This is a genomic window from Microbacterium dauci, assembly GCF_030065535.1.
GTDB classification, from domain to species: domain Bacteria; phylum Actinomycetota; class Actinomycetes; order Actinomycetales; family Microbacteriaceae; genus Microbacterium; species Microbacterium dauci.
Map to the genome: position 1 here is coordinate 394683 of NZ_JASJND010000006.1, position 53319 is coordinate 448001.

General features: G+C 67.8%; 65 protein-coding genes, 1 tRNA gene and 3 pseudogenes (2 of these 69 running past the window's edge). 37 read left to right on the top strand and 32 right to left on the bottom strand.

Annotated elements, in window-relative coordinates:
- A protein-coding gene (locus QNI14_RS10650) for a hypothetical protein (protein ID WP_283716567.1) crosses the window boundary here: on the top strand, window positions 1–192 show its final stretch. It extends 336 nt beyond the left edge of the window; only the last 192 of its 528 coding nucleotides appear in the window; its start codon lies off the left edge, out of view; its stop codon occupies window positions 190–192.
- 65 nt (window positions 193–257) lie between these two features.
- Window positions 258–578 (top strand): annotated as a pseudogene (locus QNI14_RS10655) (MFS transporter); the annotation flags it as partial.
- A 155-nt stretch (window positions 579–733) separates the two neighbouring features.
- On the opposite strand, the gene QNI14_RS10660 reads toward QNI14_RS10655, so the two are convergent.
- On the bottom strand, window positions 734–2068 hold the full coding sequence (locus tag QNI14_RS10660) for an MFS transporter (RefSeq protein ID WP_283716568.1): 1335 nt from the start codon (window positions 2066–2068) through the stop codon (window positions 734–736).
- Complete coding sequence (locus tag QNI14_RS10665; RefSeq protein ID WP_283716569.1) at window positions 2065–3081, bottom strand: carbon-nitrogen hydrolase family protein; 1017 nt, start codon at window positions 3079–3081, stop codon at window positions 2065–2067. Before QNI14_RS10665 ends, QNI14_RS10660 begins: the two co-directional genes overlap by 4 nt.
- Window positions 3082–3222: 141 nt before the next feature.
- On the opposite strand from QNI14_RS10665, the gene QNI14_RS10670 reads away from it, so the two are divergent.
- A complete protein-coding gene (locus tag QNI14_RS10670) occupies window positions 3223–4005 on the top strand; it encodes a TrmB family transcriptional regulator (protein WP_283716570.1) in 783 nt (260 codons plus the stop codon).
- A 44-nt stretch (window positions 4006–4049) separates the two neighbouring features.
- Here QNI14_RS10670 and QNI14_RS10675 read toward each other — a convergent pair whose 3' ends face one another.
- A complete protein-coding gene (locus QNI14_RS10675) occupies window positions 4050–4454 on the bottom strand; it encodes a PhzF family phenazine biosynthesis protein (protein ID WP_283716571.1) in 405 nt (134 codons plus the stop codon).
- Between QNI14_RS10675 and QNI14_RS10680 the strand changes: the two genes are divergently transcribed.
- A complete protein-coding gene (locus tag QNI14_RS10680; RefSeq protein WP_283716572.1) occupies window positions 4453–4917 on the top strand; it encodes a maltose acetyltransferase domain-containing protein in 465 nt (154 codons plus the stop codon). The genes QNI14_RS10675 and QNI14_RS10680 overlap by 2 nt on opposite strands.
- The gene (locus tag QNI14_RS10685; protein WP_283716573.1) at window positions 4914–5102 is read left to right on the top strand and encodes an LbetaH domain-containing protein; all 189 of its coding nucleotides are present in this window, start codon (window positions 4914–4916) and stop codon (window positions 5100–5102) included. The genes QNI14_RS10680 and QNI14_RS10685 overlap by 4 nt, the downstream gene beginning before the upstream one ends.
- On the opposite strand, the gene QNI14_RS10690 is transcribed toward QNI14_RS10685, so the two are convergent.
- Window positions 5060–5470 carry a hypothetical protein gene (locus tag QNI14_RS10690; RefSeq protein WP_283716574.1) on the bottom strand — a complete coding sequence of 137 codons (411 nt, stop codon included), beginning with the start codon at window positions 5468–5470 and terminating at the stop codon, window positions 5060–5062. The genes QNI14_RS10685 and QNI14_RS10690 overlap by 43 nt on opposite strands.
- Here QNI14_RS10690 and QNI14_RS10695 point away from each other — a divergent pair.
- The 3 genes from QNI14_RS10695 to QNI14_RS10705 are packed head-to-tail and all read left to right on the top strand — an operon-like array spanning window position 5469 to window position 7978.
- Window positions 5469–7040, top strand: a complete 1572-nt coding sequence (locus QNI14_RS10695) for a molybdopterin-dependent oxidoreductase (RefSeq protein ID WP_283716575.1) — start codon at window positions 5469–5471, stop codon at window positions 7038–7040. The two genes, QNI14_RS10690 and QNI14_RS10695, sit on opposite strands and share 2 nt — an antisense overlap.
- A 27-nt stretch (window positions 7041–7067) precedes the next feature.
- A complete protein-coding gene (locus tag QNI14_RS10700) occupies window positions 7068–7553 on the top strand; it encodes a MogA/MoaB family molybdenum cofactor biosynthesis protein (RefSeq protein ID WP_283716576.1) in 486 nt (161 codons plus the stop codon).
- Complete coding sequence (locus QNI14_RS10705; RefSeq protein WP_283716577.1) at window positions 7550–7978, top strand: molybdenum cofactor biosynthesis protein MoaE; 429 nt, start codon at window positions 7550–7552, stop codon at window positions 7976–7978. The genes QNI14_RS10700 and QNI14_RS10705 overlap by 4 nt, the downstream gene beginning before the upstream one ends.
- A 3-nt stretch (window positions 7979–7981) precedes the next feature.
- Here QNI14_RS10705 and QNI14_RS10710 read toward each other — a convergent pair whose 3' ends face one another.
- The 4 genes from QNI14_RS10710 to QNI14_RS10725 are packed head-to-tail and all read right to left on the bottom strand — an operon-like array spanning window position 7982 to window position 10687.
- A complete protein-coding gene (locus tag QNI14_RS10710) occupies window positions 7982–8215 on the bottom strand; it encodes a MoaD/ThiS family protein (RefSeq protein ID WP_283716578.1) in 234 nt (77 codons plus the stop codon).
- The gene (gene moaC / locus QNI14_RS10715; protein WP_283716579.1) at window positions 8212–8697 is read right to left on the bottom strand and encodes a cyclic pyranopterin monophosphate synthase MoaC; all 486 of its coding nucleotides are present in this window, start codon (window positions 8695–8697) and stop codon (window positions 8212–8214) included. The genes QNI14_RS10710 and moaC overlap by 4 nt, the downstream gene beginning before the upstream one ends.
- The gene (locus tag QNI14_RS10720; RefSeq protein ID WP_283716580.1) at window positions 8694–9917 is read right to left on the bottom strand and encodes a molybdopterin molybdotransferase MoeA; all 1224 of its coding nucleotides are present in this window, start codon (window positions 9915–9917) and stop codon (window positions 8694–8696) included. The genes moaC and QNI14_RS10720 overlap by 4 nt, the downstream gene beginning before the upstream one ends.
- On the bottom strand, window positions 9914–10687 hold the full coding sequence (locus QNI14_RS10725; RefSeq protein WP_283716581.1) for a HesA/MoeB/ThiF family protein: 774 nt from the start codon (window positions 10685–10687) through the stop codon (window positions 9914–9916). The genes QNI14_RS10720 and QNI14_RS10725 overlap by 4 nt, the downstream gene beginning before the upstream one ends.
- A 113-nt stretch (window positions 10688–10800) precedes the next feature.
- Here QNI14_RS10725 and QNI14_RS10730 point away from each other — a divergent pair, with 113 nt between their 5' ends.
- The 5 genes from QNI14_RS10730 (at window position 10801) to moaA (ending at window position 14922) form a co-directional block, all read left to right on the top strand.
- Window positions 10801–11193 (top strand): TOBE domain-containing protein, encoded by a 393-nt coding sequence (locus tag QNI14_RS10730; RefSeq protein ID WP_283716582.1) that lies wholly within the window; start codon window positions 10801–10803, stop codon window positions 11191–11193.
- 1 nt (window position 11194) lies between these two features.
- Window positions 11195–11956: a molybdate ABC transporter substrate-binding protein gene (modA, locus tag QNI14_RS10735; protein ID WP_283716583.1), complete on the top strand. Its 762-nt coding sequence runs from the start codon at window positions 11195–11197 to the stop codon at window positions 11954–11956.
- Window positions 11953–12732, top strand: a complete 780-nt coding sequence (gene modB, locus QNI14_RS10740; protein WP_283716584.1) for a molybdate ABC transporter permease subunit — start codon at window positions 11953–11955, stop codon at window positions 12730–12732. The genes modA and modB overlap by 4 nt, the downstream gene beginning before the upstream one ends.
- Window positions 12729–13769, top strand: a complete 1041-nt coding sequence (locus tag QNI14_RS10745) for an ABC transporter ATP-binding protein (RefSeq protein WP_283716585.1) — start codon at window positions 12729–12731, stop codon at window positions 13767–13769. The genes modB and QNI14_RS10745 overlap by 4 nt, the downstream gene beginning before the upstream one ends.
- A gap of 67 nt (window positions 13770–13836) precedes the next feature.
- Window positions 13837–14922, top strand: a complete 1086-nt coding sequence (gene moaA / locus QNI14_RS10750; protein ID WP_283716586.1) for a GTP 3',8-cyclase MoaA — start codon at window positions 13837–13839, stop codon at window positions 14920–14922.
- Window positions 14923–14925: 3 nt separating this feature from the next.
- On the opposite strand, the gene QNI14_RS10755 is transcribed toward moaA, so the two are convergent.
- Together QNI14_RS10755 and QNI14_RS10760 are read right to left on the bottom strand one after the other, a co-directional pair.
- Window positions 14926–15513, bottom strand: coding sequence for a 1-acyl-sn-glycerol-3-phosphate acyltransferase (locus QNI14_RS10755; protein ID WP_283716587.1), 588 nt, complete (start codon window positions 15511–15513; stop codon window positions 14926–14928).
- A gap of 263 nt (window positions 15514–15776) precedes the next feature.
- The gene (locus QNI14_RS10760) at window positions 15777–16385 is read right to left on the bottom strand and encodes a recombinase family protein (protein WP_283716588.1); all 609 of its coding nucleotides are present in this window, start codon (window positions 16383–16385) and stop codon (window positions 15777–15779) included.
- A gap of 221 nt (window positions 16386–16606) precedes the next feature.
- Between QNI14_RS10760 and QNI14_RS10765 the strand changes: the two genes are divergently transcribed.
- Both QNI14_RS10765 and nrdH read left to right on the top strand, forming a co-directional pair.
- Entirely contained in the window at window positions 16607–16819 is a 213-nt protein-coding gene (locus tag QNI14_RS10765; RefSeq protein WP_283716589.1) for a hypothetical protein, read from the top strand.
- Between the two features lie 334 nt (window positions 16820–17153).
- Entirely contained in the window at window positions 17154–17411 is a 258-nt protein-coding gene (gene nrdH, locus QNI14_RS10770; protein WP_283716590.1) for a glutaredoxin-like protein NrdH, read from the top strand.
- Between the two features lie 125 nt (window positions 17412–17536).
- Here nrdH and QNI14_RS10775 read toward each other — a convergent pair.
- Window positions 17537–17807 (bottom strand): annotated as a pseudogene (locus QNI14_RS10775) (CNNM domain-containing protein); the annotation flags it as partial.
- 95 nt (window positions 17808–17902) lie between these two features.
- Window positions 17903–18916 carry a TerC family protein gene (locus QNI14_RS10780; RefSeq protein ID WP_283716591.1) on the bottom strand — a complete coding sequence of 338 codons (1014 nt, stop codon included), beginning with the start codon at window positions 18914–18916 and terminating at the stop codon, window positions 17903–17905.
- Window positions 18917–19150: 234 nt separating this feature from the next.
- On the opposite strand from QNI14_RS10780, the pseudogene QNI14_RS10785 reads away from it, so the two are divergent.
- Both QNI14_RS10785 and QNI14_RS10790 read left to right on the top strand, forming a co-directional pair.
- Window positions 19151–19420, top strand: a pseudogene (locus tag QNI14_RS10785) (helix-turn-helix transcriptional regulator); the annotation flags it as partial.
- A 62-nt stretch (window positions 19421–19482) separates the two neighbouring features.
- Window positions 19483–19761, top strand: a complete 279-nt coding sequence (locus QNI14_RS10790; RefSeq protein WP_147040076.1) for a helix-turn-helix transcriptional regulator — start codon at window positions 19483–19485, stop codon at window positions 19759–19761.
- Between the two features lie 43 nt (window positions 19762–19804).
- On the opposite strand, the gene QNI14_RS10795 is transcribed toward QNI14_RS10790, so the two are convergent.
- The gene (locus QNI14_RS10795) at window positions 19805–20248 is read right to left on the bottom strand and encodes a hypothetical protein (protein ID WP_147040074.1); all 444 of its coding nucleotides are present in this window, start codon (window positions 20246–20248) and stop codon (window positions 19805–19807) included.
- Between QNI14_RS10795 and QNI14_RS10800 the strand changes: the two genes are divergently transcribed.
- From QNI14_RS10800 to QNI14_RS10820, 5 genes are all read left to right on the top strand, one after another.
- Window positions 20247–20447 (top strand): hypothetical protein, encoded by a 201-nt coding sequence (locus QNI14_RS10800; protein WP_283716593.1) that lies wholly within the window; start codon window positions 20247–20249, stop codon window positions 20445–20447. The genes QNI14_RS10795 and QNI14_RS10800 overlap by 2 nt on opposite strands.
- A 345-nt stretch (window positions 20448–20792) precedes the next feature.
- Entirely contained in the window at window positions 20793–21047 is a 255-nt protein-coding gene (locus QNI14_RS10805; RefSeq protein ID WP_283716594.1) for a hypothetical protein, read from the top strand.
- A complete protein-coding gene (locus tag QNI14_RS10810; protein WP_283716595.1) occupies window positions 21047–23437 on the top strand; it encodes a zeta toxin family protein in 2391 nt (796 codons plus the stop codon). The genes QNI14_RS10805 and QNI14_RS10810 overlap by 1 nt, the downstream gene beginning before the upstream one ends.
- A 135-nt stretch (window positions 23438–23572) precedes the next feature.
- Window positions 23573–23932, top strand: a complete 360-nt coding sequence (gene cmtR / locus QNI14_RS10815; protein ID WP_006590980.1) for a Cd(II)/Pb(II)-sensing metalloregulatory transcriptional regulator CmtR — start codon at window positions 23573–23575, stop codon at window positions 23930–23932.
- The gene (locus QNI14_RS10820; protein ID WP_016997609.1) at window positions 23929–24531 is read left to right on the top strand and encodes a cadmium resistance transporter; all 603 of its coding nucleotides are present in this window, start codon (window positions 23929–23931) and stop codon (window positions 24529–24531) included. Before cmtR ends, QNI14_RS10820 begins: the two co-directional genes overlap by 4 nt.
- Before the next feature lie 323 nt (window positions 24532–24854).
- Here the strand turns inward: QNI14_RS10820 and QNI14_RS10825 are convergent, their stop codons facing one another.
- The 4 genes from QNI14_RS10825 to QNI14_RS10840 all read right to left on the bottom strand — a co-directional run bounded on the left by QNI14_RS10825 (window position 24855) and on the right by QNI14_RS10840 (window position 28068).
- Window positions 24855–25724 (bottom strand): hypothetical protein, encoded by an 870-nt coding sequence (locus tag QNI14_RS10825; RefSeq protein ID WP_283716596.1) that lies wholly within the window; start codon window positions 25722–25724, stop codon window positions 24855–24857.
- 112 nt (window positions 25725–25836) lie between these two features.
- Window positions 25837–26448, bottom strand: coding sequence for a hypothetical protein (locus QNI14_RS10830; RefSeq protein WP_283716597.1), 612 nt, complete (start codon window positions 26446–26448; stop codon window positions 25837–25839).
- A 134-nt stretch (window positions 26449–26582) separates the two neighbouring features.
- Complete coding sequence (locus tag QNI14_RS10835) at window positions 26583–27449, bottom strand: DUF6414 family protein (RefSeq protein WP_283716598.1); 867 nt, start codon at window positions 27447–27449, stop codon at window positions 26583–26585.
- Between the two features lie 229 nt (window positions 27450–27678).
- Window positions 27679–28068, bottom strand: a complete 390-nt coding sequence (locus QNI14_RS10840) for a heavy metal-responsive transcriptional regulator (protein WP_283716599.1) — start codon at window positions 28066–28068, stop codon at window positions 27679–27681.
- A gap of 105 nt (window positions 28069–28173) precedes the next feature.
- On the opposite strand from QNI14_RS10840, the gene merA reads away from it, so the two are divergent.
- Complete coding sequence (gene merA, locus QNI14_RS10845) at window positions 28174–29598, top strand: mercury(II) reductase (protein ID WP_005882720.1); 1425 nt, start codon at window positions 28174–28176, stop codon at window positions 29596–29598.
- 45 nt (window positions 29599–29643) lie between these two features.
- On the top strand, window positions 29644–29775 hold the full coding sequence (locus QNI14_RS10850) for a hypothetical protein (protein ID WP_283716600.1): 132 nt from the start codon (window positions 29644–29646) through the stop codon (window positions 29773–29775).
- Here QNI14_RS10850 and QNI14_RS10855 read toward each other — a convergent pair.
- From QNI14_RS10855 to QNI14_RS10875, 5 genes are all read right to left on the bottom strand, one after another.
- Window positions 29765–30247: a hypothetical protein gene (locus tag QNI14_RS10855; protein WP_283716601.1), complete on the bottom strand. Its 483-nt coding sequence runs from the start codon at window positions 30245–30247 to the stop codon at window positions 29765–29767. The two genes, QNI14_RS10850 and QNI14_RS10855, sit on opposite strands and share 11 nt — an antisense overlap.
- Complete coding sequence (locus tag QNI14_RS10860; protein ID WP_283716602.1) at window positions 30244–30558, bottom strand: PadR family transcriptional regulator; 315 nt, start codon at window positions 30556–30558, stop codon at window positions 30244–30246. The genes QNI14_RS10855 and QNI14_RS10860 overlap by 4 nt, the downstream gene beginning before the upstream one ends.
- 218 nt (window positions 30559–30776) lie before the next feature.
- Window positions 30777–30849 (bottom strand) — tRNA-Lys (locus QNI14_RS10865).
- A 43-nt stretch (window positions 30850–30892) separates the two neighbouring features.
- Window positions 30893–31099 (bottom strand): glycine zipper domain-containing protein, encoded by a 207-nt coding sequence (locus QNI14_RS10870; protein ID WP_283716603.1) that lies wholly within the window; start codon window positions 31097–31099, stop codon window positions 30893–30895.
- A gap of 125 nt (window positions 31100–31224) precedes the next feature.
- Entirely contained in the window at window positions 31225–31899 is a 675-nt protein-coding gene (locus QNI14_RS10875) for a fasciclin domain-containing protein (RefSeq protein ID WP_283716604.1), read from the bottom strand.
- 207 nt (window positions 31900–32106) lie between these two features.
- On the opposite strand from QNI14_RS10875, the gene sigK reads away from it, so the two are divergent.
- From sigK to QNI14_RS10895, 4 genes are all read left to right on the top strand, one after another.
- A complete protein-coding gene (sigK, locus tag QNI14_RS10880; protein WP_283716605.1) occupies window positions 32107–32706 on the top strand; it encodes an ECF RNA polymerase sigma factor SigK in 600 nt (199 codons plus the stop codon).
- Entirely contained in the window at window positions 32703–33767 is a 1065-nt protein-coding gene (locus QNI14_RS10885; protein ID WP_283716606.1) for an anti-sigma factor, read from the top strand. The genes sigK and QNI14_RS10885 overlap by 4 nt, the downstream gene beginning before the upstream one ends.
- 37 nt (window positions 33768–33804) lie before the next feature.
- Entirely contained in the window at window positions 33805–34443 is a 639-nt protein-coding gene (locus tag QNI14_RS10890) for a DNA-directed RNA polymerase subunit beta (RefSeq protein ID WP_283716607.1), read from the top strand.
- Between the two features lie 168 nt (window positions 34444–34611).
- Window positions 34612–35496: an aminodeoxychorismate lyase gene (locus QNI14_RS10895; RefSeq protein WP_283716608.1), complete on the top strand. Its 885-nt coding sequence runs from the start codon at window positions 34612–34614 to the stop codon at window positions 35494–35496.
- A gap of 310 nt (window positions 35497–35806) precedes the next feature.
- Here the strand turns inward: QNI14_RS10895 and pstB are convergent, their stop codons facing one another.
- The 7 genes from pstB to QNI14_RS10930 all read right to left on the bottom strand — a co-directional run bounded on the left by pstB (window position 35807) and on the right by QNI14_RS10930 (window position 43879).
- A complete protein-coding gene (gene pstB / locus QNI14_RS10900; protein WP_064003118.1) occupies window positions 35807–36586 on the bottom strand; it encodes a phosphate ABC transporter ATP-binding protein PstB in 780 nt (259 codons plus the stop codon).
- A 29-nt stretch (window positions 36587–36615) separates the two neighbouring features.
- A complete protein-coding gene (gene pstA / locus QNI14_RS10905) occupies window positions 36616–37698 on the bottom strand; it encodes a phosphate ABC transporter permease PstA (RefSeq protein ID WP_283716609.1) in 1083 nt (360 codons plus the stop codon).
- A complete protein-coding gene (pstC, locus tag QNI14_RS10910) occupies window positions 37698–38660 on the bottom strand; it encodes a phosphate ABC transporter permease subunit PstC (RefSeq protein WP_283716610.1) in 963 nt (320 codons plus the stop codon). Before pstC ends, pstA begins: the two co-directional genes overlap by 1 nt.
- Window positions 38661–38743: 83 nt before the next feature.
- Complete coding sequence (locus QNI14_RS10915; RefSeq protein WP_283716611.1) at window positions 38744–39859, bottom strand: phosphate ABC transporter substrate-binding protein PstS; 1116 nt, start codon at window positions 39857–39859, stop codon at window positions 38744–38746.
- 170 nt (window positions 39860–40029) lie between these two features.
- Window positions 40030–40968, bottom strand: a complete 939-nt coding sequence (locus tag QNI14_RS10920) for an NUDIX hydrolase (RefSeq protein WP_283716612.1) — start codon at window positions 40966–40968, stop codon at window positions 40030–40032.
- Window positions 40965–43133 (bottom strand): RNA degradosome polyphosphate kinase, encoded by a 2169-nt coding sequence (locus tag QNI14_RS10925; protein WP_283716613.1) that lies wholly within the window; start codon window positions 43131–43133, stop codon window positions 40965–40967. The genes QNI14_RS10920 and QNI14_RS10925 overlap by 4 nt, the downstream gene beginning before the upstream one ends.
- A gap of 59 nt (window positions 43134–43192) precedes the next feature.
- Entirely contained in the window at window positions 43193–43879 is a 687-nt protein-coding gene (locus QNI14_RS10930) for a response regulator transcription factor (protein WP_283716614.1), read from the bottom strand.
- A 153-nt stretch (window positions 43880–44032) separates the two neighbouring features.
- Between QNI14_RS10930 and QNI14_RS10935 the strand changes: the two genes are divergently transcribed.
- The 4 genes from QNI14_RS10935 (at window position 44033) to QNI14_RS10950 (ending at window position 47272) form a co-directional block, all read left to right on the top strand.
- Window positions 44033–44323: a hypothetical protein gene (locus tag QNI14_RS10935; RefSeq protein WP_283716615.1), complete on the top strand. Its 291-nt coding sequence runs from the start codon at window positions 44033–44035 to the stop codon at window positions 44321–44323.
- 170 nt (window positions 44324–44493) lie between these two features.
- Window positions 44494–45099 (top strand): nitrobindin family protein, encoded by a 606-nt coding sequence (locus tag QNI14_RS10940; protein WP_283716616.1) that lies wholly within the window; start codon window positions 44494–44496, stop codon window positions 45097–45099.
- Window positions 45100–45128: 29 nt separating this feature from the next.
- Entirely contained in the window at window positions 45129–46172 is a 1044-nt protein-coding gene (gene ygfZ, locus QNI14_RS10945) for a CAF17-like 4Fe-4S cluster assembly/insertion protein YgfZ (protein WP_283716745.1), read from the top strand.
- Window positions 46169–47272 carry an FUSC family protein gene (locus tag QNI14_RS10950; protein WP_283716617.1) on the top strand — a complete coding sequence of 368 codons (1104 nt, stop codon included), beginning with the start codon at window positions 46169–46171 and terminating at the stop codon, window positions 47270–47272. Before ygfZ ends, QNI14_RS10950 begins: the two co-directional genes overlap by 4 nt.
- Window position 47273: 1 nt before the next feature.
- Here QNI14_RS10950 and QNI14_RS10955 read toward each other — a convergent pair whose 3' ends face one another.
- Window positions 47274–48101 carry a class I SAM-dependent methyltransferase gene (locus QNI14_RS10955; RefSeq protein ID WP_283716618.1) on the bottom strand — a complete coding sequence of 276 codons (828 nt, stop codon included), beginning with the start codon at window positions 48099–48101 and terminating at the stop codon, window positions 47274–47276.
- 41 nt (window positions 48102–48142) lie between these two features.
- Between QNI14_RS10955 and QNI14_RS10960 the strand changes: the two genes are divergently transcribed.
- Window positions 48143–48892, top strand: a complete 750-nt coding sequence (locus QNI14_RS10960; protein ID WP_283716619.1) for a phosphoglyceromutase — start codon at window positions 48143–48145, stop codon at window positions 48890–48892.
- A gap of 134 nt (window positions 48893–49026) precedes the next feature.
- Here the strand turns inward: QNI14_RS10960 and phoU are convergent, their stop codons facing one another.
- Entirely contained in the window at window positions 49027–49695 is a 669-nt protein-coding gene (phoU, locus tag QNI14_RS10965) for a phosphate signaling complex protein PhoU (protein WP_283716620.1), read from the bottom strand.
- Window positions 49696–49873: 178 nt separating this feature from the next.
- Between phoU and QNI14_RS10970 the strand changes: the two genes are divergently transcribed.
- Entirely contained in the window at window positions 49874–51076 is a 1203-nt protein-coding gene (locus tag QNI14_RS10970; protein ID WP_283716621.1) for a sensor histidine kinase, read from the top strand.
- Window positions 51073–51756: a response regulator transcription factor gene (locus QNI14_RS10975; RefSeq protein WP_283716622.1), complete on the top strand. Its 684-nt coding sequence runs from the start codon at window positions 51073–51075 to the stop codon at window positions 51754–51756. Before QNI14_RS10970 ends, QNI14_RS10975 begins: the two co-directional genes overlap by 4 nt.
- A 57-nt stretch (window positions 51757–51813) precedes the next feature.
- On the opposite strand, the gene QNI14_RS10980 is transcribed toward QNI14_RS10975, so the two are convergent.
- Window positions 51814–52296, bottom strand: a complete 483-nt coding sequence (locus QNI14_RS10980; protein ID WP_283716623.1) for a DNA modification methylase — start codon at window positions 52294–52296, stop codon at window positions 51814–51816.
- Between the two features lie 133 nt (window positions 52297–52429).
- Between QNI14_RS10980 and QNI14_RS10985 the strand changes: the two genes are divergently transcribed.
- Both QNI14_RS10985 and ispD read left to right on the top strand, forming a co-directional pair.
- On the top strand, window positions 52430–52912 hold the full coding sequence (locus QNI14_RS10985; RefSeq protein WP_283716624.1) for a CarD family transcriptional regulator: 483 nt from the start codon (window positions 52430–52432) through the stop codon (window positions 52910–52912).
- A gap of 68 nt (window positions 52913–52980) precedes the next feature.
- A protein-coding gene (gene ispD, locus QNI14_RS10990) for a 2-C-methyl-D-erythritol 4-phosphate cytidylyltransferase (RefSeq protein WP_283716625.1) crosses the window boundary here: on the top strand, window positions 52981–53319 show its beginning. 828 nt of this gene lie beyond the right edge of the window; the window shows 339 of its 1167 coding nt (coding positions 1–339); the start codon lies at window positions 52981–52983; its stop codon lies beyond the right edge, outside the window.

Here is a 53319-nt window from a genome sequence, read left to right on the forward strand (position 1 = left end):
CCCGCGTCCACCCCGACCGACACCGCATCGCCCACCCACGCCGGCGAGTACCCCATCTGGGAGAGCCGGGGCCTGAACGCCCTCCACCGCATCGGCGACGACCTCGGCGAGGCCCTCGCGTCGCTGCGGGAGCGGAACCCGTTCGCGTCGGAGGTGTTCGACCTCGAACCCTTGCGAGCCGACCGCATCTGAGGGGCCCTGTCAGTACACCGTTCGGCAGGGACTCCCGCGCGTGACGCGCGCGGAACCCTGGTGAAATGACGACCCGATCGGATGCCGCCCCGGCACGCCCTCGCCTGCTGCCGAGCATTCTGCTGCTGTTGACCGTGTTCGGCCCGATCTCGATGGACCTGTACTTGCCGGCGTTGCCCGCGCTGATGCGGGAGCTCGGCGCAACGACGTCGGTCGCGCAATTGACGATCACGGCGTGCCTCGTGGGGCTCGCGGCCGGCCAGCTGATCGCGGGTCCGCTGTCCGACCGGTTCGGCCGTCGCCGCATCTTGCTCGTCGGCGTCGCGGCGTACATCGTGACGTCGCTGCTGTGCGCGATCAGCCCGACGGTCGAGCTGCTGATCGCGCGGATCGACGCGCTCGAGACCGGTGTGCGCGGCGGGCCCGAGCCCGAGGTGATCACCCTCGAGACGTTCGGGCGGGTCATTCCGGAGGACTGAGAGATTGATCGCTGAGATGGATGCCGCGCCCTACCGGGCGAGCGGCATCCATCTCGACGGGGTCAGACCGTTGCGAGGTTGTCGCTGCGACGGTCCTTGGCGAACATCGCCCCGACGACGATGAGGACGCCGCCGAGCGCGACGATCACCGCGGGCGTGTACTCAAACGGCATGATGCCCCCGAGGCCGACCATGTAGTTCGCGTAGAAGGCTGGGATCAGGCTCGGCAGCGCGTACGCGACACCGTAGCCGGTTGCCCGAATCCTCGTCGGGAACAGCTCGATGAGGTACGCGGTGATCGTTGCCCAGATGAGGAACGCGCAGACGATCGCGGCGCCGGCGGCCACCGACATCAGCGGCGTGGAAGGGTTGCCGATCGCGACGGCGAAGCCGCCGGCGCTCACAACAGTGATCAGTGCGCCGATGCCAATGATCACCGTGCGTCGGCCGACTCGCTGGCTCAGGTATCCGACGACCGGAAAGAGCACAGCGGCGATCGACGCGGCGGTGAGCATCGTCGCGTTGACCTGTTCGGTTGCGACGCCCAGTCCGCGGAAGTGCGAGGCGAAGACGCCGATCGTGCCATTCATCGAGAACCAGATGCCGGTGACGGTGACGCAGGCCAACAGCAGGGTCGGCAGCATCTCGCGCGACAGCAGCGATCGGTACACGTTGTCGGCCTTCTGCTCGCTTGCCCACAGATCCGACTCCGGCACGGACTTCCAGTAGATGACGAACAGAGTGCTGCACAGGATGAAGCCGACGAAGAACGGTACTCGCCAGCCCCACACCGCATATGCCGACTCTGCGTCACCTTGCGGGAAGACGACGAGCGTCCCCATCGTGAGCAACGTGATGGATACGAGTGCGAGGGGGAACCCCATGTTGATCAGCGATCCGAAGACGCCGCGCAGCCGGGCCGGTGCGTGCTCCATCGCGAGGGGGTTGGCCGCGGTGTACTCGCCGCCAAGGAAGATGCCGTCGAAGAGGCGCAGAACGACGAGCATTACGAGGGCGGCCATCCCGATCTGCGCGTAACCGGGCATGACACACATGATCCCGGTACACACGGCAGAGCCCGCGGCGGCGATGAGGGTTGCCTTCCGCCTGCCCACCCGATCGCCGAGCGGGCCGAAGATTAGCGAGCCGAGGGGGCGCCCGATGATCGACGCGGTGAAGATCGCGGCCGCGAAGAGCGCAGTGTCGATGGCGCTGGAGGCGTTCGGAAGGAAGAACACCATGGCAGGCGCAAGCGCGACCACCGGGAGATAGATGTCGTACATGTCGGCGTAGAACCCGAACATTGCGCCGTACAGGGCGCGACGTCCGTTCTTCGTCGTCTTCTGCGGCGCTGTGGGCGCTGCGGACTGCGTTGACGGGGTGTGGATCGCGGTCACAGGACGACCTCCTCGACGGTGGCGACCGGGGCATCGGCCATGGTTACGATGAGCGGCACGTGCCGCGTCTGGTCGACGGTGACGCTGAAGATGTCGAACCGGTTGTAAGTTCCGACGATGTCCTGCGCCTTCTTCGCGATGATCTCGTCAGCGACGTCAATGGTGGCGTAGATGATCTCCTCGGGTTCCGTTGTCGGTCCCGCGATCACTCTGCCAGCAGGGTCGAGGATCAGTGAGACGGTCCGCGAGCCTCGTAGACGCGCCTCGATCTGCTGGTCTCCGTTCGCGACAGCGTCAACTGCATCGTCGTCGAGTGCCGTAGCCGCGACGATGTTGAAGACCTTCCCTTCGAAGCAATGCGCCGCCGAGCGAATTCGGATGCTCTCGGTGAGGTCATAGTCGTCGCGGTCGGGGCTCCCGTCGAACGGCCAGGTCGACGGGTAGGTCGAAATGTGAATGCGCTCGCCCTGGGCGAGGAGGGAGTAGCGGGCGAGCGTGTTCGTGTTTTCACCACAGATGAGCGCGCCGAGGTTCCAGCCATCGAGATCAACCGGCTTCATGTCGTGCGCGTCGCCGTGCGACCACGTGAGGCGTTCGTGGTAGGTCGCGACGATCTTGCGACGGTGGTTCACGAGTTGGCCGTTGCGATCGAAGATGAGGTTTGAGTTGAAGAGCTGGCCGAGCGTGTGCTCGGCGCGCTCGTTGATCCCGACGGAGAGCACGATGTCGTGCTGTCGGGCGATGCGCCCGAGGCGGTCCGTCTCCGGGCCGGGGACGACGATCGCCTCTTGAAAGAGTCGTTTGTGCAGATCGTGCTGATCGATCGGTGGGAGCACACCGGTCCACGTTGGGAACCCGGGAAGGAAGGTCTCGCCGAAGACGACAAGCTCAGCGCCGTTGTTGGCGGCTTGTTCCACAAGCGTTTCGAGCTTGTCGATCGATCGTGCGGTGTCGAGGAATACCGGCGCAGCTTGCACTGCGGCGGCTCGAACAGTGGGCAAATGGAGTGACATCGAGTTCCTTTTGTTGTATCAATGTAGACAAATTAAAGTGATGGTGTCGCGCGGCATCGGAACAATACGGTTCGGAGAAACGATGTCTGGGCCTCTGCGACAACTAGCAACGCACCTTTAACAGTCAGGAAACATCGACAAATGGAACGAGCACTCGTTGAGGAGCTCTTGAGCCTCGGACTGTCGCGCGCTGAAGCGGCCGTTTATGTCGCGGTTCTCACGCTCGGGTCACCGACGGTGTCGCAGGCGAGTACGGCTGCAGGGATCACCCGCACGAACGGCTACGAGATTGTTGAGCGGCTGATGCATCGTGGGCTGCTCAGTGCAGCGACCGAACCAGCGCGCGACGGTGCGAAGCGAGGTCGGCCGGGTGCAGTGGTGCGAGCCAATGGGCCAGAGGTGCTGCGGGCGCGATGGGAGATGGAAGGGCGCATCATCGACGACCTGATCCCTCGTCTCAGCGCGATCGCACACTCACAGTCGTTGACGCCCCGCGTCCGCCTGCTCGAGGGTGCCGCCGGCATTCGAACGGCGCTGTTCGAGACGCTGGCGTGGGTGGGACCGCTCCGAGGGATTTTCTCGATGCAGGATCTCTTCGACGTGCCGGGCGCGGCGCAGATGGAGCACTACGTCGCGGGGCGGCGCGAGAGAGGGCTGTGGTTGAACGTGGTGCGCTCGCGTGAGCGAGACTTCGAGCAGGTGTGGCCGTCTGACGACGATGATCTCCGCAGGACGCGTTATGCGCCTGAGGGGATGGTGTTCACCATGACAACCATCATTGGCCCGAACTCTGTCTGTGTGATCTCATCGCGGAACGAGAACTTCGCGATGGTCATCGACAGTGCCGAGTACGCCGCAACGCAGTCTGCGTTGTGGGATGTGCTGTGGCAGTCGGCGCAGGACGATCGCGGCGCGGCGTTGTAGCCAGCGCCTCGCCGTTGAGCGGCGCGGCCGACACAAAGCCGACGTCAGGCGACCCGCCCGCTGACACGCGCGCGACCGATGTCGGGAATCTCCACCGTGATCAGCGAGGGGACGCCGATGTGGGATCCCTGGTGGACCTGCACGAGAGCCGCATGCGCGCCGAGCCAACGCAGATGCGCGCCGAGGCTCGCCGCAGCGGATCCGGTCGCAGGGTCTTCATTGATGCCACCGCGCGGGAACGGGTTGCGGCTGACGAAAGTGTTGCGGTCTTCGCGCCACACAATGGGGACGGTGCTGTCCCGGCCCTCGCGATTCTGCAGTCCCAGGAGTGCGTCGGCGTCGTGATCGACCCGGTCGAGCGCGTCGCGATTTCCGCTCGCGCCCCGGGATGCTTTCGGGGTGGAATTAATCATCTGAATTTCGATGAAGCCACAGGAAGATCCCGACATGCACGACGAACGCGTCCGCATCGAACTGTCGCACGGCGAGGAGAATGCCCGCCGCATGCGCCATGGCGAACTTTACAACTCGACCGATCCGGCGCTGGTGGCGGAGCAGCTCGAGGCGCTCGAGCGCCTCCACGACTACAACCACTCGCGGCCGTCGGAAGATGCGCGGCGCAAGGAACTGCTCACCGAGATGTTCGAGTCCGGTGGCGAGACGGCGTACATCGAACCGCCGTTCCACGCGAACTGGGCGGGAAAGTTCGTCACGCTCGGTGCGGGCTTCTACGCGAACTTCAACATGACACTGGTCGACGATGCGCCGATCCACATCGGCGCCGACGTGATGTTCGGCCCGAACGTGACGATCACGACGGCGGGGCATCCCGTGCTCCGGAGCTGTGCCCAACGACGCAGTACAGCAAGCCTGTGTCGATCGGCGACAACGTGTGGGTTGGCGCCAATGTGACGATCCTGCCGGGCGTGACGATCGGGTCGGGCAGTGTGATCGGTGCGGGCAGCGTCGTCACCCGCGACGTGCCCGCGAACGTCGTCGCGCTCGGCACCGCGTGCCGCGTGGTGCGCGAGATCGGCGACCACGACCGCGAGTTCTACCGGCGCGACGAGCCGATCGATCCGGAACTGTTCGCCTGATTGGATGCCGCGTCGCGCTCGGTGAGCCAGGCGACGACCGTCTGCTGCGCGGCGTTCAGGAGCGTCGCCTGGTGTTCGAGCAGCAGCGCCGCTGCCGCGTCGCCGAGGCGGATTTCGTCACTCGGTGAGAGGAGACCGACGAGGTCGAGCAAGGCTTCGGCGATCGGTCGCCGTCGCTCGCAGCGCGTCGAGTGAGCGCCTGAACGTCCGGGGACGGGCCCGATGATGACGGCGGGAACGGCGGTGGATGGCGCGTTGATCCCCAAGGGTGCGGCGTTCCTCACCGGGAAGCGCGAGAGCGTGGACTGCGCGGCATCCGACATCTGATCGTTCGTCCGCTCCGAACACATCCGTGAAGGGACGGTCATGACCACTCCACACAGCGGTAAGCGTTTCATCGCATGGGCGGCGCTCTCGGGCGTGGTCGCCGGTGCCGTCTTCCTCGCGGTCGCAGAGCTGGCGGCGTTGCTGTTCGCGCGCACGGCGAGCCCGATCCTCGCCGTCGGCGCCTTCGTCATCGACATCGTCCCGAGGCCGCTCAAAGAGCTCGCGATCACGACCTTCGGCGAGTACGACAAGATTGCCCTGCTCGCAGGTCTCGGGCTCGCGGTGTTCATCGCGTCTGCGATCGCCGGCATCTTGCAGTACGTGCGTCCGCATCTCGGAGCGATCGGCATCGTCCTGGCGGGCGTCCTGTCAGGCGCCGCGATCGTCACCCGGGCCGAGGCCACGCTGCTCGCCTACCTTCCCCCGATCTTCGGCACCGCAGGGGGTGTCGCGATGCTGGTGATCCTGAGCCGTCGCCTCCGCGCGTGGCGGGCAGAGACGCTCGGCTCCGCCGTTCCCGAGAACCCGGCGGACCGTCCCGGTTACGACCGCCGGCGCTTCCTCATCGGGACGAGTGTCGCGGGTGTCTCGGCGGTGGTCGTGGGCATCGCAGGGCGCACCATCAGCGCCGTGACGTCGTCGGCCGAGGCGATCCGCAAGGCCGTGAAGCTGCCCTCCCCGCGAACGACGGTGACCATTCCGTCCGGCGCCGAGTTCGACATCCGCGGCATCAGCCCGCTGATCACCCCGAACAAGGACTTCTACCGCGTCGACACCGCACTCACCATCCCGACAGTCGACCCCGAGAGCTGGAGCCTGGTCATCGACGGGATGGTCGATCAGCGCGTCGAGCTGACGTTCCAGGACCTGCTCGCCATGGGCCTCGACGAGTACGCGGTGACCCTCACCTGCGTCTCGAACGAGGTCGGTGGCGGGCTGGTCGGCAACGCGATCTGGCAGGGCGTGCCACTGCGAGACGTGCTGAAGATGGCGGGTCCGAGCACGGACGCCGACATGGTGCTCTCGCGCAGTGTCGACGGCTACACCGCGAGCACGCCGCTGTCGGCCCTCACCGATGACGGCATCGACGCGATCCTCGCGGTCGCGATGAACGGCGAGCCGCTTCCGCCCGAGCACGGGTTCCCGGTGCGCATGGTCGTCCCGGGGCTCTATGGGTACGTCTCGGCGACGAAGTGGGTCACTGAGCTCAAGGTCACGACGTTCGCCGAAGATGAGGCCTACTGGACGCCTCGCGGCTACAGCGCCGAGGCACCGATCAAGTTCGCCTCGCGGCTGGACACGCCGAAGTCCGGAACGCCGGTGGAGGCCGGCAAGGTTCCTCTCGCCGGTGTCGCGTGGGCGCAGACGGTGGGCATCGAACGCGTGGAAGTGAGCGTCGACGATGGCGAGTGGATGCCGGCGAAGCTGTCGAACCCGATCAACGAGGACACCTGGGTGCAGTGGATGTTGGAATGGGATGCCACGCCCGGCACGCACTACGTGGCGGTGCGGGCGACCAACAAGAACGGCGACCTCCAGATCGAGGAGCGCGCGCCGATCGCTCCCGACGGCTCGTCCGGCTGGCAGCGCTCGCTCATCACGGTCTCCTGACCCGGTGGCCGCGGTTAGGGTGAGCACGTGACCCTCAGTGCGCACGTGATCACGGTCTCGGACCGCTCTGCCGCGGGCGAGCGCGAAGACCGCGGCGGCCCGCTCGCCGTCCGTTTGCTCGGCGAAGCGGGCATCCGTGTCGAGGGCAGTGAGATCGTCCCCGACGGCGCCGACTCGGTGGCGAACGCGATCGGCCGCGCCGTGGCTGCGGGCGCGCGGCTCATCGTCACGACCGGCGGCACGGGGGTGGGCCCGCGGGACCGGACGCCGGAAGGGACCGAGCGCGTGGTGACCCGGAGTATCCCGGGCATCGCCGAGGAGCTCCGTCGCGTCGGCGTCGCGGACACGCCGCTGTCGGTCCTGTCTCGGGGGATCGCGGGCGTGATCGAACCCGAGGGCGCGCTCGTCGTGAACCTGCCGGGGTCGACCGGAGGCGTGGCATCCGGCATCCCGGTGATCGTGTCGGTCGCCGCACACGTGATCGATCAGCTGAAGGGCGGGGACCACTCGTGAACACCGTACGCATCGCCCGGATCACGGCGGAGCCGCTCGACCTCGACGAACACTTGCGGGCCGTCGAGGGCCCGGCATCCGGTGCCGTGACGACGTTCATCGGCAGGGTGCGCGACAACGACCCCGATGCGACGACCGCGGTCATCGGCCTGGAGTACAGCGCCCACCCCGACGCGGAGCAGACGCTCGCGCGCATCGCGGCCGAGGCGGGCAGCAGCGAGGGCGTCGTCGTGGCGGTCAGCCACCGCGTGGGTCACCTCGACGTCGGCGACGCGGCGGTCGTCATCGCCGTCGCGTCGGAGCATCGCGCCGAAGCGTTCGAGGTGTGTCGTGCCGTCATCGAGACGATCAAGACCGATCTCCCGGTGTGGAAGCGTCAGCTCGAGGCCGACGGCACCACGGCGTGGAAGGGGATCGGCGGCTGAGGCTCAGCCGCCCGCGAAGGGCGGCAGCACGTCGATCAGCCGTGCGTCCTCGAGCTGCGTGTCGCCGTCCGTGCGCACGCCGTCGACGAGGACGGCGCAGTCGGGGAGCACGAACCACAGCTTGGGGTGCTCGGCGAGGATCGCGGTGCGCAGTTCGGCGAGCGTCGCCTCACCCCGCTCCTCTGCCTCGGTCTCGGCGGCCTCGGCCGCGGCTGCGAAGTAGCGCACGGTGGTCATGACTGGCCCTCTTCACCGGGCCGGACCCAGTCGCCGGAGCGGCCACCCGACTTCGCGACGATCCGCACGTTCTCGATCACGACCGACTTGTCGATGCCTTTGACCATGTCGACGACGGCGAGTGCCGTGACCGAGACGGCGGTCAGCGCTTCCATCTCGACGCCGGTGCGGTCGGCCGTGCCGACGGTCGCCTCGATCTCCACGCCGTGATCGACGATGTCGAGTTCCACCGAGGCACGGTGCACCCCGATGACGTGCGCGAGGGGGAGCAGGGTTGCCGTCGATTTCGCCGCTTGGATGCCGGCGATGCGAGCGACCGCCAGCACATCGCCCTTCGGGGTCGTACCGTCTCGCAGGGCCGCGACGACGTCGGCGCCGCAGCGGACGAAGCCTCGCGCGGTCGCGGTGCGCACCGTCGGCGTCTTCGCCGTGACGTCGACCATGTGGGCGCGACCAGCCGAATCGAGATGGGTGAAGCTCATCCGACCAGCATGACATCTACCGCGTCGCCCGCGGCCACTTCGGCGACCTCCGCAGGGACGATCGCGAACGCCGACGCGCGCGCGAGTCCGCCGGCCAGGTGTGACCCCGACCCGCCGGCGGTCGCGGGGCGCACGGTCCGCGCGGCCAGGTCGACGATCGCCGGCAGGTACTGCCGTCGGCCGGGCGGGGTCTTCCACGATTCCGCCGCAGCGAGCGTCAGGTGCGGGCGGTGGATGTCCGACCTGCCCTGCATCGCGAGCAGCGCGGGGCGCACGAACACCTCGAACGAGACGGCGACGCTGACGGGGTTCCCGGGGAGGCCGAAGACGAGGCATCCGTCACCGACGACCCCGAAGGCCTGGGGCTTGCCGGGTTGCATCGAGACGCGGGCGAACTCGACCTCGCCCTGGCCGTCGAAGGCGGCGCGCACGGGCTCGTAGGCGCCTGCGCTCACGCCGCCGGTGAAGACGATGACGTCGGCGCCGGCTTCGCGGGCCGCGGCAGTCGCCTGCGCCACCGCGTCGGCGTGGTCTGAGACGCGCGTCGTCGAGATCACGACGGCGTCGGCGTCGGTGACGAGTTGCTCGAGGAGTGGACCGTTCGAGTCAGGGATGAGTCCGCGCCGCACGGGCTCACCGGGCACGAGCAGCTCGCTACCGGTCGAGACGATCGCGACGCGGGGCGCTCGGGCGACCATGACCTCGGTGACGCCCGCAGCGACCGCGGCCGCGATCTGGAACGCGCCCATCCGCTCCCCGGCGTGGACGACGACGTCACCGGCGCGAAGGTCGGCCCCGCGTCGGCGGATGAACGCACCTGCGGCGGGCGCTTCGAGGACCTGCACGGTGTCGAGCGAGTCCGCGAGCCCACCAGCCGTGCTCTCGAAGGGCACGATCGCGTCGGCATCCGTCGGCGTCGGCGAGCCGGTCATGATCCGGGCGGCCTCGCCCGCAGCGACCGGCGGATCGATCGACGTCCCGGCGGGCAGGTCGGCGACAACGCGCAGTGAAACTGGATTCGTCGATGACGCCGATGCGACGTCGGCGGCCCGGACGGCGAACCCGTCCATCGCGGAGTTGTCGAAGAGTGGGATGTCGTGTGCGGCGGTCGCGGATGCCGCCAGGGTGCGGCCGGCGGCGTCGCCGACGGAGACGACTTCACTGCTGCCGACCTGCACAGCGGCCAGCACACGGGAGAGCTGCTCCTCGACGGTCTTCATCGCGCAACCGCCTTCGCGGACCGGAGGGCGAGCTCGTGCTGCCGCCCGGTGAGGGCGTCGACCACCAGGAGACGCCCGAGGAGCGGCTGCCCCGCGCCGGTCACGAGTTTGACGACCTCGGTGGCGAGCATGCCGCCGACCTGGACGCACAGCGCCCCCAAGACGCCGACCTGCGCGCAGGTCGGCGGGTCGCCCTCCGTCCCGATGGCAAACAGGTCGTTGAGCACGACGGGCGCGCCCTCGGGTGGCTTGGACCAGAACACGGTGATCTGCGCGTGCCACTCCCTGACGGCGCCCCAGACGAGGGGGATGCCGAGGGTCTCGGTGGCGGCGGCGACCGCGCGACGTGTCGCGAACGAGTCGCTCGTGTCGATGACGATGTCGGCGCCGGCGAGCAGTTCGAGGGCGTTGGTGTCGTCGAGACGCGCGGTGGCCGCGGTGACCGTGGTGTGCGGGGAGAGCGCGGCGATGGCGCGGACGGCGCTCTCGGTTTTCAGTGCACCGATGTCTTCGATGCGGTGCGCGATCTGCCGCTGCAGGTTGTGGAGCTCGACCGTGTCGTCGTCGATCACCGTGATCGTGCCGATGCCCGCGGCGGCCATCGCGAGCAATGCGGGGGAGCCGATCCCGCCGGCGCCGACGACGGCGACGTGGGCGGCTGCGAGCCGTCGCTGACCCTCGTCACCGATGGCGCGGAGCACGGTGTGCCGTGCCGTGCGCGTGCGCTCGTCGGGATCCAACTCGGGCACGGGATCGACCAGCGGACGCATGCCCTGAGCGTATAACGGTGGCGTGCCGCGAGGGCCGGGCGTAGCGGTGCTGTCGATCCGCAGGTGCGGACGAAAGGCTCGCAATGCAACCGCATGTGCGGCATCATCGAATGGTGAAGACCTACCGTGTGGCGCGAGCCGCCCGCCTGTTGGGCGTGAGCGACGATTCGGTGCGGCGCTGGATCGATCAGGGGCTGCTCCCGGTGACGGATGCGGTGCCCGCCGAGATCCCTGGGGACGCGCTCGCCGCATTCGCGCTCGAGATGGCGAAGACCCCCGGTGAACCGGGCGAGCATCGGACGAGTGCGCGGAACACTTTCGTCGGCATCGTCACCCGGGTGCAGATCGACGGCGTGATGGCGCAGGTCGACATCCAGTCGGGGCCGCATCGGGTGGTGTCGCTCATGTCCGCTGAAGCCGCGCGTGAGCTGGAGCTCGAGGTCGGCGCGCTCGCGACGGCGTCTGTCAAGGCGACGAACGTCGTCGTCGAAGTCAACGGGGACTGACGTGACCCGTCCGCTGCGCTGTACCGCCCTGATCGGCACCGCTCTGCTGTTCCTCACCGGGTGCACGTCGTCGCCCGCGCCGGCGGAGAGCGGCGACACCGCGCTCACCGGCTCGTTGTCGGTCTACGCTGCGGCATCGCTGACCGCGTCGTTCGACGAGCTCGCCGAGGCATTCACCGCGCAGCATCCCGACGTCCAGGTCAGCCCGGTCTACGACGGTTCGTCGACGCTCGCGACGCAGATCCTCGAGGGCGCGCCGGCCGACGTCTTCGCCTCCGCCGACCAGGCGAACATGATGAAGGCGGCGGAGGCGACCGGTGACCCCGCCGTGTTCGCCACGAACACGCTGGTGATCGCCGTTCCCGCCGGCAACCCTGCGGGTGTCGCTTCGCTGGAAGATCTCGCCGACGTCGTGACGGTGCTCTGCGCACCGGAGGTGCCGTGTGGCGCGGCATCCGCTTCGCTCCTCGACGCCGCGGGCGTGACGGTCGATGCTGCGAGCCTCGAGCAGAACGTGACCGCGGTGCTGACGAAGGTCGCTGCGGGTGAGGCCGATGCGGGCCTCGTGTACGTCACCGATGTCGCCGGGCGCGATGACGTTGAGTCGATCGTGCCCGAGGGTGCTGATGAGGTCGTGAACCGCTACGAGATCGCGGAGGTGACGGATGCCGCGAACCCCGAGGCCGCGACCGCGTTCGTCGACTTCGTGCTGTCGCCCGAAGGCCAGGCGATCCTCGAGGGCTACGGGTTCGGAGCGCCGTGAGCGCCCGAGGCTACGCCCCGCGCGCGCTCGCGTTCCCCGCGCTGGTCGGCCTCGCGTTCCTGATCCTGCCGCTCGTCGCGCTGATCGCGCGGGTGGACTGGTCGACGTTCGTCGCCGATGTGACGTCGCCCGCTGCGTTGTCGGCGCTCGGGCTCTCGCTCGGCACCGGGCTTGCTGCGACGGCCGCCTGCATCGTCATCGGTGTGCCGTTGGCGCTGCTCATCGCCCGGTCGGGGCCGCGGGTGGCCGCCCTGCTGCGTGCTGCCGTGACCGTGCCGCTCGTGCTGCCGCCGATGGTGGGCGGCATCGCGCTGCTCTATCTCTTCGGGCGGTCCGGGTGGCTGGGCGGGTGGGGCCTGTCGTTCACGACCCCGGCCGTCGTGCTGGCGCAGACGTTCGTCGCGCTGCCGTTCCTCGTGCTGGCCGTCGAGGGCGCGGTGCGTGCGACCGGCGTGGACTACGAGCGGACCGCCGCGGCGCTGGGCGCGGGACGGTGGACGATCCTCTGGCGCATCACGCTGCCGCTCGCCGTGCCCGGCATCGTCGCGGGGATCGTGCTGTGCTTCGCCCGCGCGATCGGCGAGTTCGGGGCGACTGCGCTGTTCGCGGGCAACCGTCCCGGTGTGACGCAGACCATGCCGCTCGCGATCTACACGGCGTTCAACGGCGCCGGCGTGACGCAGGGCACAGCGGTCGCGCTTGCGCTGCTGCTGCTGGCAGCGGCGATCGTCGTGCTCCTGCTCGTGCGGGGCTGGCGGCCGGGAGCGGCGCGATGAGTGTGCGGGCGCACGTCGTCGTCGAGCGGCCGGGCTTCCGCGTCGACGTGACGCTCGATGCGGCCGAGGGCGAGACGGTCGCGGTCATGGGGCCGAGCGGCGCCGGCAAGTCGACGCTGCTCGAGGCGCTGGCGGGGCTCGTTCCCCTACAGGGTGGCGAGATCGTCGTCGGGGGTCGTGTCGTCGAGCGCGTGGCCGCGCCGCGGGTCCGCACCGCGCCCATGCATCGGGGGGTGGTCCTGCTGGGGCAGGACCCGAGGCTGTTCCCGCATCTGACCGCGCGTGAGAACGTGGCGTTCGGTCCTCGAGCGGCGGGCACGCCGGCCGGTGTCGCTCGTGCCGACGCCGATGCATTGCTCGAACGCGTGGGGCTCGCAGGTATGGGCGAGCGGATGCCGCGGGAGCTCTCGGGCGGCCAGCAGCAACGTGTCGCGATCGCGCGGGCGCTGTCGGCATCGCCGAGCGTCGTGCTGCTCGATGAGCCACTCGTCGCGCTCGATCCGGTGACGGCGTCGTCGATCCGGGGGATGCTGCGCGACCAGCTCGTCGGCACCACCACGGTCGCCGTGACCCACGATGCGACCGATGCGGTGGCGCTCGCCGAGCGGCTGTTCGTCGTGGAGGCCGGAGTTGTGGCGCAGTCCGGCGCTGTCCGCGAGGTGCTGCGGCGCCCGGCATCCGCGTTCGTCGCGTCGATCGCAGACGTGAACCGGTTGCCGGGTGTCGCCGCGCAGGGCGGATGGACCGCTGGGGGAGCGGTGTTGACGAGCGCGGATGCCGCGTCGCAGGCGCTCGCCGCTGCGAGCGGCGCGCCGCTGGCGGCGGTGTTCCGGCCGGGCGATGCGCGGGTCGTGGCGCGGCCCGGGGCGAACGTGTGGCGCGTCGAAGTCGTGCGTGCGGAGCCGACGCTTTCGGGCGTGCGGGTGCAGACGACGCTGGGCGCCGTGGACATCGCCGATGGCGCCTTCGGTCCGGGCGCTGAACTGTGGCTGCACGTCGATCCTTCGAGGGTGCGGTTCGTGCCGATCGACGGCTGACTTCAGGCCCTCGCCGGGCCACGGGCGATTAGTCTCAAGAGATGAGACGGGTGTGGGGAGCGACGCGGTGACGGCCGTCCCCGTGACGATCGGTCGGTCGCCGCAGGCGCCGGTCGATGCGGCGCCTGCTGACCTCTCGGCAGGTCTCGTCGACACGCACGGTCGGGTGCACCGGGACATGCGGATCTCGCTCACCGATCGGTGTTCACTGCGCTGCACGTATTGCATGCCCGAGCAGGGCAATGAGTGGTTGGCGCGCACCAGCATCCTCACGACCGACGAGATCGTCGAGGTGGCTGAGACAGCCGCCGCGCTCGGCATTCGCACGTTCCGGCTCACCGGAGGCGAACCGTTGCTGCGCACCGACATCGTCGACGTGGTGCGACGCGTGGCCGCGATCTCGGGGCCGGATGGGCCGGTCGAGGTCGCGATGACGACGAACGGCATCCGTCTGGGGGAGGTGCTGCCTGATCTCATCGCCGCGGGCCTGACGCGGCTGAACATCAGCATCGACACGATCGACCGAGAGAAGTTCGCGAAGCTGACGCGGCGCGATCGGCTGGATGACGTGCTCGAAGGGATCGCTGCGGCGGCAGCGTCGGAGTTGACGCCGTTGAAGCTGAACGCCGTCGCGATGCGCGGTGTGAACGACGATGAGCTCGTCGAGCTGGTGGCGTTCGCGATCGAGGTCGGGGCGCAGCTGCGGTTCATCGAGCAGATGCCGCTCGACTCCGGTCACACCTGGGATCGCGACGCGATGGTGACCCGCGAAGACATCTTGGCCGTGCTGTCGGAGCGGTGGGCGCTCGAGCCGGTGCCCGGTCGTGGGGGAGCGCCGGCCGAGAAGTGGCGGATCGATGGCGGGCCGCACGAGGTGGGTGTGATCGCCTCGGTGACGGCGCCGTTCTGCGGTGCGTGCGACCGGCTGCGGCTGACGGCTGACGGGCAGTTCCGCAACTGCCTCTTCTCGCTCACCGAGTACGACGTGACGACCGCGTTGCGCTCGATGCCGACGGATGCCACCCCCTCCGAGCGGAGCGCGGTCATCGCCGGCATCTTGCAGTCGTGCGTGCACGGCAAGCTGCCCGGCCACGCGATCAATGACCCATCGTTCCTCCAGCCCGCTCGCGGCATGAACGCCATCGGCGGCTGACGGCTAGGCCGAAGCGGTCGGACGAAGCTCGTCTTCCTCACGCAGGCGCGGCTCGACGCGCCGCTCGGGATGGAACCCGGACTTGTCGGAGTAGAACGCACGGATGGCGTTCATGTCCGCGCTGACGTCGCCGGTGAGTGTGAGCGTCGGCCCCAGCCCGGCGGTCATGGTGGTGCGGTCCACGTACCCGAGCGTGACGGGGAGGCCGGCATCGCGCGCGATGCGGTAGAAGCCCGACTTCCAGTGGCTGACGCCACCGCGGGTGCCTTCGGGTGTCACGACGAGGCCGAAGACGTCGCCGTCGTGGATGCGACGGACGAGATCGTCGACGAGTCCGGCAGGGTTCGCTCTGTCGACCGGGATGCCGCCGAGGGCGCGCATGATCGGTCCCCGCCAGCCGCGGAAGAGGCTCTCCTTACCCAGCCAGCGGAACCGCATCTTCAAGCGCCACGCGATGGCCAGCATGAGCACAAAGTCCCAGTTGGAGGTGTGCGGCGCACCCAGGACCACGGTGGGCCGGTCCGGCGCGGATTCGGTCGAGAGCGTCCATTTGCTGAACGTCCAGTAGACCGTGGCGATGAGTCGGAGCATTCGGCAACCGTAGCGCTCTCGGACCCTCCACGGTTCGCAGTGGTGCCGGGTGAGGTCTCAGGTTCACGCGGTACCTTCGAAGTGATAGGCGAACTTCTCATTCGTCTCGCCCCGGCTGTGTGGTAACAGTCGGGGCTTCTTCTTTTCCACTTGGTCTGCGGAGATCCATCCCCGCGGGGATGGATCTTGATGAGTAGATCTGGTGTTTCAGAGCCGAGTCGCAACTGGCACGCAGCCGAGTTGTCGTCGAGGTCTTCGAGCGTTCAGAAGATGTGCGCTTCGACAGTGGCGAACAGTGCCGCCCTGCGCCGATGCAGTTCTCGGTAGATGGTCGCGCGCGAGACGTTGAACAGCGCGGCGATCTCGGTCTGGGAGTACTCGCCGCGATCCTGGACCTCGAACATCAGCTTGCGCTGCGTCATCGACAGCTTCGGTTGCTTGCCTTTTAGGTGGCCCTTCGCGCGGGCGACGGCCATCCCCTCCTTGGTGCGCATGCTAATGAGGTCGCGTTCGAATTCGGCGACCATGGCGAGCACGTTGAACAGCAGCCGCCCGACCGGGTCGGTGGGGTCGTACCTGCTGCCGCCGAGGCTGAGCGCGACGCCCTTGGTCGTCAGCTCGTCCGCGATGTCCCGGGCATCTCTCACCGACCGCGCGAGCCGATCGAGCTTGGTCACGACGAGGGTGTCACCCTGTCGGACGGCGGCGAGAGCTTCGCGGAGTCCGGGTCGCGCCCGGGAGGTGCCGGTTAGCCCGTGGTCAACGTAGATGTTCGAATCGAGGACGCCGAGTCGCAGCAGCGCGTCGCGCTGGGAGGTGAGGTCCTGGTCGGCGGTGGAGACTCTGGCGTAGCCAATCTGTATTCCATTCATGTTGCCGAGCGTGCCACCAGGAGCCTGCGCTCGGTCACGTGACCGCTCATGCGTCAGGTGGCAAAGTAGTTCATGTGACGCGACAGTCGAGCTTTTCGAGTCGAACCGGGACAGTCCTGGCGAACGTCGCACTGCTCGCGCTCGTGACCGGATGCGCGTCGGCCCAGCCGACTGAAGTGCGTGGACCGCAGCCGATCGTCTGATGGTCGAACGGTGGCGATGTGCAGGTCGTCTTGATCGGCACGTGTCCCGGAGATCCGGTCGCAACGGTCGAAGAGGATGACGAGACCGTAACCATTGCCGTCACCTCCACGCTGCGGTCGCCCGGCGACGCGTGCCTGGACAGCCTTGAGATCCCGCTGGACCAACCCCTCGGCGATCGCGATGTGATCGACGGCGCCACCGGCGAAGCGCCTCCAGGCATCGAGGGCTGACGCGGCGACCATACTGACCTTCCAGCCCTCACCATCTCGGAGATAGGCGGCGGTTCGTCCGGGATCGCGTGATTCCCAACTCCGAACGGCCTCTTCTGTACGGAAGCCCCGTCACCGATGAGGATCCCTGCAACAGACACCCGCGGAATGTCCCGATGACTCCCGCCCGCACCCTCCTGAGCGCAACCCGTTCCTGCCGCCCCAGCATGACCGGACGGTCGCGGCGCGCTAGCCCCTCCGGGGCCGACTGGCGTCGCTTTGCAGGTTGCGCGTCACTCCCTCGAACCGGTCTAGCTCCGCTTACCAGGAACGGGTTCACACATCAGGAGGGGTCATGAGCATCACCGTCTACACCAAGCCGAACTGCATGCAGTGCCAAATGACCTATCGCGCCCTCGACAGCGCGAACCTCGAATACGAGGTGGTCGACATCACCGAGGTGCCCGCCGCCCTCGAATACGTCACCGAGGAACTCGGCTACCGGCAAGCCCCCGTCGTCGTCGTCACCGACGAAGATCACTGGAGCGGGTTTCGTCCCGACCACATCAACCGCATCGCAAAGCGAGCAATATTGCCGTCTGATGCATCATGAAAGAGAGCAAGGTCGAGCCCACGCCGCAGCGAGAAGTGGGTACTTGTGGCGTTGCTGAAAGAGGTTGGCCCCGAGATCGGGAACCTCGGCAGGGCATTTGCATCAATGTCTGGTCTGATGCATCACAGCGGAGCGACAGACGGTGCGATGGAGGTCGCACCGTAGGCGGCCGAAGCGAATCCCTGCGACGGTCACACCGATCTGCACCGCCGACAGGAACGTGTTGGGGTTGCGTGCCAGCGCGGCGGTGCGCTCACCACGCCGGCCGCGCGCGGCGATCGCGTTGACCTGGCTCTCGCGGAGGGTGACCAGCGCCATCTCGGTGCGTGCGAAGACGCCGCCGATGAGCACGAAGGCGATGACCAGCGCGATGTTCAGGATGAGGTCGCCGTTCATCGAACGTCAAGCCCTTCGTCAGCGCACGCCCGCCGAATCGGCCGGGCGCCGGGTCTGTCGGGGTCGGGGGGAGGGATCAGCGCGGTGCAGGATGCTCACGAGAGTTCCGTCTGTGTGTCATCGGCTGAGACCTGCTCGGCTGGGCGGCGGTCGCCGCGGGTCTTGATGAGGCTGGCGATGGTCGCCACCGCGATCGTCCCGGCGATGAAGAGTAGCGAGAGCCAGATCGGGATCTCGGGGATCACCGTGATCGGCTCGCCGCCGTTGATGAACGGCAACTCGTTCTTGTGCAGGGCGTGGATGAGCAGCTTCACGCCGATGAAGGCCAGGATGACAGCGAGCCCCTGCGCGAGGTAGACCAGCCGCTCCAGCAGGCCGCCGATCAAGAAGAACAGCTGGCGTAAGCCCATGAGCGCGAACGCGTTGGCGGTGAAGACGATGTACGCCTCTTCGGTCAGCCCGTAGATCGCCGGGATCGAGTCGACCGCGAAGATGAGGTCGACGAAGCCGATCGCGATGATGGTGAGCAGCATCGGCGTGGCCCAGCGGCGCCCCTGCTGCACGATCGTGAGGCGGTCGCCGTGGTACTCGTCGGTCACGCGCATATGGCGGCGCACGAAGCGCATGAACCTGCCGTCGGCGGGGTTGGAGTCGCCGTGTGTGAAAGCCTGCCGGTAGGCGAGGACGAGCAGCAGTGCGCCGAATCCGTAGAACACCCACGAAAAGTTCTCGATGAGCGTCGCGCCGACGGCGATGAAGATGCCGCGGAGGATCAGTGCGATCACGATGCCGATCATCAGCACCTTCTGCTGATAGATCTTCGGCACGGCAAAGCTTGTCATCACGATGAGGAAGACGAACAGGTTGTCGATCGACAGCGCCTTCTCGGTCAGATACCCGGCGAAGTACTCACCGCCGTACGTCCAGCCTGACACCATTCCAATGCCGACGCCGAACAGCAGCGCGAGACCGATGTAGAAGGCCGACCAGCGGGCGGATTCGCCTATGGTCGGCTCGTGGGGCTTGCGCACGTGCGTGTAGAACTCGTAGACGAAGAACGCGATCGTGACTGCGATCGTGATGGTCCAGACGAGCGGGGTGATGTTCACAGCGGGGTCCTAACAGTGGCGTGAGCGGATCAGCGCCAAGGTCTTCTCCATCCTCGTGATCGAGGACCGGTGGCCCGGGATGCGGCGTGCATCCGTAATGACCAGCCGACTGTGGCGGAGCACTCCGCTTGGACTTCCAAGTATGCATGTCCTCGCCGTGTTTCCTGAACAGGTCGTGGTGGGCTTGCACGATGACGCCTTGGTGGGGAAGCCTTTCTCACGAATCACGCCCACGTCCTGCTGTGTGTGGCGGCCAATCCGCAGATTCTGTTGCGAGATGTGGCGACCCTGGTGGGGGTGACCGAACGGGCGGCGCAGCGCATCGTCAGCGAGCTCGAGCAGGAGGGGTACCTGACCCGGGAGCGGGTCGGACGGCGCAACACCTACCGGCTGAACCCGGACCGGCCGTTGCGGCACCCGCTGGACAGGGACCATCACATCGGTGAACTCCTGGCCATCTTTTCGGCATCTGACGCAGCCGAGCACGCACCCACCGCGGCCTGATCTCAGCCGCCGCAGATCCTGGATGGCATGCCGGTAGGCGCAGCCCTGGGAGGATGGGAGCTATGGCGGAGTGGACGTTCTTGACCCATCACGCGCACGTGTTGCTCGCGATCGCGGCTAACCATGACGCCACTGTGCGCGATATCGCCGCGGAGGTCGGGATCTCCACGCGTTCGGCGCTCACGATCCTCAACGATCTCGAGGACGCCGGATACCTGGAGCGGGAGAAGCGCGGTCGGCGCAACCACTATGTGTTGTACCAGGACCGTCCGTTGCGGCATCCTGCGAACGCCGCGCATACCGTGGGCGACCTCATCCGCGCGTTACTGGACATCCACTAAGACACGCGCGTTACCGCTCGGCTCAGCGGATGCCGGGGCGCGGTCAGTGCACGAGTGCTTTGAGAGCGATCAGCGCGAGTCCCATGCCTGCCGTCGCGGCGGCGGTGACCACCTTCACCAGGGCGGGGTCGTTGCGTTGCCGGGCCGCCCACCATCCCAATATGGCGAGGGTGACGACGCCTCCCCACAAGGAGATGTCTACGGCGGCATCCATCGATAGTCCGAGGAGCGCGGCCGCGGTCAGGCAGGCGACCGGGACGATGAGTGCCCACAGGAGTCCGGCGGAGCGTTGCAGGCCTTCGCGGACCGCTTCTCGCCAGCTCATTGCGCGGTTGCCGACGATCTCGGCGTAGACGTGTGCACCCCAGAACACCAGGACGGTGCCGATGGTGCGCGCGATCAGGACCGGCAGTCCCGGGTTGTAGAGAGAGAACGCGGAGATCAGCCCAGCGGTCAGAACGGTGCCGTAAACGGCCTCCGCGTTCATGGCCCTCGACACCCACGGGTATCGCCGCAACCCGGCATCGACGTCGAACCCCGAACCCTTCACCCGCCACCACCACTTCGCCGTGCCGCTCGACGAGCAGCCCGAAGACAGCGTAGTCCCGCCAGAACACCGCGAAAGCGCCCCCAGCCTCGCCCATCTTTTGACCGTGGTTCCGGGAACTTCTCGCGAGCCGACTTGACGTGAAGCATACTTCTCCTGTTTGGTGGGGCAAGAAGGGGAGTAATCCTCGCTCCGCATCGTCAATACGTTCCCGCCTCGGGATCCGGTGCGCAGGGCCGTCAGGCCGATGAGACCTTCACGAGTATTCGTGGAGGTCTTTGATATGTCAGTGCCGTTGTGGGCGTGGTTCGCCGTCCTGGGCGTGATCCTGGTGATGCTCGCCGTCGATCTGGTCGCACACCGCAAGGTCGACGCTCCGCGCAACCGACCAATACTGCACCCCTCAGTATTGACTCTCCGCCAGTCCCCTGAGCCTGTCCACCCCCCTCGGTAAACTGGACCCTGACCACGACGGAAGGCAGACATGAGCGGCTCATGGCGAACCAACGACACCGTCGCCTACGACAAGATGCAGGAGCGGCACACCATGCTCACGCACCTGCTGGTCAACACCGCGCGCTCCACCACTGACCCGGACAACGCCGCCAGCATCCGTGCCGAGATGATCCGCTGGAAGGACGACACCCTCGCCGTCGACGGGTACGACCGGCAGGCGATCGACACCCATGCCGCTCGCATCGAATCGCGCATCCAGGAACTGTCTGCACAGGCGATCTGATGCTCGGCGACCCCCTCGCTCCCGCTGAGCTCCAGCGCATCTTCGACGAGGACATCCGGCCCTACTACTTCCCGGACAACCTGGCACCCGACGCCGAACCCACCATCGTCCTCGTCGGTGGGCAACCCGGCGCAGGTAAATCGCAAGCGACCTCCCGCATCGCCCGCGACTACCCCGGCATCGTCCCCCTCTCAGGCGACAACCTCCGCGCCTTCCACCCCGAATACGCGCAGCTTGTCCGCGATCGGCCCTTCGACGCCGGCCCGATCCTCGCCCAAGCCACCGCCGTGTGGGTCAAGAACGCGATTGACTACGCACGAGAGCATCGCCACTCCCTCCAACTCGAGGGCACCTTCCACACCCCCTCGCTCACCCTGGCGACCGCCCGCAACTTCCGTGACACCGGATTCCGCACCGAGATCGTCGCCCTCGCCACCGCACGCCGCGACAGCCTCACGTTGCAGTCTGCGCTGCGCAACAATGAGCGGGGGATCATCGCGACGACCGTGCACAAGTTCGCCGGCGCCGGCGCCCTCACCGACCGGGACAACATCGTGCTCCTCGTCGACGAGGCGCACCGCACGCAGGAAGGCTCCCTCGGTGAGTCGATGCGGGCCGCGCTCCCGAACGCGCACCGGTACGGGTTTACTGGCACGCCGGTCGCTGACCTTGACCGGAACACGTATCAGCTGTTCGGTGACGAACGTGACCCTGGGTGGGCGCTTGGGACGTACGACTCGGACAGGTCCATCGCCGACGGCACGACCGTCCCAATGCGGGTGATCCCGCGTCCGGTGCGGTTCGACATCGCGAAGGCTGAGCTGGACGCCGCCTTCGATGCCCTCGCGGATGAGGAGGAGTTGACGGAGACGCAGAAGGAGTCGTACGCCCGCCGGGTTGCGACAGCCCGTGCGATCTTCCACAACCCGGAACGGATCGCCGCGGTCTCCGCGGACATCGTCGACCACTTCTACAAGTCGATCGACCCGCTCGGGATGAAGGCGCAGATCGTCGTCGCCGATCAGGAGCTCTGCATCGAGTACGACGCTGCCCTCCGTGGCGCCCTCGAAGGTGCCGGTCGCTCGGATGAGGTGGCGGTCGTGATCTCTGCGACTGGCAAGAGCGAGTACGAGCCGTACAAGCTCACCGACGCTGAGGAGGAAGCGCTCCTGGACCGGTTCCGGGACGTGAACGACCCGCTGAAGTTCCTCATCGTCACCGCAAAGCTCGGCACCGGATTCAACGCGCCCATCGAGGGTGTCCTGTACCTCGACAAGCCGATGAAACTGCACACGCTGTTCCAGACGATCACGCGCACCAACCGGCCGTGGCGGCACCCGGATACGGGGTTCGTGAAGGCCTACGGAACCATCGTCGACTACGTCGGCCTCGGTGACGGGTTTGCGCGCGCGATAGCGCCGAGCAACCCGCAGCACGCGCAACGCCAGATCGATACAGAAGCGCTGCTGGTCACCCTTGGCGGAGCGATGAAGGAGATGCGGCGCCGGTTCGTCGGTGTGCAGCGTGACGGGTCGATGGACTCGTTGCAGGCCGCGCTGGAACGTGTACCTGCTGATACGGAGGATCGCGCCGAGTTCCGCGCCGAGTTCGCTCTGGCGCAGGGGCTGTGGGAGACGATCGCACCCGACGCAGCGCTCGAAGACTGGACAGACGACTACCGCTGGTACGCGCAGGTGTACGCGGCGATCCCGGCAGCATCTGATGACGATGACCTGCTCTGGGAGCGGCTTGGTCCGAAGACGCGTGAGCTTGTCCACGCGCACATGCGGAACGTGCGGGTGAGCGACCGGAATGTTGCCATCGTGATCGCCGATGCGGACACCATCCGGGTCATGTCGGAGCGTGGCCAGATTCCCGAAGTGCCCACCGAGTATGCGGGCAAGTCCGCACAGGAGATCCTCGACTCGCTGGCTGCGCGCATCCGCAGGCGACTGGAAGGTGGGGGAGGTGACGCGCTGCGCTACTCATCGATCGCGGAGCGTCTCGATCAGCTCCGACAGCGGGTCATCGCGACGGCTGAGGACTCCATCGACTTCCTCACCGCGATCTTCGGGGTTGCCACCGACCTGAAAGCCACCGAGGCCGAAGACGACGGCATGGTCCTCGATGACCTTCCCGACCCGAAGATCGGAATGCTGACTCGCATCTTCGAGGAGCACCGGCCGGAAGGGATGACCGTCTTGGTGTCACAGGTCGTTGCCGAAGTCGATGCGCTCGTCCGCCAGGCCGTGCACCCGAACTGGGCATCGAAGGACGCGTCGAAGAAGAGCATCCGTCGGCAACTCCGGCAGCTGTTCCAGAAGTACAAGCTGCCTGTGTCCGGCGAGCCGCTCGACTCTGCCTGGGCGTACATCCTCAAGCACTACTGACGCGTACGTCTGACCTCCGTCTGACGCGGCATCGCGGCGTCCGGGGCGGCGCCCGTAAGGGGATCCCCTTACGGGCATGCGATCTGGGCGGACGCCTGTGACCGAGTGTTCAGTGCGCGCTGTATAGTTCAGTCCATGCTGACTATTGCTTCGCGTCTCGACGTGATGAACCGCCTGGGTCGTGCACTGGCCGACCCCACTCGATCCCGGATCATCTTGACCCTGCTCGACCATCCCGCTTACCCGGCGGAACTGGCCCGAGATCTGGACCTGACACGCCCGAACGTGTCCAACCACCTGGCATGCCTGCGCGATTGCGGGATCGTCGTCTCCGAGCCCGAGGGTCGTCGGACCCGATATGAGATCGCCGATTCGCACCTGGCGCAGGCGCTGACGGCACTGGTCGATGCCACCCTGGCAGTGGACGAAGACGCCCCGTGCATCGATCCCGCCTGCTCGCTTCCCGGATGCGACGCAGCTGGGGAGGGCGCATGATCCTCACCTCGGTCTTGCAGGCGATGGGCCTGTTCGCAGCGACCAACATCGACGACATCATCGTGCTCTCCCTCTTCTTCGCGCGAGGGGCAGGCCAGCGCGGCACTACCGCCCGCATTCTGGCCGGCCAGTACCTCGGATTCGCCGGCATCCTCGGTGCCGCGGTCCTGGTGACCATCGGTGCCGGAGCATTCCTGCCCTCGGCAGCCATCCCGTACTTCGGTCTCATCCCTCTGGGCCTCGGCCTCTGGGCCGCATGGCAGGCCTGGCGCGGAGACGATGATGACGATGACGACGAGGCCAAGGTTGCCGGCAAGAAGGTCGGCGTGTGGACAGTCGCAGGCGTCACCCTTGCCAACGGCGGCGACAACATCGGCGTCTACACCCCTGTCTTCCTCAGCGTGGAACCTCTCGCAGTAGTCGCCTACTGCATCGTCTTCCTCGCGCTCGTCGCGGTCCTGGTGGCCCTGGCAAAGTTCGTCGCCACCCGCCCCCCGATCGCCGAAGTGCTCGAACGCTGGGAGCACATCCTCTTCCCCATCGTTCTCATCGGCCTCGGCATCGTGATCCTCGTCAGCGGCGGAGCCTTCGGACTCTGACGTAGCGGCAGCGATCCAAACGGCCCCGACCGGGCGCACCCCTCTCGGTTCAGACCGCGACACCTACCTGCAGCCAGTCCTGCGTGATCGCGGCAACAAGACCGCCACGGAGCGCTGCAAAAACCCCGCCACCAAGCGAACGAAGCCACAGTGAGGCGCGTGATTCTGCCTGAGTCATCAACGAGCGCGCACGCTCGATGGCGTCCCACAAAGCGATCCTTATCCGGGCACTGAACGCTAAGGGAGCCCGACCGCGCCGGTTGGTATCCGAAGAGTGACGTGCAGGAAGGTCAGTTCTCCTCGGGTTGTAGCAGCTCCAGATGTCAGTCGAGGTTGAGTGGCTTCACTGGCGCTTCGTCCAGAATCGAGAAGTCCAAATCTACTAGCGCACGTCGAATCGACACGGAGTCGTTTCCGAACAGACTCCGCAGCTCGAGTAACACGTCAAGTTCGCTCTCGTTACCGCGGGCTGTGCCCTTTAGCCACAGCATCACGTTCGCGGTGTCGTCGTCGTCCCAGTCAATGAAACCGCGGTCCCGAAGCAACACGAGGAGCTGTCCGTAGTCGCCCGCATCGACGTTGGCAACCGACCTCTCGACTGCGATCGCATGGACTTCGAGTTCGCTTGGCCCGAAAGCGTGGCTGGGCCTGCTCTGACCGACCGCGACAGCGAGCACCTGCCTGGCAGCGGGCGGTAGTTTTGCAAGCTCATCGATGAAGCCACGCACTGCGGACAGCTCCTCATCGTGAAACTCGTCCTCCGGGGCGATCCCGAGCGCGTGGAGGCTTGTCGGATAGACGGGCTCGAGATCGGTCAGGTCACCGATCTCGGCCGACATCTGCGAAACGGCTTCGCGGAATTTCGCCTCGTGATTGGCCTTCATCTCACGTAGGGCTTCGACGGTAAACTCCGCCAGCCGCTTCGTGTCGTCTATCTCGACGTGGTGGTTCGGACACATCAACATGAGGTTGGTCACGGCACGGAGATCGTCGTCACTGAGCTTCGGGTTGTGCCGTGCGGCTGACAGGCCAACTCCTTCGATGTGCGCGATCTGCGCGACGTAACTGCCCTTCTTGTTGAGAAGCGGCTTTCTGCAGCCGGGGAAGGCGCACTGATTGCCCGAATAGAGAAAGAGTTCGCGGGTTATCTCAGACTTTGGGCGTTTGCGCTTCGGTCCCGTGCTGTCAGTCACCTTTCGAGTGTAGGGAGCGGGGAGCCATCACATGGTCATTAGCCCAGAGTCGGTTGAGCGCGGCCCAAACGGACGGCAGTCCGTTGCAGACCCATCGCAGGCGTCCGAGCCCTCAGGTAGTGACCTGCTCAGTGAATCGGCGCGCTAGAAACGTCGGGTGCTGCATATGCCAGTCGATGTTCATCGGCGCTGAACGATGTGAGTCGAGATGATATAGCGGAGTCAAGGAGTCTGTCAGTTCACGGAGTTCACGTCGGACCGACTCCAACGCTTCTAGGTCCGTCGCGATGCCTTCTCCGCTTCGAGTGCTGCTTCTTCGCCAATAGTCCGAAGGATCGATTTCGCGAAGATCTCTGCCGGTGGCTAGCATGCCGCCGATGTCAACGTCGGTGTACGAATGCGCAATGTCGTTGCGGTGCCCCGCTGCTGTCCGAAGGCGCGCGAGGATGGGCGCGATGCTGGTCCAGCGATGGGGCCACACGAGTTCCAGGAGTTCCAGCTTGTACGCCCAAGGTTTGCGCCGCAGAAGGACGATCCGAGCGAGGAAGGCCTGGCGCGCACCCTCGCTATCTGTCACCGGCCCACTGAGGTTGGCAGCGATGATCGTGACGATCTCATCTGGAGCGGCGCCATCGCTGGTGATCAACCCCATGAGCGCTGCAATCTGCACCTCGCGTGGTAGGCCGGCGAGATCGCTGAGTCCCTCGTATGCCCCAAAGCTCACGGCAGGAGCCTACGGCGCACGAGGCTGATCTGCACGGTCCGAACCGGACAACACCTCCGACGTGAACGAGAGTCGGGCCGATTCAGCCAGTAACCATCGTCCAAGTCCGCTCGCGTGATCACCCGAGCGTCGTGTCAACGGTAGATGGCGACCGGGCGCACCATAACCGTCGGGTAGGTGAAGGACTTGTCAGCGTCGCTGATCGTGACTCCCATGCCCTCTGAGGCCGTAGCAAGGCCATCGAGCGCTTCCGTGATCTTGGCCATCTCTGCATCTGTTCGCGGCGCGTCACTCAGTGCGCGAATAGCAGCCAGCGATTCGCCCCGATCCAGAAGGGCAATCACTTGGAGTACAACCTTGTACTCACCGTCCATGTTGGCCTTGTCGCCGACGAAGTGATTGTCACTCAATGCGCCGACAAGCAGCGGTGATCGTACGGCCAGAGGATAGATGTAGACCAGGTTCGATGTCGCTCCGTCCGCGCCCTTGACCATCCCTCGCGCCTGGCTCGCAACCTTCTTGATCCCAGCAAGTTGCGAGGTCTGAACGGTTACGAACGAGTCAGGCTTATTGGCGTTGTCCACGTAGGCGAAGAAGATCGCGAAGACCTTGTGAACAGGCGCGAATTCGACGCGCGCCTTTACCTCGAGCGTGTCACCGACCTCGAGTTCATTGCGCGTTTCTTCGTCCCACGCAGTGAGTTCTCCCAAGCCGTCTTCCGCTCTCAAGTACTGGTACCACGCATCGAAAGCGGAGAAAGCCGTTCGGGTGCGGACGAGGTTGGCGGTAACGTCGGCTGTCTTTCCCTTCTTGGCAGCGAGCTTGGCAGGCCCGTAGCCAAGGCTTGCATCGAGCCCGGCCTCCTTTACTACCTTCGATTGCTCGATGATCTCGTCGACTTTCCCTGCCTCCATCGCGCTGAGCGCGTTTACCACTGCTGAATCATCCAGATAGAGGAAGTCTCGATGTAGTTGCCTCTTCGGCTTCTTGTATCCACCCACGTGAGTCATGATATTCACCTGGTCCAACTCGGTGCGGTAACAGACATTGTGGACCGGCCACTCTGCTACGTGGCTCGCAAGCCGATCCCTCTCCGGACGGCCACCGTCCCATGAGGTGGGCGTCTTGTCAGGCGGGCGTCACAGTTAGCTGTTGCTGGCCATAACGTTGTGATCACGTAGGAAGGTCGCGGCAGGAGGCTCCGCCTCTGCGCGCGTCATCTCGGATTGGCTACAGGTACCTGCAGACCTCGTCGGCGTTGCAGGTCTCGGGTTCGGGTTCTGCGGCTGCGTCGCGGAGGGCGGCAACGTTGTCGCGGAGGGAGACGAGATCCGAGATCTGGCGCTCAATGTCCTTCAGACGAACGTCTAGGAGGTCCCGGACGTGGCCGCAGGGAATCTCGCCTCCATCGCGGATGTCGAGGATCTGTTTGATCTGCGCGAGGGTAAGTCCGGCAGCCTGGCCGCGGTGGATGAAGTCGATCCGAGTCGCTGCTTCCGGATCGTAGTCGCGGTATCCCGACGCGGTGCGCTCGGCCGCGGGAAGCAGGCCCTGCTCCTCGTAGAACCGCAGGGTCTTGGCGGTGGTGCCGGCCGCCACGGCGAGTTCGCCGATCCTCATCTGGGTCTCCGATGTGTCACAGGTCGCACTTGACCTTCCCCCGTACTGGAAGGTCCATTGTGGCTGCATCAAGAGCAATTCTCAAGACTCAGGGGAGGAATCGGGATGCAGTCCAGGTACGACCTTGCGATCATCGGATCGGGTGGCGCCGCGTTCGCCGCCGCCATCCGCGCGACCACGCTCGGCAAGTCGGTGGTGATGATCGAGCGCGGCACTTTCGGCGGCACGTGCGTGAACACCGGCTGCGTGCCGTCGAAGGCGCTCATCGCCGCCGCTGAGGCCCGCCAGACCGCTGCCGAGGCGGGCAACCGTTTCCCGGGGATCGCCACCACAGCGGACGACGTGGACATGCCCGCGCTGATCAGCAGCAAGCAGGACCTCGTCGAGGAACTTCGGGGTGAGAAGTACGTCGACGTCGCCGACGCCTACGGCTGGCAGATCCGCCACGGCGACGCTGCGTTCGCCGGCACGCCAGAAGCGCCCGTTCTTGAGGTCACCGCGACTGACGGTGCGGTCGAGACGATCGACGCTGATCACTACCTGGTCGCCACCGGCGCCAGCGCATGGGCCCCACCGATCGACGGTCTTGAGGAGGCCGGCTACCTGACCTCGACCACGGCGATGGAGTTGACCAAGGTTCCCGACTCGCTGCTGGTGCTCGGCGGCGGCTACGTCGCCTTGGAGCAGGCCCAACTGTTCGCCCGGCTCGGGTCGAAGGTCACCCTGCTGGTTCGTTCCCGGCTGGCGTCGAAGGAGGAGCCGGAGGTATCCAAGGCGCTGCAGGAGGTCTTCGCCGACGAGGGCATCCGCGTGGTCCGCCGTGCGGTCCCGACCCACGTTGCCCGTGACGACGTCAGGGGCCAGGTTGTTGTCACCGCTGACATCTCCGGCGGCGAGCAGGAATTCCACGCCGAACAGGTCCTCGTCGCCCTCGGCCGCCGACCGGTCACCGATGGGCTGAACCTCGATGCGGTGGAGGTGAAGACCGGCGACACGGGCGAGATCGTGGTCACCGACCAACTGCAGTCCTCCAACCCCCGGATCTGGGCAGCCGGCGACGTGACCGGGCACCCCGAGTTCGTCTACGTCGCCGCCCACCACGGCAACATGGTCGCCGAGAACACGTTCGCTGGCGCTGAGCGGTCGGTGGACCACAGCCGGCTGCCGCGGGTGACCTTCACCAGTCCGGCGATCGGCGCGGTCGGGATGACCGAGGCGCAGGTGCTCGCTGCCGGGATCCGCTGCGACTGCCGCGTCCTGCCGCTGGACTACGTGCCCCGGGCGCTGGTCAACCGCGACACCCGCGGCTTCATCAAGATCGTCGCCAACGCTGAGACCGGCGAGATCCTCGGCCTCACCGCCGTCGCCAAAGACGCCGGCGAGCTCGCCGCCGCCGGTGTCCACATCCTCGGCAAGACCGTCACCGAGGTCGCCGACGCATGGGCGCCCTACCTGACCATGACCGAAGGCATCCGGATCGCCGCCAAGGCCTTCACCACCGACATCTCCAAGCTGTCCTGCTGCGCGTGACCCGCAGCCGACAGCCTCCACCCGACTCATGAAGAAGGTACCGCCATGTCGGAGCTCACGACGCAACTGCCCGAACGACTCAACAACACCGAAGAGACCGGCCTTGACGCCGTCCTATCGATCCCGCTGCTGCGGCTGATCGTCGAGGGCGGCCCGGTCACCGTCGTTAGCCGTTGACGGACGTGCGCCGCAAGTTGCTTCCGCGGAACAGGTCGACGCCGATTCCGACGACGCCCGTGCCGATCCCGATGGCGGCGGCCACCACGAGAACCGGACCCAGAGGGATCATCGCGTCCGCAGCGAATGCAAAGTACGGACCGCTGCCATCGGGGGTTGGCCACGCTTGGACTCCCACGTTGAGCAACGCTAGTGCGGCCAAAATCCACAGGCTCCACACAGCGATGAGGGCGGCGGTGTTGCGCGTTGGGGACATGAACGTGCTCCTTCGGTTGGTCGTGCTTTTCAGCGTGCGGCGGAGGTTGTGCGGAGATACAGCGGTAAGGAAGGCGCCGGCCGCAATCTGCATCGGCGTGATCCCGGCATCGCGTGCGTAGTGCAGATCTGCGATCCACGCCTCGTTGAGAGTCGCGCGGCAGTGGGGGGCGATGAGCAGCGAACTCGCGCGCACGATCAGCTCGGCAACGTTCATGCCAACCTCGCCCGCGCTTGCGGGGCAGGAGCGTGGCGCGCGACGTAGTCGTTCACGACATGCCGTGCGCCGGTGCGGCCGGCCTCGGTGAATCGAAACAGTCTGCGGCGCGGACCGGTGCGCTCCTCGTCGACATCCCAGCTCCCCGCAACCCACCCGCCCTCTTCCAACCGGCTGAGGATCGGATAGATGCTCGCGGGTGTTCTCCCGGACTGCTTGGCGATCGCGAGACCCCACATAGGCTCATCGGCTTCGAGCAGCACGGTGAGCACATCCACTGTCGGCGCTGTGACTCGTTGGATTGGACCCATGCATTAAAACTAGCTATACAAAATAAGCTCGTCAATACGTTTAGGTCACTTGCCCGAAGACGGTCGGTGGGCGCGCAGACTGTGCCGGAACGGGACGGCTCGGCTGCTGCTGACGGGAGACGTCTCACAAGGCCCGTGCAATGAAATGCCCGCTCACCGACCCCCATCCGAGCGAAAGTGCGCGTGGGTGGATCACAGCTACGACACCGTGTCAGAGGTGGGCCCCGTGGGGCTCGAACCCACGACCCGCGGATTAAAAGTCCGATGCTCTACCGACTGAGCTAGAGGCCCTCAGCGATCCAGCCTAATGCGCCGGAGGCGCGGCATCCGCACGTCACTCGTCCTTCGACGCGTTCCTGGTCGAGTCGAAGATCACGCCGACCATGATCCCGAACGACAGTCCGAAGATCATGCCCATCGCGAAGTTGTCGAAGAACACGAGGCCGACCATGCCACCGATCGGCATGCCCAGCGCGATGCCATAGGTGATCCCGGTCAACGCCGTCGACTCGTTCGACTGGTCCTTCTCTTCCTCAGCCATGCCTCGACGCTACGTCGCTCGCCGCACCGCGGCATCCATCGCACGACGGAAAAGTCCCCAGACATGCAGCGACGCCGCCGAGATACAAGGAGTCTCGACGGCGTCGCTGGGCTGGGGAGCGCGGATTACATCGGGGGCATGAGCACCGTGTCGATGAGGTAGACCGTCGCGTTGGCGGTCTGGACGCCACCACAGATGACCGTGGCCTCGCCGTTGACCATCAGCTCGTCGCCCGAGCCGGTGACCTCGAGGTCAGCGCTGTTGACGGTGGTGTGCGTGCCGGCGATCTCGTCAGGCGCGATCTGGCCGGGGACGACGTGGTACGTCAGGATCGCCGACAGCGTGTCAGCGTCGGTCTTGAGACCCTCGATGGTCTCGGCCGGGATCTTCGCGAACGCGTCGTCGACCGGAGCGAAGACGGTGAACTCGTCACCGTTCAGGGTGTCGACGAGGTTGACGTCGGGGTTCAGCTCACCGCTGACCGCCGAAACGAGCGTCGTGAGGAGCGGGTTGTTGGATGCCGCGACCGCAACCGGGTCCTGGGCCATGCCCTCGACCGAACCGGCGCCATCCGGCACAGCCTCGGCGTAGTCGGCGCAACCGGCGCCCACGAGGTTGGCGGCGGGGTCCATCGTGTCGTCGGTCATGCCCTCGTCAGTCTCGGGCGCCTCCGACTCCATGGGTGCGTCGGGCTCGGTGTTCGGCTCTTCAGCCGCGCCCATCGAGCAGCCGGCGAGCGCGAAGGCTCCAGCCAGGGACAAGGCGAGAACTGCGGTGGTCTTCTTCTTGGTGCTGAGCATGATTGCCTCCTGTGATCGGACCGCCCTGTCGAGGCGGTGATACCAGGGGTTCGGAGCACCCCCGCAATCGGATGGGAGAAGTTTCAAACTTGTTCGCAACAACAGCGGTCGCAATCCGAAATGCAGCGAGTGTCGAAGAGATAACAAGTCAGCGGCATCCGCCAACGCGCGGGTGACCGCATGCAAAGGAGAGTCGGGTGATACGGCATGCTGGAGATGATGGTTATCGACGGTGTTGACGTTCCCGACGACGGGCCTGCGGTCGACGCGCCCGCCGAACTGCTGGTGCGCGTCGCCACCGGAGACCAGTCGGCCTTCGCAGAGCTGTACGACATGCTCTCCTCGCGCGTCTTCGGTCTCATCCGCCGGGTCCTCGTCGACCCGTCGCAGAGCGAAGAGGTGCTGCAAGAGGTGTTCCTCGAAGTGTGGCAATCCGCTTCGACGTTCGCTCCGAACAAGGGGCAAGGGAGAAGCTGGATCCTGACGATCGCCCATCGTCGGGCAGTGGACCGGGTGCGCTCGTCACAAGCGAGTACTGACCGGGACGTGCGCATCGGAGCCCGCGATGCACACACTCCCCAAGAAGGTGTCGCAGAGCAGGTCGAGCTGCGCATCGAGGGACGCCGCGTCGTGCGGGCCCTCGGAACGCTCCCCGACCCGCAGCGCGAGGCCCTCACCCTCGCCTACTTCGGGGGATACAGCCAAAGCGAGATCGCTGCACTGGTGGGAGCGCCGCTCGGAACGATCAAGACCCGAATGCGCGACGGATTGTCGCGACTGCGAGAAGAGATGGGGGTGTCACTGTGAACGAGAAGGACTTCGCCGAGCTGTCTGCCGGCTACGCCCTCCACGCGCTGTCGCCCGACGACGAGCGCGCATTCCGCGCCGCCCGCGCCGCCCACCCGGAGTGGGCCTCACTGACCGACCTTGACGACGAGGCCGCCGCCTCACTCGCCGACGGCTTCGGCGAAGAGGCGCCGCCGGCTGAGACTCGCGCCGCCCTGCTCGCGAAGATCGCGAACCTGCCGCAGCTCGACCCGACTGCGCCGAAAACTCACCCCGGCGTCGCGCTGAGCCTCCCGATTCCGTCGGACGACGTGGACGTAGTGGATGCCGGTGCGGATGCCGCGGACCCGGATGCCACGCACGTCGTTGACGTGATCCCCGCCGAGGACATCGCGACGAGCGTCGTGCCCACTGCTGCGGCGCCGGTCGAGCCGGTCGCTGAGACTGCTTCTGACGCGCCCGCGGACGCGAAGCCTGCTGACGCTGAGCCCGTCGATGACGAGCCCGCGCTCCCGCCGGTGCCCGCCGTTCCCGCGGCGGCCGCTGCGGAGGCCGAGCCCGTGCCCTCCACCGCACCTCCGACCGAGGTCGTGCAGACCATCCAGCGGAAGAACTGGACGCGGGGGCTCTTCGCCCTCGTGGCATCCGCTGCCCTCCTCGTCGGTATCGGTTGGGGCGTCGGCGCGATCGTCGATCAGGTACGCACCCCGATCGAGATCCAGGCGCTCAAGCAGATCGAGGCAGCCGCAGACGTGCAGTCCGTCGTCGGGCAGTTCTCCGAGGGTGGCGAAGCGACCGTGCACTGGTCGGAGACCGTCGGCAAGGCCGTGCTCACCACCGACGAGACGCCGAGCATCGACGACGACCGTTCGTTCGAGTTGTGGGTCATTCGCGGCGACGACGCGCCCGTGGCAGCGGGTGTCTTCGAGCCCGGTGAAGACGTCACGGCGCTCATCGACGGCGACGTCGAAGCCGGCGACACGATCGCGGTCACCGTCGAAGCCCAGGGCGGATCGCCCGACGGCACCCCGACGACCGACCCGATCATCGCCATCGCGACGAACCCCGGCGACGAGTCCTGACGGCCGTCGCCCGGGGTGCCGCCGGTACCCTGGAGTGATGTCCGACGCGCCCCGCGACTTCCACAAGCCGGTCCGCCGCTCACCGGATTCGTTCGACCGCAACTATGCGGCCGACGACCCGGCAGAGGTGAGCCGCGTCGCACACGCGACCGCGTCGGCGCTGCTCGCGCGGGTGCGCGAAGCCCCGCACGACGATGTCGTCGACCGGCTCGTGCAGTTCACCGACGCGCACGGTATCGCCACGATCGCCGAGCTTTGGTCGCACTCGCCGGCGCGGTCACTGCCCGGCGCGCTGTGGCGGCTCTACCTGCTGCAACTGATGATCCACGACGACGCGGCCACCGCAGCCGTGCTCTACGAACGCGGCCGCACCCGCCTCGCGTCGGCCGACCCGGTCATCGCCGGTGCGCCCGCGCCCGCCGGACCTGATGAGCTCGTCGCGCTGATCGACGAGATCCTCCGCGGCGTGTTCGCGGGCGACTTCGCGCTCGCACTCGAGCGTGCGGCGTCGTTCTCGCGGGTCGTCGCCGCGGGGTCGACCGATCTCGCCGACGATTACGACGCCACCGAGCCCGGCCGTGCCTCGCAGTTCACGACGCGCGCGCTGCGCCTCGACACATACGCCGGAGATCTCGCGACAGCCGCGGGCCTGTGGCGGCGCGAAGCGCTCGTCTGAGCTGCGGCATCCGCCCGTTTTCGGGCATGAAAGTGCCGGACCGCAGAACGCCTCTCGGCGCGTGGCCGCTCGCAGCGGCTGAAGATGGAGCCCGGGGTTACTGCGGCCCGGCTGTACCAGTGTAACGAACGACACCGCGGGGTATTCCCTCGCGCGTAGGCTCGGGGCATGGCTTGGCGATACGCGCTGATGATCGATCCCGTGGGTTCAGCAGATTCCCGCACCAACTTCGCAGAGACGTTCTCAGAGGTCGACCCGTCGGCCCCGGCGCTCACCGTCGGCGAGCTGAGCACGCAGCGGGGCGACGGCATCTTCGAGTCGATCGGCGTCGTCGATGGGCACGCGCAGGAGGTCGAGCCGCACCTGCAGCGGCTCGCGCACTCGGCGCAGATCTGCGAGCTGCCGGCACCGAACCTCGACCAGTGGTGCGAGGCCGTCCGGCGCGCCGAGGCGGCGAGTGGTGCGGGGGAGTCCGTCATCAAGCTGATCCTCAGCCGCGGCGTCGAGCACGGACCCACCCCCACCGCGTGGGTGACGGTCGCCCCGGCCGCCGACTTCACCGCCGCGCGCACCGAGGGAGTCCGTGTGGCCGTGCTCGACCGTGGCTACAGCATCGACCTGCCGGCGCGCGCCCCGTGGCTGCTGCTCGGCGCGAAGACGCTGTCGTACGCCGTGAACATGGCGGCGATCCGTGAGGCGAAGCGCCGCGGCGCCGACGACGCGGTCTTCGTCAGCTCCGACGGCTTCGTGCTCGAGGCGCCGACCGCGTCGCTCATCATCCGTCGGGGCGACACGTTCGTGACGCCGGCGCCGAACGGCGGCATCCTGCACGGAACCACTCAGCTGAGCCTCTTCGAGCACCTCGCCGACCGCGGCTTCGCGACCGCCTACGAAACCCTCCCGGTCTCGGCCCTCACCGCAGCGGATGCCGCGTGGCTCCTCTCCAGCGTCCGCCTCGCCGCCCCGATCACCGCCGTCGACGACCGCCCCTTCGCCGTCGACGCCGACCTCACCGCGTCCTTCAACACCTACCTCCTGAGCCCCCGCGACTGACCCGTCCGCGCGCGTGTCGGATTGCGATGGATCCGCCCCGACACGCCGGCGCCGACACGGATGCCGCGGCGCCCCGCGGCATCCATTGCAATCCACCCCGCAGCCCCGCAGGGGAGGAGTCCGTGCAAGATTGCAACAGATCGCAGGCGACGCACCGGCTCAAGACCAGGGGAGGCCGCGTGTCGGCGGCATCCATTGCAGCCCGCAACCCGCCCGCACGACCCCCACACGAACAGACGCGCCGGCACGGAACCCGAATCCGTGCCGGCGCGTCACCAGCGTCGTCCAGCCCCCCGGCTGCGACGCGGGGTCACCCGAAGCGGCCCGAGACGTAGTCCTCGGTGGCCTGCACGGACGGCTTGGTGAAGATGGTGCCGGTCTCGTCGTACTCGATGAGCTTGCCGGGCTTGCCGGTGCCGGCGATGTTGAAGAACGCGGTCTTGTCGGACACGCGCGACGCCTGCTGCATGTTGTGCGTGACGATGACGATCGTGTACTCGCTCTTGAGCTCCTGAATGAGCTCCTCGATCGCGAACGTCGAGATCGGGTCGAGGGCCGAGCAGGGCTCGTCCATCAGCAGCACGTCAGGGGAGACGGCGATCGCGCGAGCGATGCACAGACGCTGCTGCTGCCCACCCGACAGGCCCGAACCGGGCTTCTCGAGCCGGTCCTTGACCTCGTTCCAGAGGTTCGCTCCGCGCAGCGACTTCTCGACGAGAGCGTCGGCGTCGGACTTCGAGATGCGCGAGTTGTTGAGCTTCACGCCCGCGAGCACGTTGTCGCGGATCGACATCGTCGGGAACGGGTTGGGCCGCTGGAAGACCATGCCGATCTGGCGGCGCACGAGCACGGGGTCGACGCCCGGGCCGTAGAGGTCTTCGCCGTCGAGCAGCACCTCACCCTCGACGCGGGCGCCGGGGATGACCTCGTGCATGCGGTTGAGGGTGCGAAGGAAGGTGGACTTGCCGCAGCCGGACGGCCCGATGAAGGCCGTGACGCTGCGGGGCTCGATGTCGAGGGACACACCCTCCACCGCGAGGAAGTCGCTGTAGTAGACGTTGAGGTCGTTGACTTCGATGCTCTTTGACACGTCGGGTACTTTCTGTCGGATGCCGCGGGTCAGCGGCCGAACTTGGGGGCGAACTTCTTCGCGACGAACCGTGCGACGAGGTTCAACACCATGACGATGATGATGAGGGTGAGCGCGCCGGCCCAGGCCCGCTCGAGCGCCGCGGCGACGTTCGTGCCGGGGTTCTGGAACTGGTCGTAGACGAAGACCGGGAGGGTCATCATCGGCTGGTCGGTGGCGTTCAGGTTCAGCGACTGCGTGAAGCCTGCGGTGAGCAGGAGGGGAGCCGTCTCGCCGATGACGCGCGAGATCGAGAGCATGATGCCCGTGGTGATACCCGCGATCGAGGTGGGGAGGACGACCTTGACGATCGTCAGCCACTTCGGCACACCGAGCGCATAGCTCGCTTCGCGCAGCTCGTTGGGCACGAGGCGCAGCATCTCCTCGCTGGAGCGGACGACGACCGGGATCATCAGCACGCTCAGCGCGAGCGAGCCCATGATGCCGGTGTTGAGGCCCGGATCGATGAGCGCGAAGAGCGCGACGATGAACAGACCCGCGACGATCGAGGGGATGCCGGTCATGACGTCGACGAAGAACGTGATCGCCTTGGCGAGCCGGCCGCGGCCGTACTCGACGAGGTAGATCGAGGTCAGCAGTCCGATCGGTACCGAGATCACCGCGGCGATGCCGGTGACGATGAGCGTGCCCCAGATGGCGTGGACCGCACCGCCGCCCTCGCCGACGATGCTGCGCATCGAGAACGAGAAGAACGTTCCGTCGAAGCGTGCGATGCCGTTGACGATCACCGTGTAGAGCAGGGAGATCAGCGGCAGCAGCGCGATCGTGAACGCGATCGATACGAGCACGGTCGCGAGCCGGTCCATCGCCCGGCGGCGCGTCTCGACGACGGTCGAGAGGACGACGAGGACGATCGCGAACACGACCACGCCGATGAAGACGGCGCCGGCGATGTTGAAGTCGGCGGCATCCCCGCCCATGTTCACGACGGTGAACGCAGCGAGCGAGAGTGCGAGGCTCCCGGCGAGGATTGCCCACGGCATCCACTTGGGCAGCTGCCCGGCGGTCAGCGAGTTGCCGACCGGGCCCTTGGTGCGGGTGATCGTGGTCATCAGTTCGCTCCAGAGAACTCGGCGCGGCGGTTGACGATCCAGCGCGCGAGGGCGTTGACCGCGAAGGTCACGATGAAGAGGATGAGGCCCGTCGCGATGAGGACGTTGACGCCGTCGCCGTAGGCCTCACCGAAGTTGAGGGCGATGTTCGCGGGGATGGGCGTCGGGTTGTTTGAGGTGAGCACCTGGAACGACACGGCGCCGGTGGCCGAGAGCACCATCGTGACGGCCATCGTCTCGCCGAGCGCGCGACCGAGGCCGAGCATTGCGCCCGAGACCATGCCGCCGCGGGCGAAGGGGAAGACGGCCATGCGGACCATCTCCCAGCGCGTCGCGCCGAGGGCGAGTGCCGCCTCTTCGTGGAGGGTGGGCGTCTGCAGGAAGACCTCGCGCATGATCGCGGTCATGATCGGGAGGATCATCACCGCGAGCACGAGCGACGCGGTGAGGATGGTGCGGCCCGTCGGCGACACGGCACCGGCGAACAAGGGGATCCAGCCGAGGGTGTCGTTCAGCCAGACGTAGAACGGCTTCAGGATCTGCGAGAAGACGAGTGCACCCCAGAGGCCGTAGACGACGGATGGGATGGCTGCGAGCAGGTCGATGATGTAGCCGAGCACCGCGGCGATTTTGCGCGGTGCGTAGTGCGAGATGAAGAGTGCGATGCCGACCGCGAGCGGGGTGGCGACGACGAGTGCGATCACCGATGCCCACAGGGTGCCGAAGACGAACGGCCACACGTACTCGAGGAACGGCGTCCCGTTGAGGAACTGCGTCTCGTTCGGGTCGCCCGCGAACGCGGGGATGCTCTCCACGATGAGAAAGAGGGTGACTGCTGCGAGGACGAGAAGGATGATGATGCCGGCGGCGAGGGCGCTACCGGAGAAGACGACGTCGCCGCGGCGGCGGACCTCGCGCTTCGTGCCGGCCGAGTCGACGGCAGGGGTCGGGGTGGGGGGCATCGCAGTCCTCGGGTTGGAAGCGGGCGGACGTGACTGCTGCTGGTGTCTCCCGAGCGAGTCGGGAGACACCAGCAGCAAGGGTATTACTCGGCGGCGCCGATCAGGGCGATCGCGGCCTCAGCCTGGGTGCGGATCTCGTCCGAGAGCGGCGCGGAGCCGGCCTCGGCGTTCGCAGCGTCCTGGCCCTCGGCGCTCACGACGTACTCGAAGTACGAGCGCACGACGTCGGCGACAGCGGCGTCCTCGTACTGGACGCAACCGATGAGGTAGCTGACCAGCGCGATCGGGTATGCACCGGCGGGAGCGGCCGCCGGGTCGATGTCGAAGACGAGGTCACCGTCGCCGCGACCCTCTTCGAGCGGCGAGCCCGAGACGAGTGCAGCGGCGGCCTCGGCCGAGAACGGCACGAACTCTTCGCCGACCTGGACGGCGGCCGAACCGAGCTCACCGACGCGCGAAGCGTCGATGTAGCCGATCGTGCCCTCACCGGCGTTGACAGCAGCCTCGACGCCCGACGTCTGCTGGGCAGCCTCGGAGCGCGTGGTCGAGACGGGCCACTCGTCAGCGTCCTCGTACGGCCATGCCTCGGGGGCGACCGACGCGAGGTACGCGGTGAAGGTGCCGGTGGTGCCCGAGGCGTCGCCACGGAAGACCGGGGTGATGGCGAGGTCGGGAAGCTCGACGCCCTCGTTGATCTCGGCGATCGCGGGGTCGTTCCACTTCTCGATCTTCTCGTTGAAGATGTCACCGATCAGGTCGGGGGTGAGGTTGAGCTCCTCGACGCCCTCGAGGTTGAAGACGACGGCGACGGGCGAGATGTAGGCCGGAACCTCGACGATCTCGTCGGTGGCGCAGGTGTTGAAGCCGCCTGCGGCGAGCTCCTCGGCGTTGAACGCGCGGTCCGAGCCGATGAACTGGCTCGAGCCGGCGAGGAAGTTGTCGCGACCGGTGCCCGAGCCCGTGGGCTGGTAGTTGATGGTCACGCCACCGTGTGCGTCCTGGAACGCGGCGGTCCAGGCCTGCTGAGCGGCACCCTGCGACGATGCGCCGGTCGCGTTGACCGTGCCGGAGAGCGTGCTGACGCCCTCGGAGGGCTCGCCACCGCCGGTGTTACCGGGCTCGTTGGCCGCGCAAGCGGTGAGCGAGAGGGCGGCAACTGCTGCGACAGCGCCCAGGCGGGCGATGCGGTTGAGCTTCACGTGAGAATCCTTCGGATTGTTCGGGAACACCCCGGTGCGGGGGCTGGGCTCGACGCTAAAGTCCGCCGGTGACCAGACTCCGCTGGCCAGGTGAACGACAGGTGAACGAACCGGGTCCGATCGGAATCACCGAAAAGCGAGTGGATGCCGCGCCCGCGGCATCCACTCGCTCAGAGCTTCGGCTGGTGGGTCTCGATCGCGACGATGCCCGAACCGGGGTTCGTCGCGGAGAGGTGCACGACCGAGAACGCGCCGGTGTCGAGCGCGGCGGACGTGCCGAGGTAGGACCCCGCGAGGGTGCCGGTCGCGAGCGCGAGTTCCCGCATGATGTCGGGCAGGACGGGGCCGTGCGAGCACAGCACGACGGGCTTCCGTGCCCGGACGCGCTTGCCGACGACGCTGCGGATGTCGGCCGTCCCCGCCTCCCACGCGTCCTGTGAGATGAGTGGCGACGTGCGGATGTCCTTGTGGAGCGCCTTCGCGATGGGCGCGACGGTGTCGACACAGCGCTTCGCGTCGCTCGAAACGACCTTGCGGACGCCGAAGGCCTGCAACGGGCCGACGAGCGCCTTCGCCTGCTTCGATCCGCGGTCGGTCAGCGGGCGCGCGGCATCCGCTCCGGTCCAGTCCTCGCGCGCGAGCGCCTTGCCGTGCCGGAGCACCGCGATCGGGAACGTGGCGAGCACGCCGTCGTCGACGAAGCGGAGGAAGTTCTCGAGGATCTCGATGTCGACCGGGTAGCTGAGCCGGGCGAGCGCCTTGCGGGGCGTCAGCCACTCGACGGCCGCGATCTCCTTGTTGGGGACGAACGCCGATGCGCGGATCGCCTCGTCACGCGCCTCGGCGCTCCAGTAGTGCACGATCTTCTGCCGTTTGCTCGGCAGTCGGTACCTCGAGACGCCGATGGGCACACCGAGAGCGACCCGGATGCCGGTCTCTTCGAAGATCTCGCGCGCGGCGGTCTCGGCGAGCGACTCGCCAGGCTCGACCTTGCCCTTGGGGAGCGTCACGTCCGCGTACGCGGTCCGATGGATCACCAGGACGTGGAGCTTGCCGTCGACGAGCCGCCACACCACGCCGCCCGCCGCGTACACCGCGGTGTCGGTCATCGCACGGCCCGCGCCCGGCGGCGTCGCTGCACCTGCGCCATCGTCTTCTCCTGCAGGTCGACGAGCGGCTTGCCGTCGCCGTCGGCGTTGTACCGGGTCCACTGACCGCCTTCGCCCAGGTGCCACGAACTGGTCGTGTCGGCCATCGCGAGGTCGAACAGCGCGGTGAGTTCGGCGAGGTGGTTCGGCTCGACGACGCGCACGAGCGCCTCGACGCGGCGGTCGAGGTTGCGGTGCATCATGTCGGCGCTGCCGATGTAGATCTGCGGGTCGCCGGCATTGTGGAACGCGAAGATGCGCGAGTGCTCCAGATAGCGCCCGAGGATCGAGCGCACCGTGATGTTGTCGCTGACGCCGGGCAGGTCGGTGCGGAGCGAGCAGATGCCGCGCACCCACACCTCGACCTTCACACCGGCCTGGCTGGCGCGGTAGAGCGCGTCGATGATCTGCTCGTCGACCATCGAGTTCACCTTGATGCGCACCGAGGCGGGCTTGCCCGCGAGCGCGTTGCGCCGCTCGTGGTCGATGTGCCGCAGCAGGCCCTTGCGCAGGTGGAGGGGCGCGACGAGAAGGCGCTTGAACTTCTTCTCGATCGCGTAGCCGCTCAGCTCGTTGAACAGGCGCGTGAGGTCACGGCCGACCTGCTCGTTCGCGGTGAACAGGCCGTAGTCCTCGTAGATGCGGCTGGTCTTCGGGTTGTAGTTGCCGGTGCCGATGTGGCTGTAGCTGCGCAGCACGCCGTCTTCCTCGCGGATGACGTGCAGCAGCTTGCAGTGGGTCTTGAGCCCGACGAGGCCGTAGACGACGTGGACTCCTGCCTTCTCGAGCTTGCGCGCCCACTCGATGTTGGCGGCCTCGTCGAAGCGGGCCTTCACCTCGACGAGCGCGAGCACCTGCTTGCCGTTCTCGGCGGCGTCGATGAGTGCTTCGACGATGGGGCTGTCGCCCGACGTGCGGTAGAGCGTCTGCTTGATGGCGAGCACGTGCGGGTCGCGGGCGGCCTGTTGCAGGAAGGCGACGACGCTCGTCGTGAACGACTCGTACGGGTGGTGGACGAGCACGTCCTCCTTGCGGATCGCGGCGAAGATGTCGGCGCGCCCGTTCTGCTCCGCGGGCTGGAACGCGGTCGCGGTCTTCGGGACGTGCGCGGGGTAGCGCAGCTCCGGACGGTCGAGCCCCGACAGCGCGAACAGGCCGCGCAGGTCGAGCGGAGCCGGCAGACGGTAGACGTCGTGCTCGGTGATGTCGAGCTCGTCGAGCAGCAGGTCGAGCGTGACGTCGTCCATGTCCTCGGTGATCTCGAGGCGGATCGGCGGGCCGAACCGGCGGCGCAGGAGCTCGGCTTCGAGGGCCTGGATGAGGTTCTCGGTCTCGTCCTCCTCGATCACCATGTCTTCGTTGCGAGTGAGGCGGAAGGTGTGGTGCTCGAGGATCTCCATCCCGGGGAACAGATCGTCGAGGTTCTCGGAGATGAGCTCCTCGATCGGGAGGTAGCGCACGTGCGCCCCGTCCTTCTTCACCTCGACGAACCGGGGCAGCATCGGCGGCACCTTGAGGCGCGCGAATTCCTGCCGCCCGGTGCGCGCGTTGCGGATGCGCACCGCGAGGTTCAGCGAGAGGCCCGAGATGTAGGGGAACGGGTGCGCGGGGTCGACCGCGAGCGGCATGAGGACGGGGAACACCTGCGCCGAGAAGTAGTCGTACAGCTCGCTGCGCTCGTCGTCGGCGAGGTCGGCCCAGGCGACGACCTCGATGCCGGCGTTCGCGAGCGCGGGGCGCACGTCTTCGGACCAGGCTCTGGCGTGGCGCTCCTGCAGCTCGTGGGCCGCGGTCGACAGGTCGCTCAGGACGTCCTGCGGCGAGCGGCCGACGTTCGTCGGCACGGCGAGGCCGGTGATGATGCGGCGCTTGAGGCCGGCGACGCGCACCATGAAGAACTCGTCGAGGTTGCTCGCGAAGATCGCGAGGAAATTCGCGCGCTCGAGCACCGGCAGGTTCGGATCCTCGGCCAATTCGAGCACCCGCTTGTTGAACGCGAGCCAGCTGAGCTCGCGGTCGAGGTAACGGTTGTCGGGCAGCTGCGAGTCGTATGCCTCGACGACGCCGTCGAAGTCGTCGTCGTCAGCGTCGCCCAGTCCGGAGTCGTGCACCTGCGTGTCGATCATCCCCACATCATTGCAGGGGCCGGTGTCTGAGACGTGAACGTGACGCGGATGCCGCCGGCTCAGGCGGGCGCACCGGGCATCTGCTCGTCCTCGTAGACGTTGAAGCGGTACCCGACGTTGCGCACGGTGCCGATCAGCTGTTCGAGGTCGCCGAGCTTGGCGCGCAGGCGTCGGACGTGCACGTCGACCGTGCGCGTGCCGCCGAAGTAGTCGTAGCCCCACACCTCGCTGAGCAGCTGCTCGCGGGTGAAGACGCGCGACGGGTGGGTCGCGAAGAAGTGGAGGAGCTGGAACTCCTTGTACGTGAGGTCGAGCGGACGCCCGTGCACCTTCGCCGAGTACGACGACTCGTCGATCGTGATGCCCGAGGTCTGGATGCGGGTCGAGACCTGCTCCTTCGACATCCGCCCCATGGCGAGGCGAATGCGCGCGTCGACCTCGGCGGGGCCGGCGCTGCCGAGGATGACGTCGTCGACGCCCCAGTCCGACGAGACGGCGGTGAGGCCGCCTTCGGTGACGACGAGCACGAGCGGGGCGTCCGCGCCGGTGGTCGTCATGATCTTGCACAGGGACTTCGCGCCGACGAGGTCGGCACGGGCGTCGACGAAGATGACGTCGGCGCTCGGGGCGTTGACGAGCTGCGCGGCCTCGGCCGGAATCTGTCGCACGCGGTGGCTGAGCAGTTCGAGCGCAGGCAGGACGGCGTCGCCGCTGGGTGCGGAGCTCAGGACGAGCAGCTGTGCCAAAGGGGATCCCTCCCGATGCGGACCCGGAACCGGTCCCATCCTAAGGTGTGTCGCTCCGCCCTCGTGCGCGCGTCGATCCGGTGCCCGTTCCTGCCGGCGCGCGCGACGCGATGCCCTCGTGCGCGTGGAGCGCCGCTGGGTCACAATGGACATATGGCCTCACCCGAGTTCCCGCCCCGCACCCGCTTCGGTGGCATCATCGCCGTCTGGGTGATCGCGGTCGTGGTCGCGCTGGCGATCGGCGTATTCGCGGAGCCCGAGTGGCGCGGCGCTTGGCTGCCCGTAGGACTCGGCGTCTGCTTCTTCGCGGCGTTCGCCGTGCAGCTCGCCTCGGGCCGGTCGCAGGGCTTCATCATGCGGGTGTCGCTGAGCGTGCTCGGCGCGATGGTGGTCATGGGGTTGCTCGGCGCAGGGTTCGCGCTCGCCGAGCTGTTCGCCGGCTGACCAGGGCGCGGCATCCGCCCGCTCACGCCGGCTCGGCCGGTAGCATGGCGGTATGGACCTCATCGCACTCGAGCTCTTCTTCGTCGGCCTGCTCGGCCTCGCGTCGCTCGCGATCGCGTTCGTCTCGGTCGTGGTGCTCAAGAACCTCTACCGCGGCCAGCGCTGAACACGTGATCGATCTGCCGACCGACCTTCCGGCCGATCTCGTCCCGCTGTCGTGGCTGCTGGGCGTCTGGGAGGGCACCGGTGTGCTCGAGTACGACGCAGGCGGCCGATCGATGTCGGGCGAGTTCTCACACCGCATCAGCTTCAGCCATGACGGTGGCGACGCGCTGAACTACGCCGCGACCGCCTGGTTCGAGACCGCCGACGGTGGCCGTAGCGACCTCGTCGCCGAGACCGGGTACTGGCGGCTCGCCCGCCCCGCGACCGAAGCCGACGCCGGCCCCGCGCTGCTCCCCGCACTCGCACCGCGCACATCGCCGCGCACGGTCGACGACGTCGAAGCGCTGCGCGCCGAGGGCGGCGGGTTCGAGATCGAAGTTGCCCTCGTCCACTCGGACGGCATCAGCGAGCTCTACCTCGGCCAGGTCCGCGGTCCGCGCATCGACATCGCGACCGATGCGATCGTCCGCCCGGCCGGCGCGAAGGACTACAGCGCCGCCACCCGCATGTACGGCCTCGTCGACGGGGACCTCCTCTGGGCGTGGGACGTCGCGGCGCTCGGCAGCCCGCTCGGCTCGCACGCCTCCGCGCGCCTCGCGAGGGTCCAGTGACCTCCTTCGCTGCACTCCCCGGCGCGGTCATGGGCGACGACGGCGTCCTGCAGCACCTCGGTGAGCCGGTCCGCGAGCAGCGTGACCTCGCCGCGGGTCGTGCCCTCGCGCCGCTGGCCGACCGCGCGGTCCTCACCGTCGCCGGCGAGGACCGGCTTTCGTGGCTCGACTCGATCACGTCGCAGGCGCTGACCTCGCTCGCACCCGGCGTCGGCACCGAGTTGCTCGTGCTCGACCCGCAGGGGCACGTCGAGTACGCGGCATCCGTCGTCGACGACGGCGAACGCACCTGGCTCATCGTCGACCGTGACCGCGCCGCCGGCCTGTTGACGTGGCTGCAGCGCATGCGCTTCCGCCTTCGCGTCGACCCGCAAGCGGCGACCGACTACGCCGTCGTCGCCGGCACAGTGGATGCCACGGCCCACCTTCCCGCCGCAGTGACCTGGCGCGACCCGTGGCCCGCCGTCTCGCCCGGAGGCTGGGGCTACGCCGCCGTGACGCCCCACCCCGGCGAGGACCGCGACTGGACCGAGGCCATCGTCCCCGTGTCGGCGCTCGAGACGCTCGTCGAGGCCGCAGCCGCAGGCACGCAGCCGCTCGCGGGCGCGCTCGCGGCCGAGGCGCTGCGCATCGCCGCCTGGCGACCCCGCGCATCGGCGGAGGCCGACGGCCGCACGCTGCCGCACGAGGTGGACTGGCTCCGCACCGCCGTGCACCTCGAGAAGGGCTGCTACCGCGGGCAGGAGACCGTCGCGAAGGTCCACAACCTCGGCCACCCGCCGCGACGCCTCGTCTCGCTGCAGCTCGACGGCTCCGACGCCGAACTCCCGGCACCCGGTGCCGCCGTCCGCCGCGACGGCGTCGACGTCGGCGCCGTGACCTCGGTCGCCCGCCATCACGACGAGGGACCGATCGCGCTCGCGATCATCAAGCGCACGGTGCCGGTGGATGCCGCGCTCACGGTCGAGGTCGACGGCGGCGAGGTCGCCGCCGCGCAAGAGGTCATCGTGCCGCCTGAGGCCGGGCGCGCGGCATCCGTTCCGCGCCTGCCGCGGCTCTCGCAGCGTCGATGACGGCCCCGCCGCCACCGACCACACCGATCCCGACCGGCTGGTCGGCGAAGCGCTATCGGCGTGACGGACTCCGCCGCCTGCGCGCCTCGGCGGTCGCGATCGTGCAGATCGTCGTCGCCGCGACCGGCGCCTTCGCGATCGCCCACTACGGTTTCGGCCACGCCGCGCCGCTGATCGCGGCGACCGTGACGGTGTCGAGTCTCGGGCTCGTGCGCGACGCCCGGCCGTGGCGTGTACTCGAGACGGTCATCGGCATGGTGCTCGGTGTCTTCGTCGCCGAGGCGGTCGTCTTCTTCGCCGGCGGTGGCTGGTGGCAGCTCGCGATCACGCTCGCAGCGAGCCTGACGATCGCCCGGTTCGTGTCGCCGCAGGCGAGCTTCGCCATCGCGGCTGCGATCCAGTCGATCATCGTCGTGATCGTGCCTGCGCAGGCGCCGTTCCTCCGACTGCTCGATGCGATCGTCGGCGGCGCGATGGCGCTGCTGGTGACCGCACTCATCCCGCGGAGCCCGCTCCGCACCGCGATCACCGACGGGCGTCGCCTGTTCGCCGCGTTCGACGCCGCGGCGGGCACCCTCGTGCAGGGGCTCCGCGGCGGAAGCCGGACCCGCGCCGAGCGCGGTCTCGAGAAGGCGCGCGAACTCCAGGCCCGCGTCGACGACTGGCGCACCTCGGTCGAGTCGGGTCGTGCGATCGCGCGGATCTCGCCGTTCCTGCGGCGGCAGCGCCACGAGCTCGAGCGCCACGAGCGCATCCGCGCGGCCATGGATCTCGCCGTCCGCAACCTCCGCGTCGTCGCCCGTCGTTCGGCGTACCTGTGCGATGACGGCAAGCCCCGCGAGGTGCCCGCCGAGATCGTCGTCGAACTCGCCCGCGGCGCCGACCTGCTGGCATCCTCGCTCACCGACATCTCGTACGAACCCGTCGCCCGCGAGACGTTGCGCGCGGTGGCGGCACGGCTCGACCCGATCGCGCTCGTGCCCGACGGTTCGCTCGGCGATCAGACGCTCGTCAGTGCGTTGCGTCCGCTCGCCACCGACCTGCTCACCGCCACCGGCCTCACCCCGGCCGAAGCCCGCGCCGTCCTGCCGCGCAGCTGAGTCACGCCTGCGGCGCGACCGCGTTCCACGGGAGCGTCAGCTCGCCGAGCCGCCAGCGGGCGCGGCCCGTCACCGGCCACCCTGCGGCCGCAAGTGCGCCGACGGCCGTCTGCCACCGCTGCACCGGTCCGAACGCGGATGCCGCGGCCGCGCGCGTCCATTCCGTGTCGAGCGCCGCGAGCGCGGCATGCACCCGCTCACCGGGGACGTTGCGGTGGATGAGCGCCTTCGGCAGCCGCTCGGCGGCGATCGCGGGGGAGTCCAGCCCCGCCAGGCGCAGCGACAGCGTGAGGCTGCGCGGCGCGGCATCCGGTCCCACCTCGATCCACGTCGAGACTCGACCGAGTTCGTCGCACGTGCCCTCGACGAGCATCCCGTCGGGGCGCAGCCGTGTGCACATGCGCGCCCAGGCGTCCGCCACGTCGGCCTCGTCGTATTGGCGCAGCACGTTGAAGGCGCGGATGACCGCCGGGCGGCGACCCGCCGGCGTCGGCACCTCGAACCCGCCGCGGGCGAACGACACCCGGGCATCCGGCGCGAACGGCGTCGCCCCCGCGCGCACATCGGCGAGCTGCGCACGCGCACGTTCGACCCGGGTCGGCTCGATCTCGAGCCCCAGTACCTCGACGTCGGGGCGAGCCCGTCGCAGGCGCGCCTCGAGCTCGAACGCGGTCACGCCGCTCGCCCCGTACCCCAGGTCGACGACGAACGGATCCACCGTGCGGCGGACGATCGGATGCCGCGCGATCCAGCGGTCCACGCGCCGGAGCCGGTTCGTGTTGGTGGTGCCGCGCGTCACCTGGCCCATGACCTTGTCTCCGCGCGTCATGCCCCCATGATCGCACCCGCCGCGCCGGTAGGATTGCGAGCATGACAGCCCCGTACACGTTGATCCTCCTCCGGCACGGTCAGAGCGAGTGGAACAAGTCCAACCAGTTCACCGGCTGGGTGGACGTCCGCCTCACCGATCAGGGCAAGGCCGAGGCCCAGCGCGGCGGCGAGCTCATCAAGGAGTCCGGCCTCACGCCCGACATCCTCCACACCTCACTCCTGTCCCGCGCGATCCAAACCGCGAACATCGCACTCGATGCGGCCGACCGCCTGTGGATCCCCGTGAAGCGCTCTTGGCGCCTCAACGAGCGCCACTACGGTGCGCTGCAGGGCAAGGACAAGGCGCAGACGCTCGAGGAGTTCGGCGAAGACCAGTTCATGCTGTGGCGTCGCTCGTTCGACGTGCCGCCGCCGGACATCGCCGACGACGACCCCTACACGCAGCTCCACGACCCGCGCTACGCGGGCATCGACGGCGACGTCCCCAAGACCGAGTCGCTGAAGATCGTCATCGACCGCCTCCTGCCCTACTGGGAGGACGAGATCGTCCCCGACCTGAAGGCTGGCAAGACCGTCATCGTTGCCGCGCACGGCAACTCGCTGCGCGCGCTCGTGAAGCACCTCGACGGCATCAGTGACGACGACATCGCCGAGCTCAACATCCCCACCGGCATCCCGCTGGTCTACCGCCTCGGCGAAGACCTCAAGCCGCTCGGACCGGGCGAGTACCTCGACCCCGAGGCTGCTGCCGCCGGCGCCGCCGCGGTCGCCTCGCAGGGCAAGAAGTAAGACCGAAACGAGAAGAGGGGGGGGGCCCGGGGGGGCGCGCGGGGGGGGGGGGGGGGGGGGGGGGGGCCGCGCCCCCCCCCCCCCCGCGGGGGGGCCCCCGGGCCCCCCCCCTCTTCTCGTCTGTCGGGGAGGGGTCAGACCGCGTCGACGCCCTCGATGTCGGCGGCCCAGGTGCCCGTCGCGAGGTACGAGACCTTCTTCGCGACCGACAGCGCGTGGTCGCCGAAGCGCTCGTGGTAGCGCGATGCGAGCGTGGCGTCGACGGTCGCCGCAGCCTCGCCCTGCCAGGCCTCGCTGAGGACCTTCTCGAAGACCGAGAGGTGCAGCGCGTCGAGCTGGTCGTCGAGCTCGCTGAGCTTGTTGACGAGGTCGAGGTCCTCGGTGCGGAGGAGGTCCGCGAGCGTGCGCGCGACCTCGACGTCGATCTCACCCATCTTCGTGAACGTGCTCTTGAGGCCCTTGGGGATCGCCCGCTCGGGGAAGCGCATGCGGGTGAGCTGCGCGATGTGCTCGGCGATGTCACCCATGCGCTCGAGCGAGGCGCTCACGCGGAGCGCGGCGACCACGATGCGCAAGTCGCGGGCGACCGGCTGCTGACGGGCGAGGATCTCGATCGCGAGCTCGTCGAGCTCGATCGCCTTGTCGTCGATGACCTGGTCGTTCTCGATGACCTCTTCGGCCAGCGCGACGTCGCCGGTGCCGAACGCGCGGGTCGCGCCCTCCATGGCGACGGCGACGAGGTCGGCGATTTCGACCAGTCGGGTCTGGACGTCCTCGAGGGACTGGTGGAACACTTCGCGCATCTGGCACCTTCTCTTGTGCGGCGGGAGGGATACGGGCGCGGGGATCTGCGCCGGAGCCGGGGCGATCCTCCCGCGCCAAGGTTAACGGTCGGTGCCGACGTGGTGAACATCCGACGATCCGAGCGGTACCGCGTCGATTCCGTTCGATGACGCTCCTCCGCCGTCTTACGCTGAAGCCATGGATTCGACGCAGCTCGCGCTGCTTGGCCTCATCGTCGGCGCGCTCATCGGAGGCGCAGCCGTCGGACTGGTCGTTTTCGCGCTGCGCTCACGCGACCGGACGCGGCGCGTCACCTCGGTCGAGATCCCCGACGGTACGGACGCCGTCCTGCAGGGGATGGACGATGCGGCTGTGGTCGTGGACGCGTCGATGCTCGTGCTCTCGGCCTCTGCGGCGGCGGAGGTGTTCGGCCTGAGGGTCGGCGGCACGCTCGCGTCGGACTCGCTCAAGCTCCTCGTCCGCGGCGTGCGGACGACCGGCGTCGCTGCCACCGAGACGATGCAGTTGAGTCGGGGCGTCGAACCCCGCCTCGTCGCGTCGCGCGCGAGTGTCATCACCCCGCGGCTCACGCTCATCGTCATCCGCGACATCACCGAGCGTGAGCGTGTCGAGCAGATGCGGCGCGATTTCGTCGCGAACACCTCGCACGAGCTCAAGACCCCCGTCGGCGCCGTCACGCTGCTCGCCGAGGCGATCGACTCCGCTGCCGACGACCCTGACCAGGTCCGCCACTTCGCTGGGCGGCTCACCGCTGAGGCGCTCCGCCTCGGTCAGCTCACCTCGCGCATCATGAACCTCTCGCGGCTCCAGTCCGCCGACGACATCGCCGAGATGCGAGACGTCGCGGTCGACGAGGTCGTGACCGCGGCGATCGAGTCGCAGGGCATCACCGCGGAGGCATCCGGGATCACGATCGCCAGAGGTGGCGAGCGCGGCCTCGTGGTGCGCGGCGACCGCCAGATCCTCACCGAGGCGATCGGCAACCTCCTCGCGAACGCAGTGGCATACTCACCGTCGGGTGCGCAGGTGGGCATCGGTGTGCGCGAGGCCGACGACACCGTCGAGATTGCCGTGGCCGATCACGGCATCGGCATCCACGAGGACGATCAGCAGCGCATCTTCGAGCGCTTCTACCGCGCCGATCAAGCCCGATCGCGACGCACCGGCGGCACCGGTCTCGGCCTCTCGATCGTCAAGCACGCCGTGCAACGTCACGGCGGCACCGTCGAGCTGTGGTCGCGACCGGGGCGCGGATCGACGTTCACCATCCGTCTTCCGCTCGTGCGCGGGGCCGAACCGTCGGCCGCCCCGAAGCGCAAGTCCAAGAAGTCCATGAAGGCTGCCGGTGCGCGAGCATCGGCCAAAAGGGGAGCACTATGACCCGTGTCCTGATCGTCGAAGACGAGCCCGACCTCGCCGACCCGCTCGCGTACCTGCTGCGCCGCGAGGGGTTCGAGGTCGAGATCGCCGAGGACGGTGGCGTCGCGCTCGACGCGTTCACCGCGCGCGGCGCTGACATCGTCCTGCTCGACCTCATGCTGCCCGGGATGCCGGGTACCGAGGTGTGCCGCATCATCCGGACCACCTCGAAGGTGCCGATCATCATGCTGACCGCGAAGGACAGCGAAGTCGACATCGTCGTGGGGCTCGAGCTCGGCGCCGACGACTACATCACCAAGCCGTACTCCTCGCGCGAGCTGCTGGCGCGCATGCGCGCGGTGCTGCGACGGAGCGAGGCGGACGAGCTCGAGGTCGACGACCGCATCATCGAGGGCGGCCGCGTCACCCTCGATATCGACCGGCACACGGTCGCGGTGGCGGGCAAGGAGATCTCCATGCCGCTCAAGGAATTCGAGCTCCTCGAGCTGCTCATGCGCAACGCCGGTCGCGTCCTCACGCGCGGGCAGCTCATCGACCGCGTGTGGGGGAGCGACTACTTCGGCGACACGAAGACGCTCGACGTGCACATCAAGCGCATCCGCTCGCGCATCGAGCAGAACCCGAGCGACCCGGTCATGCTGCTGACCGTGCGCGGCCTCGGATACCGTTTCGAAGCCTGACACGCGCCGCGAACGACGAAGCCCCCTGCCGAGCGGCAGGGGGCTTCGTGCGAGCGGTCAATCGCCGGGCGTCGCCAGCGGCGTCGGGACGAACTCGGTGTAGTAGGGGAGCGTCCCGTCCAGGATCGGGATGGCCACCGCGGTGCCTTCGCCGTCGCCGGATTGGAACGACACCTCGACGTCGGAACCGGGCGCAGCGCCCAGGTTCTCGAACAGCATGGGTGCCGACGTCACGCCGATGCTCACCGAGCTGCGCGCGGGGACCGGGAGCGTCTGCAGGTCGGAACCGATCCCGACGTTCAGGACGAGGTCCTCGTCGGTCGAGTTCACGACGCCGCCGATGAGGTTGCCGAGCGACCCGTCCTCGTTCGCGATGATCATCGCGTTGCGGACCTTCAGCGGGCCGGACTCGGGGACGTTGCGGCCGTCCGATGCGGAGTACTCGATGGTCGTCGCCTGCGGCGCGAGCATGTTGCAACCGGTGGCGCCGAGGACGACTGCGGCGCCCAGGGCGAGGGACGCGATGAAACGCGATTTCACGGATCCTCCAGGTGAAGCGAACGGCATCCAGATCATCCTATGCGGTCGGCACCCTCAGTGAACGCCGGTGGGCGGCGAACTTTAGCGCATATCGCCTGTGGTATTCTGGAGGTTGCCGAAAGGACACAACTGCATGCTTTTTGAGGTTGGCGAGACCGTCGTCTATCCGCACCACGGCGCCGCGACGATCATCGAGGTCAAGGACCGTGTGATCAAGGGTGAGACGAAGAAATACCTGAAGCTCAACGTCACGCAGGGAGACCTCGTGATCGAGGTCCCGGCGGAGAACGTCGATCTGGTGGGTGTCCGCGACGTGATCGGCAAGGACGGTCTCGAGAAAGTGTTCGACGTGCTGCGTGCGCCGTTCACCGAGGAGCCGACCAACTGGTCGCGTCGCTACAAGGCGAACCTCGAGAAGCTCGCTTCCGGTGACGTGATCAAGGTCAGCGAGGTCGTCCGCGACCTGTGGCGCCGCGATCAGGACCGTGGCCTCTCCGCCGGTGAGAAGCGCATGCTCGCCAAGGCACGGCAGATCCTCATCTCCGAGATCGCCCTCGCGCTGAAGGCCGACGAAGAGAAGGCCTCGAGCGTCCTCGACGAGGTCCTCGCCTCCTGAACCACCGAACGCCCGGCACCGCCGGGCGTTCGTCGTTTCGGCCAGCCTCGCTGGGTACGCTCGGAGGCATGAGCATCATCCCCGTGCCCCGCGTGGCCGTCGTCGTGGTGGCCGCAGGATCGGGCACCCGCCTCGCCGGTGGGGCACCGAAGGCGTTCGTCGGCGTCGACGGGCACACGATTCTGCATCACGCGCTCCGGTCGGTCTTCGCCGCAGCACCCGCACAGGTGGTCGTCGTCGCACCGGCATCCCGGGTCGGCGATGCCCTCACCGAAGTGGATGCCACAGCCGGCGACCGCCGCGATCTCGCAACCGTCGTCGCCGGTGGCGAGACCAGGCAGGACTCGGTCGCCGCCGGTCTCGCTGCGCTCTGGGCCGACGTCGAGGTCGTGCTCGTGCATGATGCG

Excerpts from the sequence above, each read along its gene's own strand:
- QNI14_RS10665 (WP_283716569.1), bottom strand. The coding sequence starts at position 3,081 with ATGTCACTCCATTTGCCCACTGTTCGAGCCGCCGCAGTGCAAGCTGCG.
- QNI14_RS10670 (WP_283716570.1), top strand. The coding sequence starts at position 3,223 with ATGGAACGAGCACTCGTTGAGGAGCTCTTGAGCCTCGGACTGTCGCGC.
- QNI14_RS10680 (WP_283716572.1), top strand. The coding sequence starts at position 4,453 with ATGCACGACGAACGCGTCCGCATCGAACTGTCGCACGGCGAGGAGAAT.
- QNI14_RS10675 (WP_283716571.1), bottom strand. The coding sequence starts at position 4,454 with ATGTCGGGATCTTCCTGTGGCTTCATCGAAATTCAGATGATTAATTCC.
- QNI14_RS10695 (WP_283716575.1), top strand. The coding sequence starts at position 5,469 with ATGACCACTCCACACAGCGGTAAGCGTTTCATCGCATGGGCGGCGCTC.
- QNI14_RS10690 (WP_283716574.1), bottom strand. The coding sequence starts at position 5,470 with ATGACCGTCCCTTCACGGATGTGTTCGGAGCGGACGAACGATCAGATG.
- QNI14_RS10710 (WP_283716578.1), bottom strand. The coding sequence starts at position 8,215 with ATGACCACCGTGCGCTACTTCGCAGCCGCGGCCGAGGCCGCCGAGACC.
- moaC (WP_283716579.1), bottom strand. The coding sequence starts at position 8,697 with ATGAGCTTCACCCATCTCGATTCGGCTGGTCGCGCCCACATGGTCGAC.
- QNI14_RS10720 (WP_283716580.1), bottom strand. The coding sequence starts at position 9,917 with ATGAAGACCGTCGAGGAGCAGCTCTCCCGTGTGCTGGCCGCTGTGCAG.
- QNI14_RS10725 (WP_283716581.1), bottom strand. The coding sequence starts at position 10,687 with ATGCGTCCGCTGGTCGATCCCGTGCCCGAGTTGGATCCCGACGAGCGC.
- QNI14_RS10745 (WP_283716585.1), top strand. The coding sequence starts at position 12,729 with ATGAGTGTGCGGGCGCACGTCGTCGTCGAGCGGCCGGGCTTCCGCGTC.
- QNI14_RS10755 (WP_283716587.1), bottom strand. The coding sequence starts at position 15,513 with ATGCTCCGACTCATCGCCACGGTCTACTGGACGTTCAGCAAATGGACG.
- QNI14_RS10760 (WP_283716588.1), bottom strand. The coding sequence starts at position 16,385 with ATGAATGGAATACAGATTGGCTACGCCAGAGTCTCCACCGCCGACCAG.
- nrdH (WP_283716590.1), top strand. The coding sequence starts at position 17,154 with ATGAGCATCACCGTCTACACCAAGCCGAACTGCATGCAGTGCCAAATG.
- QNI14_RS10790 (WP_147040076.1), top strand. The coding sequence starts at position 19,483 with ATGGCGGAGTGGACGTTCTTGACCCATCACGCGCACGTGTTGCTCGCG.
- QNI14_RS10800 (WP_283716593.1), top strand. The coding sequence starts at position 20,247 with ATGGCCCTCGACACCCACGGGTATCGCCGCAACCCGGCATCGACGTCG.
- QNI14_RS10795 (WP_147040074.1), bottom strand. The coding sequence starts at position 20,248 with ATGAACGCGGAGGCCGTTTACGGCACCGTTCTGACCGCTGGGCTGATC.
- QNI14_RS10805 (WP_283716594.1), top strand. The coding sequence starts at position 20,793 with ATGAGCGGCTCATGGCGAACCAACGACACCGTCGCCTACGACAAGATG.
- QNI14_RS10810 (WP_283716595.1), top strand. The coding sequence starts at position 21,047 with ATGCTCGGCGACCCCCTCGCTCCCGCTGAGCTCCAGCGCATCTTCGAC.
- cmtR (WP_006590980.1), top strand. The coding sequence starts at position 23,573 with ATGCTGACTATTGCTTCGCGTCTCGACGTGATGAACCGCCTGGGTCGT.
- QNI14_RS10820 (WP_016997609.1), top strand. The coding sequence starts at position 23,929 with ATGATCCTCACCTCGGTCTTGCAGGCGATGGGCCTGTTCGCAGCGACC.
- QNI14_RS10840 (WP_283716599.1), bottom strand. The coding sequence starts at position 28,068 with ATGAGGATCGGCGAACTCGCCGTGGCGGCCGGCACCACCGCCAAGACC.
- merA (WP_005882720.1), top strand. The coding sequence starts at position 28,174 with ATGCAGTCCAGGTACGACCTTGCGATCATCGGATCGGGTGGCGCCGCG.
- QNI14_RS10850 (WP_283716600.1), top strand. The coding sequence starts at position 29,644 with ATGTCGGAGCTCACGACGCAACTGCCCGAACGACTCAACAACACCGAA.
- QNI14_RS10855 (WP_283716601.1), bottom strand. The coding sequence starts at position 30,247 with ATGAACGTTGCCGAGCTGATCGTGCGCGCGAGTTCGCTGCTCATCGCC.
- QNI14_RS10860 (WP_283716602.1), bottom strand. The coding sequence starts at position 30,558 with ATGGGTCCAATCCAACGAGTCACAGCGCCGACAGTGGATGTGCTCACC.
- QNI14_RS10870 (WP_283716603.1), bottom strand. The coding sequence starts at position 31,099 with ATGGCTGAGGAAGAGAAGGACCAGTCGAACGAGTCGACGGCGTTGACC.
- QNI14_RS10875 (WP_283716604.1), bottom strand. The coding sequence starts at position 31,899 with ATGCTCAGCACCAAGAAGAAGACCACCGCAGTTCTCGCCTTGTCCCTG.
- sigK (WP_283716605.1), top strand. The coding sequence starts at position 32,107 with ATGCTGGAGATGATGGTTATCGACGGTGTTGACGTTCCCGACGACGGG.
- QNI14_RS10890 (WP_283716607.1), top strand. The coding sequence starts at position 33,805 with ATGTCCGACGCGCCCCGCGACTTCCACAAGCCGGTCCGCCGCTCACCG.
- QNI14_RS10895 (WP_283716608.1), top strand. The coding sequence starts at position 34,612 with ATGGCTTGGCGATACGCGCTGATGATCGATCCCGTGGGTTCAGCAGAT.
- pstA (WP_283716609.1), bottom strand. The coding sequence starts at position 37,698 with ATGACCACGATCACCCGCACCAAGGGCCCGGTCGGCAACTCGCTGACC.
- pstC (WP_283716610.1), bottom strand. The coding sequence starts at position 38,660 with ATGCCCCCCACCCCGACCCCTGCCGTCGACTCGGCCGGCACGAAGCGC.
- QNI14_RS10920 (WP_283716612.1), bottom strand. The coding sequence starts at position 40,968 with ATGACCGACACCGCGGTGTACGCGGCGGGCGGCGTGGTGTGGCGGCTC.
- QNI14_RS10925 (WP_283716613.1), bottom strand. The coding sequence starts at position 43,133 with ATGATCGACACGCAGGTGCACGACTCCGGACTGGGCGACGCTGACGAC.
- QNI14_RS10935 (WP_283716615.1), top strand. The coding sequence starts at position 44,033 with ATGGCCTCACCCGAGTTCCCGCCCCGCACCCGCTTCGGTGGCATCATC.
- ygfZ (WP_283716745.1), top strand. The coding sequence starts at position 45,129 with ATGGGCGACGACGGCGTCCTGCAGCACCTCGGTGAGCCGGTCCGCGAG.
- QNI14_RS10950 (WP_283716617.1), top strand. The coding sequence starts at position 46,169 with ATGACGGCCCCGCCGCCACCGACCACACCGATCCCGACCGGCTGGTCG.
- QNI14_RS10955 (WP_283716618.1), bottom strand. The coding sequence starts at position 48,101 with ATGACGCGCGGAGACAAGGTCATGGGCCAGGTGACGCGCGGCACCACC.
- QNI14_RS10960 (WP_283716619.1), top strand. The coding sequence starts at position 48,143 with ATGACAGCCCCGTACACGTTGATCCTCCTCCGGCACGGTCAGAGCGAG.
- phoU (WP_283716620.1), bottom strand. The coding sequence starts at position 49,695 with ATGCGCGAAGTGTTCCACCAGTCCCTCGAGGACGTCCAGACCCGACTG.
- QNI14_RS10970 (WP_283716621.1), top strand. The coding sequence starts at position 49,874 with ATGGATTCGACGCAGCTCGCGCTGCTTGGCCTCATCGTCGGCGCGCTC.
- QNI14_RS10975 (WP_283716622.1), top strand. The coding sequence starts at position 51,073 with ATGACCCGTGTCCTGATCGTCGAAGACGAGCCCGACCTCGCCGACCCG.
- QNI14_RS10985 (WP_283716624.1), top strand. The coding sequence starts at position 52,430 with ATGCTTTTTGAGGTTGGCGAGACCGTCGTCTATCCGCACCACGGCGCC.